Origin of the sequence: Bradyrhizobium sp. AUGA SZCCT0158 (assembly GCF_018130065.1) — a bacterium.
Taxonomy (GTDB): Bacteria; Pseudomonadota; Alphaproteobacteria; order Rhizobiales; family Xanthobacteraceae; genus Bradyrhizobium.
In genome coordinates this window covers 1-52163 of the sequence record NZ_JAFCME010000037.1, presented here as the reverse complement: position 1 = coordinate 52163, position 52163 = coordinate 1, and the positions used below count along the sequence as shown (strand labels likewise).

Sequence of the window (52163 nt, the reverse complement as noted above, 5' to 3'; positions counted from 1 at the left end):
CCAGCCAGCATGGTGAATCAGAAACCTACTGATTTGGGAATCCCAAATCGATTCAACCTAACTCCATCCCGCTTTAGCGCGCCTTTGCCCACCCTACGAATCCGCCTTCACGGATGTCAGCGCACGATCACAAGCAGCTCAGCCGTATTTGCCGTGGCAGTGCTTGAACTTCTTGCCGGAGCCGCAGGGACAATCCTCGTTGCGGCCGACCTTGCCCCAGGTGGCGGGATTTTTGGGATCGCGGTCGGCGGCGGCGACCGAAGGCACCAGCGAGGCATTGGCGAACGCCATCTCGTCTTCGCCGGTATCCGGATTGAGCTTGTGCGCTTCCATCACCGGCAATGCCGGCTGCTGCTCTTCCGGCGGAACGATCTCGACGCGCATCAACTGCGCCGTCACCGCCTCGCGCAGATGCGCGATCATCGCCTCGAACAGGCTGAAGGCTTCCGACTTGTATTCCTGCAACGGATCGCGCTGGCCGTAGCCGCGCAGGCCGATGACCTGGCGCAGATGGTCGAGCATCACGAGATGCTCGCGCCAGAGATGATCCAGCGTCTGCAGCAGAATGGTCTTTTCGACGTAACGCATCACGTCGGGGCCCCATTGCGCGACCTTGGCCGCCATGCGCTCGTCGACATACTTCTCGATGCGCGCCAGCAATTCCTCGTCGGCGATGCCCTCTTCCTTGGCCCATTCATCGACCGGAAGGTCGACGTCGAGCACGCGCTTCAATTCGTCCTTGAGGCCGGTAACGTCCCACTGCTCGGCATAGGCATGCTCGGGCACGTGCTTGGCGACGACATCGTCGACGAAGGCATGGCGCATGTCGGCGACGGTCTCGGCGACACTGTCGTCCTTCATCAGGTCGACGCGCTGGTCGAAGATCACCTTGCGCTGGTCGTTCTGGACGTTGTCGAATTTGAGCAAATTCTTCCGGATGTCGAAGTTGCGGGCCTCGACCTTCTGCTGCGCCTTCTCCAGCGCCTTGTTGATCCAGGGATGGATGATCGCCTCACCCTCTTTGAGGCCGAGCCGCGTCAGCATGGTATCGAGCCGGTCGGACCCGAAGATCCGCATCAGGTCGTCTTCCAGCGACAGGAAGAATTTCGAGCGTCCGGGGTCGCCCTGACGGCCGGAGCGGCCGCGCAGCTGGTTGTCGATGCGCCGCGATTCATGGCGTTCCGAACCCATGATGTAGAGCCCGCCGGGCTTGGTGATGGTCTTGGCCGGCTTCGAACCCTTGGCAGGTTCGATTTCGACGACGTCTTCGGCCTTCAGCACGATCTCGCGGAAACGCTCGATGTCGGCCTTGATGAGTTCGATCTTGGCGGCCTTCTCGGCCTCGTCCGTGATGTGCGCGGTCTCCTGCAGGATCCGCATCTCGAGCGAACCGCCGAGCTTGATGTCGGTACCACGGCCGGCCATGTTGGTCGCGATCGTGATCGCGCCGGGGACGCCGGCTTCCGCAACGATATAGGCTTCCTGTTCGTGGAAGCGCGCGTTCAGCACCGCGAACAGTTTCGCAGGCTTGCCCGCGCGCGCCGCGGCATAGAGCTTCTCCATGCCGGATTCAGAACCGAAATCGATCTGCTTGTAGCCGTGGTTCTTCAAATAGTCGGCCAGCACTTCCGACTTCTCGATCGAGGCGGTGCCGACCAGCACCGGCTGCAGCCGCGCATTGGCGCGCTCGATCTCGGCCAGGATCGCGGCGTATTTCTCGTTCTGGGTGCGGTAGACCTCGTCGTCCTCGTCGAGGCGCGCTACCGGCACGTTGGTCGGGATTTCCACGACCTCGAGCTTGTAGATGTCGAACAGTTCGTCGGCTTCGGTCAGCGCGGTGCCGGTCATGCCGGCGAGCTTGGCGTACATCCGGAAATAGTTCTGGAAGGTGATCGAGGCCAGCGTCTGGTTTTCCGGCTGGACCTGGACATGCTCCTTGGCTTCCAGCGCCTGGTGCAGGCCTTCGGAATAGCGCCGGCCCTGCATCATGCGGCCGGTGAATTCGTCGATGATGATGACCTCGCCGTCGCGGACGATGTAGTCCTTGTCGCGGTTGAACAGCGAATGGGCGCGCAGCGCCTGATTGATGTGATGGACCACCGAGACGTTCTCGACGTCGTAGAGCGACTCGCCCTTGAGCTGGCCGGCGTCACGCAGCAGGGTTTCGATCTTCTCCATGCCGGCTTCGGTCAGCGTCACCGTGCGCTGCTTCTCGTCGACGTCGTAATCGGTCTTGTCGAGCTTGGGCAGGAAGGTGTCGATGGTGTTGTAGAACTCCGACCGGTCGTCGAGCGGGCCGGAGATGATCAGGGGCGTGCGCGCCTCGTCGATCAGGATCGAGTCGACTTCGTCGACGATGGCGTAGAAGTGGCTGCGCTGGACCATGTCCTCGAGCCGGTACTTCATGTTGTCGCGCAGATAGTCGAAACCGTATTCGTTGTTGGTGCCGTAGGTGATGTCGCGCGAATAGGCTTCCTTGCGCTCGGCATCGTCGAGGCCGTGGACGATCACGCCGACGGAAAGGCCGAGGAAATTATAGATCTGCCCCATCCATTCGGAGTCGCGGCGGGCGAGGTAGTCGTTGACGGTGACGACGTGGACGCCTTTGCCGGCCAGCGCGTTGAGATAGACCGCAAGCGTCGCGACCAGCGTCTTGCCTTCGCCGGTCTTCATCTCGGCGATGTCGCCCTCGTGCAGCACCATGCCGCCGATCAGCTGGACGTCGAAATGGCGCTGGCCGAGGGTGCGCTTGGCCGCCTCGCGCACGGTGGCAAAGGCCGGAACCAGGAGGTCGTCGAGCGTCTTGCCGTTGGCGATCTGCTCGCGGAATTCGGCGGTGCGGGCCTTCAGCGCCTCGTCCGACAGCGCGGTGAGCGTGGGCTCGAGCGCGTTGATGGCGTTGACGCGGGACTGGTATCCCTTCACCCGCCGGTCGTTTGCGGAGCCGAAAAACTTGCGGGCGAGCGCGCCGATCATGCCGAGTTCCTGTCTGTGCCGTGTCTTGCTATGCCGTGTCTTGCGTTGCGGCCGTGACGTGATCCACCAGATTGCCTATCAACTCACCGTGACGCGTCGCGGCAAACGCCCCGATCCGGGGGTCATCCGCCAAGTGAGTGGGATTCAGGCAAGCTAAGGTTCAACGGCAAAAAGCCCAGTAAAATAAGCGCTATCGCCATCGATTGGTTCCGGCAGAGATATGGCTGGGCTTGAGCCTTGTCAACGCCGCCAAGATGTCAAGGAATTCATCATTTTGACAGACTTTTCGCGTTGCCAAGGTGCCATGATTGGGCGAGTGTCCCGCCGCCTTTTGGCATTCCCATCTTCAAGACAAGGATTTTGCATGACCTCCCCGTTCCCGGAAACGAAAACCGGCCTGCGCTTCGGCTTGGCCTCCCTGGCCCTGACGACCTGCCTGGCTGCGGTTCTGGCCGCCGGCGTGCCGGCCCGCGCCCAGGACAACCCCGTTCTGGCGAAGGTTAACGGCGTGGAGATCCGTCAGAGCGACGTCGCGCTGGCCGAAGAGGAACTTGGCCCGAGCCTCGCCCAGATGGACCCGGCGACCAAGAAGGACAACGTGCTGGCCTTCCTGATCGACCTCAAGATCGTCGCCAAGGCCGCCGAGGATAAAAAGGTCGAGAATTCCGAGGACTTCAAGCGGCGCATGGCGTTCACGCGCAGCCGTCTGTTGATGGACAGCCTGCTGGCCACCGAAGGTAAGGCGGCAACCACCGAAGAGGCCATGAAAAAGGTCTATGAGGAGGCCTCCAAGCAGATCACCGGCGAAGCCGAGGTTCGCGCCCGGCACATCCTGGTCGAGACCGAGGACGAGGCCAAGGCGATCGCGGAAGAGCTGAAAAAGGGCGCCGATTTCGCCGATCTCGCCAAGAAAAAGTCCAAGGACCCCGGCGCCTCCGACGGCGGCGACCTCGGCTTCTTCACCAAGGAGCAGATGGTGCCGGAGTTCTCGGCCGTGGCGTTCGTGCTCGAGCCCGGCAAGATCTCCGATCCCGTCAAGTCGCAGTTCGGCTGGCACATCATCAAGGTCGAGGAAAAGCGCAACCGCAAGGCGCCCGACTTCGAGCAGGTCAAGCCCCAGATCGAAACCTATGTGACGCGCAAGGCGCAGGCCGATTACGTGGCCAAGCTGCGCGAGGCCGCCAAGGTCGAGCGCATGGACAAGCCGGCCGAGCCGGCGGCGAAGCCGGCCGAGGCTGCCAAGCCCGACGCCTCCAAGATGGCGCCGGCGAAGAAATAAAATCGACTTCGCCGCCCGACTTCAGTATTTAGGCATCATGCCCGGCCCACTCAGGTGTGCCGGGCATCCATGTCTTAGGGCCTTCATCAACGGATGCTGAAGACGTGGCTGGCCGCGAATCCTGCTGGATCCGGCCCCATCGCTTCCGGTCTTCCTGTCGATAAGGCGCCCCCATGTCATCAGCCGTTTCCCCCCTCGCACCAACCGAAGTCCCCGACATGCCCGTGATCGGGGGCGTGCGGCTTGCCACGGCCGCCGCCGGCATCCGCTACAAGGGGCGCACCGACGTGCTGCTCGCGATCATGGACAAGGGGACGAATGCGGCCGGTGTCTTCACCCAATCGAAATGCCCAAGCGCCCCGGTGGAATGGTGCCGCGCCCAGCTCGAAGGCGCAGGTTCTTCCAAGGGAGGACTTGCGCGCGCGCTGGTGGTGAATTCCGGCAATGCCAATGCCTTCACCGGCAAGACCGGACGGCAGGCCACGACCTTGACGGCGTCGATTGCCGCCAAGGCTGTGGGGTGCAAACCAAATGAGGTGTTTCTCGCCTCCACCGGCGTGATCGGCGAGCCGCTTGACGCCAGCAAATTCGACGGCGTGCTGGGCACGCTGGCCGACAGCGCTGCGCCTGCGGACTGGATGGGCGCGGCCCGGGCGATCATGACCACCGACACCTTTCCGAAGGTCGCGACCGCGACCGTGAAACTCGGCAAGGCCAAGGTCACGATCAACGGCATGGCCAAGGGCGCCGGCATGATCGCGCCCGACATGGCGACCATGCTGTCCTTCGTGTTCACCGACGCGCCGCTGTCGTCGGCCGTGCTGCAAGCGCTGCTCAAGAGCGGCGTCCAGGATACCTTCAACGCCCTGACCATCGACAGCGACACCTCGACATCCGACACGCTGCTGGCGTTCGCCACCGGAACAGCCGCCGCCGCCGGCGCGCCCAAAATCACCCGCGCCAGCGACCCGAGGCTGAAAGCCTTCACCAAGGCGTTCCGCGCGGTGCTCGCCGATCTTGCCGAGCAGGTCGCCCGCGACGGCGAAGGCGCGCGAAAACTGGTCGAGGTCATCGTCGAGGGCGCGACCACCAACATCTCCGCGCGCCGGATCGCGATGTCGATTGCGAATTCGCCGCTGGTCAAGACGGCGATCGCCGGCGAGGACGCCAATTGGGGCCGCGTGGTGATGGCGGTCGGCAAGGCCGGCGAGCCCGCCAACCGCGACAAGCTGTCGATCTCGTTCAACGGCATCCGCGTCGCCAAAAGCGGCGCGCGCGATCCGTCCTACAACGAGGCGGAGGTTTCCGAGGCGATGAAGGCTCCGAAGATTCAGATCAAGGTCGCCCTCGGCCTCGGCAAGGGCCGCGACCGCGTGCTGACCTGCGACCTCACCAAGGAATACGTCGCCATCAACGGCGATTACCGGTCGTAGACATTGCCGTCATTGCGAGCAACGGGTCGCAATGACGGAGCAATCGTCAGCTGCTGATCCGCGCGTCGGCGATCGCCTTCTTGAACAACGCGTTCATCGCTTCCGCAATGCCCTGCGTCGGGCTGACCTCGAAGTACAATCCGGTCGAGGCGCAGCTCTGCATGTTCTGCGCGATCTGGCTGTTCGGCGACGGCCCGTAAGGCCCGGCATTGAACGGCGCGATCCACGTATTGTACCAGGCATTGGTCGGCAGCGCGAGATAGGTGGTGTAGAGCACGGCGATCTTGATGCCGCGAGCCTTGATCGCCGTGCAGAGCGCCGCGTTGAGCGGCGACTGGCAGCGTCCGCTGCTGGTGGTCGGCTTGATGCATCCTCCCGGATTGTACTCGTCGGCGACGCCATCCGACACGAAAAACAGATACTTCAGCGGCGCCGAGGATGTGCCGGCGCCGGGCGCGCTGATCACGCTGTTGATCGCGGGCATGATATTGGTGAACTGGGTATCCTGGTCGTTGTTCTCATTCTGGCCCTTGACGGTCATCAGGTCGATGTTGCCGGCCGCGCTCTTGGCGCTCGACAGGCTGGACGACAGCGAAAACAGGGCTCTTAGCCCGGCCGAGCCCGCCGATGCGCCGAAATCGTAGATCGCCATCCGGAACTGGCTCGAATAGGTCTGGGTCACGGCCGCCGTGTCCATCAGCTGCTCGGTCGCGCTGCGCAGCACGTCGATCCGCGTGGTCACGCCGAGGGTTTTGGCAAGCTTGTAGTAGTTATTTTTGTTATTGAGATCGTGACAGGCAAACGCACACTTGTCCGAGGTATTGTTGACCATCTTGCTGACATCGGCCGGCGTCGCGCCGACGCCCATCGACGGCGAATTGTCCATCAGCAGATAGAAATCGATATAGAGCGGCATGCTCGTGGTGGCGGTCGACGAGCCGGTTACGGTGACACTGGTCTTGCCGATCACGCCGAGAAACATCATCGGGACCGTGGCGGAGAACTGAACCTTCGAGGTGATGATGTTCCCGGCCTTGGTCATTGCCGGCGTCATGCTGGTGAGTGTGTAGCCGACCACGCCGTTCATGTTGGCGTTGAAGATATTGGTGGCGTCGGTGACGCCGGCCGGGATCGGCCCATCCGAGGTCATCGATCCCGCGGCGATGAAGCCGGGCGCGCTCTTGGCGACCGAGCCGACGCTGGCCGCGTCGATCGCCGCCTGCAATTTGCTGCGCAGCTGGGTGGCCCGCGAATAGTCGACCGCACATCCGACCGCCGATATGATGGGCAGCGACGCAATCGCAAATATTACGGCGATATTGCCGGAGCGGTCGCGACGAAAGCGGTTGAGCAGAGAAGTGAAAGCGCGCATAGGATGCCTGTTCTGGGCCGGTCTTGCGCACATCTTGCCATCGAGAGATTAACTTATAACTTATAAGCATCTATCCTTCGCTACGCTGAACAAACCGTTTGGCCTCGCGACGATTGCTGGTTAATGAATGGCGTGCGGCACCCCCGCGGTTTTCTGATTAGTTCTTGTGCATGGCTGACATCAAACTCACCCTCGTCGTCGCCTGCGCGCTGGTCGATGCCGACAAGCGCGTGCTGCTGGCGCAGCGTCCGGAAGGCAAAGCGCTCGCGGGCCTGTGGGAATTTCCCGGCGGCAAGGTCGAGCCCGGTGAACGCCCCGAACAGACGCTGATCCGCGAACTGCATGAAGAGATCGGCATCGACGTCAGCGAGCCATGCCTGGCGCCGCTGACCTTTGCCAGCCACGCCTACGAGACCTTCCATCTCCTGATGCCGCTCTATATCTGCCGGCGCTGGGAAGGCCAGGTGATCGCCCGCGAAGGCCAGCAACTGGCCTGGGTGCGCGCGGGCAAACTGCGCGACTACCCGATGCCCCCCGCGGACATTCCGCTGATCCCGCATCTGCTGGATTTGCTGTTGTGAGGTGAGCGCGCGGTCACCCACAGCTGTCGTCCTCCGCGAAAGCGGGGGACCCAGTACGCCGCGGCCTCTCGATTCAACCATTGCGGCCTCTGGAATACTGGGTCGCCCGGTCAAGCCGGGCGATGACAGTTGAATGTGCGTTCGCATTCTCGCGACGCATTGCGCCCGAGCTTTGCCAGAAATTCCTTGCCCTCGAATTCAGAGGGCGCAGGGAAGACCGGGTGCGCGCTGCACCCGCGGTCTCGTGTGCAATTGTGCATAAGAATGCGCACACGAGCATACAGGGCAGCGGAGAACACCCGGCCTTCCCTGCGCAGTGGCTTTACGGCTTATAACGCGCTCTCCCCGGTGAGACGGCCTCTATTGCCACCGTCGCCCCCCGGAAGCGTTGGCTCCCGAAAGACTTGACGCCGTTACGGGCGCCAGGACCACACGACTTCGCCGTACGCTTCAGCCGCGACCGTCAATCGCAACTGTTACGTCCACCGCGACCCGCCCCTCGTCGTGACGATGGCCAACGCCCCTCTGAATGGGACGGGATGGCGATAGATGCGCACTGATTTGGGCCGGACGACAACAGAAATATTTTTGATTTACGGAAACTTTGGACTTGACACGATTTCTGCAAATCGTAAGTGATTTGCCCGTCGGGTTGATTTGCCGCACCCGGACCGCAAGATTGCGCTTGCGGGCGAGGCAACGCAGTTGGCGTTGGCAATCCAGCTAAGCAATTCCGACACGCGTAGTCCGTAGGGCGGGTTCTCTTTAACCCGCCATCTCGCAATCAAGCCGGCGGGTTAAAGCGAACCCGCCCTACGAAGGCCTGCCGATCATGGTCATAGCAAGCGAAAGCGCCGTTGCAGCCGAAACGAGGATTGGTCCTTCCTCAAGCCAATGAGGTAGAGTCCTCGATACTGGGCGTAGCGGCTGCGTCGGGCCTCGGTGGGGTCATTGGTTTCGATCTGCTGCACGTATCCCGCCAATCCGTTCACGAACACAAATCGTGGTCATGTGCAGAAACTGTAAGCACATGCAGTTAACGAATATCCGACGGCGCCGCAGGCATCGTCCAAACAAATGCTGAAATAAACCGGTTGTCATCTCGCTATTTGGGAGAATGAGACTATATGTGGAACATCATCGCGCGCCCCCGGCAGTTATCGATGACTGAGAGCGTTGCGCTCCCGCCTCAACCAAGCAGGCGGTCCATTGTCAAATTCTCCAACATCCGACTTCCGTGAGTGGCTGGTGCCTCCGGTGCTGCTGCCGAACTTTTTCGTCATGCTGATCGCCGCCGCGGTCATTTTTCAAGTTTGATCCGTCCACGCGAGACCGCAGAACAAAACCCGTCAGAAAGTCGCAATGGCCAACAAAGCAACTGTCAGGAACGCGTATGGCGTGCCGGCCATGTTCGCCGGATCAAAAACAGGCAGCGATGACGCTGCCTTCGTCTTTGTCAGGGTTGGAAATGAGGAGCGTCGCATGCGATGGGCCGAATGGGATGCTCTCCCGGCATGGACCGGACCTCGTCCCTCCTGGGGACCGAAGTCTGGCGCCCCATCGACACTCGACCAATCCTAACGGTGCCGGTTCCCTTGTTAGACGCATTGACAGCGTCTTTCGGCAATCGATGCTGCGTTTCGCGACCGCCCCCGGTTGAGGAGAAGGAGAGTAAACAGGCCGCGGCAGGTTGTAATCGCGTGATGGAGTAGCCACCTAAGGAACACGCAGCGTCCGATCCGCATTAAGTCCGGATACGCGACGCCTTAGCCATGCCAAATCCTAACGACGATAGCGGCCAACGGCACGTCGCCCTGACGTGCGCGTCATGGGTCAGGACATCCTATGCCTACCGAACATGCCGCCGTGCGGATCGTCCACAAGCCCTGGGGGGCCCGTGATCTGCACCCCTGGAGCACTATTGACGGCTCTGGTGACGCGATCGGCGAGCTGTGGTTCGAGCGGGCCGACAAGGATGCGCCTACCCCGGCCTTGCTTCTCAAGCTGCTGTTCACCAGCGAACCCTTGTCGATCCAGGTTCATCCGGACGACACTTTCGCGCGCGCGATGGGGATGCCGAACGGCAAGAGCGAAGCGTGGTATATCCTTTCGGCCCAGCCCGACGCACAGATCGGCGCTGGACTAAAGCACCAGGTAACGCCACAGCAATTGCGTGCGTCCATCCAGGACGGGTCGATCGCCGAACTGATGCACTGGCGACCGGTTGCGAAAGACGACGTCATCTACATCCCGGCCGGCACCATCCACGCCATCGGCGCCGGTATTGTGCTCGCAGAAATTCAGCAGCGCAGTGACGCGACATTCCGCCTGTTCGACTATGGCCGGGAGCGCGAACTGCACGAAGACGACGGGGTCGCGGTCGCTCACCCATGGCCGCTTCGAACGCCCTGCAATCCGACCCGCCTTACCGCGGACCGAACGGTCCTCGTCGCCAGCCGGCATTTCGTTCTCGAGCGCGTTGAACTCCCCGAGGGTTCAAGCTGGGCGCTGGTTGCCGAATCGGAAACCTGGATTCTCGTTCTCGGCGGTCACGCCGCCATTGGACTGGCCGCGGCCTCGATCGGGGAAGCCGTCTTCGTTGCCGGCGGACGCACCAGCATCGAGGTCGGCAGCCATGGATTGAGTGCCTTGATCGCGTATCCGGCGAGCCGGCCGATCGATTCCCTGTTGCAACGGCTTGGTGAAACGCCGGGCAATGCTGCCAATCCGACTGCTCCTGCTGTTCCGCAGTTTGAAGGCGCCAAGGAGCCGCGAACATGACGCCGCTTCGCCGCATCGCCGTCATCGGCAATTCGCTGCCCCGCCGCTGCGGTATCGCCACCTTCACGACCGATCTGGAACGCGCGCTTTCCAGTTCACGGCCGGATCTGGAGGTCAGCATTGTCGCAATGAACGACCACGGACAAGCCTATGACTATCCCGCTTCGGTTGCCTTGCAGATCAAGGATGACACCATTGAAGACTATGTGCGTGCCGCGGCGTTCCTGAATGCCGGCCGGTTCGACGTCGTCTGCCTGCAACACGAATTCGGAATCTTCGGTGGTGAAGCCGGCGGGCACATCCTCGAACTGCTTTCACGCCTCAGCATGCCTGTCATCACCACGCTGCACACGGTGCTGGCCAAGCCGACCGCCGCCCAGCGCGCGGTCATGGAGCGCATCGTCGATGCTTCTTCGAAGATCATCGTGATGGCCAACAAGGGCCGCGAGATGCTGCGCAGCGTTTATCGCGTACCGGACAACAAGATCGAGGTGATCGCGCACGGCATTCCCGACTTTCCGTTTGTCGAGCCCGACGCGGCAAAGGCCAAACTCGGATTCAGCGACCGCTCCGTCATTCTGACGTTCGGCCTGCTCTCCCCCAGCAAGGGCATCGAGGTCATGATCGACGCCATGCCCTTGATCCTGGAACGTCGCGCGGACGCAGTCTATGTCGTGCTCGGCGCGACGCATCCAAATCTGGTGCGCGACCAGGGCGAAGCCTATCGCGAGAGCCTGATGACGCGCGTGCGCGAACTTGGCGTCGAGAACCATGTCGTCTTCCTCGACCAGTTCGTCGATCAGGCAACATTGTTAGAGTTCATTTCGATGTGCGATGTCTACGTCACGCCCTATCTCAACGAAGCGCAGATGACGTCGGGGACGCTGGCCTACAGCTTCGGATTGGGCAAGCCGGTGGTGTCGACGCCGTATTGGCACGCGCTGGAGCTGCTGGATGACGGCCGTGGCGTCATCGTTCCCTTCGGCAACGCGGTCGCGATCGGCAAGGAAATTGCGCAATTGCTCACCAATGCCCCGCGTCGGCAGGCAATGCGCGAGCGTGCCTACACCATCAGCCGATCGATGACATGGGAACGTACGGCCGAACGTTACATGGCCACCTTCGAACATGCGCGCCATGGTGACTGGCTCAAGGTGGTGGCGCGTACCGGGCCGGTCGCGATCGCGCACAGCCCTGCGGCGTCGGACATGCAATTGGATCATTTTCTTTCCATGTGCGACGATACCGGCCTGTTCCAGCATGCGGTGCATTCGGTGCCCGATCGCGCCCACGGCTATTGCGTGGACGACAATGCCCGCGCCTTGCTGCTGGCGTGCGCGCTTAACAATCCGGGCGAAACGCGCTTGTCCGAAGTTTTGACGGCCCGGTTTGCCGCCTTCGTGCAGCATGCGTGGAACCCGGACACCAAACGCTTTCGCAATTTCATGGGCTTCAATCGAACCTGGCTCGAAGATCGCGGCTCCGAAGACAGTCATGGGCGAACATTATGGGCGCTGGGTGAGTGCGCGCGCAGGGACGCAAGCCCGTCGCGACGCCGATGGGCCGCCGCCTTGTTTGCCGAGGCATTGCCGGCCGTCGAGGCCTTCAGTTCGCCCCGCGCATTGGCTTTCACCCTGCTGGGTCTGGACGGCTATTGCGCCGTTGTTCGCGATGATGCGCGCGCCCGGGAAATCCGACATTTTCTCGCCGACAGGTTGATGACGGGGCTCGCGTCGGTCGAGACGCCGGACTGGACCTGGTTCGAGGAAGGCCTGGCGTATGACAACGCGCGCCTGCCGCAAGCCTTGATGCTGACAGGCATGGCCACGCAAAGTCCCGATTACCTCGCTGCCGGATTGCGATCCCTGCGTTGGCTGATGACACAACAAACGGCTTCGACGGGACATTTCCGTCCCGTCGGCACCACCGGCTTTGGCGAACGGCGCCAACCGCCGCGCGCGTTCGACCAGCAGCCGGTAGAGGCAGCGGCGACGATCGCGGCCTGCCTGACCGCGTGGCGCGCGGAGGGCGACGCGGAATGGAAGACAATCGCAAGCAACGTTTTCGCCTGGTTTCTCGGCCGCAACGATTTATCGATCGCGCTGGTCGATCCCGAGACCGGCAGTTGCCGGGATGGCCTGCATCCCGACCGCGCCAACGAAAACCGCGGCGGCGAGTCGGTCGTGTCCTATCTGCTCGGTCTTGCCGATATTCGTCAGCTGGCGCGCGTCAACGTCAGCGTGACACCGCCCGCGGCGCTTCGCGCCATCGGCGCCTGAGTACATTTTTCCCTCCAGCGAACCGAGGACATCTTGTCGCAAGCCTCCTTCATGAATCGGCAGGCGCTCTATCTGCGCCCCGACCCCGCGCGCGTGATTGTACGCCCGTTCAAGCCCGCGACTGAGCCACGCGATCTCAACCCGACCGACAAGACCCGCGCCAATCATATCGTCGAGCGCGTCCTTGCACTCGACCCGAAGGTCGCAGCCCATCTGCTGGCCGACGTGCTGGAAAACTTTCAGGGCCGGCATCGCAACCTGCTGGAGACGTTCGAGGCCCGAGCCGACGTCATGGAACAGGCGCTGGCGGCTCACGGCGCGTTTTCCAAGATTCAGCGCCAGTTGATCGGCGCTTATTTTCTGAACGAATATTCGTTCGAAGCCTCGGCGCTGTTCAATCCCAGCATCGTGCCGCACCCTGACCAATCGGACGCCCCGACCGGCGGCTTGCGCTTTGTTCTCAGCCTTCGCGCCGTCGGCGAGGGCCATGTATCGTCACTGACGTTTCGCACCGGCACGGTCGCAGCCGATGGCAGCCTGACTGTCGATCCAACGGTCCGTCTCGCTTCCAGCCCCCGGATCAAGCTCCGCGCAGCCAGCCCACATGGCGACGAGGTAGAATTGACGTTCAATCCGCACGAGGAACTCAGCGAGCGTGTCATCTTTCCGATCACGGATTCCCAGTCGAACGGTATTGAAGACGCCCGGTTTGTCGAGTTCAGCGATGGCGGCCGCAAAACCTACTATGCCACCTATACCGCCTATAGCGGCAGGGCGATCCGATCCGAGTTGATCGAGACCAGTGACTTTCAGTCCTTTCGAATGTCGCCGCTGCAAGGGACGGCCGCGCACAACAAGGGCATGGCGCTGTTCCCGCGCAGGATCGAGGGCAAATACGCCATGATCGCGCGCCAGGACAACGAGAATCTTTATCTGATCTATTCGGACGATTTGCACCGGTGGGACGGCGGTCAGGCGATCCTGAAGCCGCAATTTCCCTGGGAGTTCGTGCAGATCGGAAACTGCGGGTCACCGATCGAACTGGATGAAGGGTGGTTGTTGCTCACCCACGGCGTCGGGCCGGTCCGGAAATATTCGATCGGCGCGGCCCTGCTCGACAAGAAAGACCCATCCAAGGTGCTGGCGCGTGCAAGCGAACCTTTGCTGCATCCGGAGGCGTCCGAGCGTGAAGGCTATGTTCCCAACGTGGTCTATACCTGCGGCGCGATGCGCCACAACGACCAGATCATTTTGCCCTACGCCATATCCGACACCTACTCCAACTTTGCGACCATCAAGATCGCAGCCCTGCTGCAAGCAATGTCCTGATGGTGCGGAGAAGCTGTTCGTACGGGGGCCTACTTCAACGTCGGCTTTACCGCTGCCTCGAGACTTCCGGCGAGCCTAGCTCGGTTTTGGCTGGATTTCATGCGGTGCCCAGCCGGACAGCCCGATCACGTCGAAGGCGGCCTGGATCCGGCCGTCGCGATTGGCCAAGCGCTCGCGCAACGAAGATTGAACCGCTCCTCAACCCGCTGGCCCTGACCCGGTTCGCCCGCGCGGCGCGGCGCGTTTCGGCAGGTCGCCGAGCCGCGCCCTGAGCCGCGGTATCATGAAGTCGAGGAAGGCGCGCAATTTGACCGGCATGAAGCGATTTGGCGAGTAGACAAAGCCGACGGGTTGCGGTGGCGGCTGAAAATCCTGAAGCAGCGGCGTGAGATCTCCCGACTTGATCGCGTCGGCGACGTGGTAGGAAAACGCTTCGGTGATTCCAATGCCGGCACGCGCGGCATCGCAGGCCGACTCGAGGTTGCTTACGACGAGCCGCGACCGCACGGGCACGACGTATTCAGCCTTGTCCCGGCTGAACCTCCACGACGATGGCGATTGAAGCGGCGGATAGCTGATGCAGTCGTGCCGCGACAGGTCTTCGGGCGATTTGGGCGTCCCGCGGGATTTCAGGTAGGCGGGGCTCGCGCACATCACGCGCCGAATTTCTCCGATCCGCACTGCGATCAGACTGCTGTCGGCAAAGGTGCCGTGGGTAAGGGCGCCGATGCGAAGGGCAACATCGACGTGCTCCTCCAGCAGATTGGCCGCGCGGTCCTGCAAGGAGAGCTGGACGTCGACCTCCGGAAATGTCGCCAGAAACTCCGCCAGGACCGGTTGTAGATACATGCGGCCGAGGGCGACCGGCGCCGATACGCAGAGATCGCCGCGCGGCGTCGTGTACTCGCCGGAGGCGGCGCGTTCGGCTTCCGCCACATCGGCGAGAATCCGTTTCGCTGCGGCGATGTAGGAGCGGCCCGCATCCGTCGGCACGAGCGCACGGCTCGAGCGGTTGAACAGCTTGGTCTGCAGGTGCGCTTCGAGCTCGGAGACTTTCCGGCTGACCGTTGCGAGCGGCGTTTTTTGCCGGCGCGCCGCCGCCGACAAACTGCCGGCCTCGGCAACCGCCAGCACCACCGACATGGCTTCGAAGCGGTCCATTGGATGTTTCCATTTTGTGGAAGGGTCTTTCTCGATTTTACCAGATACCCATCGTTTTCGGAAGGGTCTAGTTACGGACGCACAGCAACGGACTGGCCCCAACCCGAATTCCAGGAGACCGACATGACCTCGATCCAATCCAAAGGCATCGCCCTCATCACCGGCGCATCGACGGGCATCGGCGCCATCTACGCCGACCGGCTGGCCAAGCGCGGCCATGACCTCATTCTGGTCGCCCGCAACAAGGATCGGCTCGCCTCCCTGGCGCGCCGGATCGCCGGCGATACCGGCCGCAACGTCGAGACGGTCGAAGCCGATCTCACCGTCGCTGCGGATCTTGGGCGCGTCGGGGACATCCTGCGGACCAACGCCGGCATCTCCATGCTGGTCAACAATGCCGGCGTCGGCGCCACGGGGCCGCTGGTCTCCTCCGACATCGACAAGATGGAGGACATGATCAGCCTGAACGTCACCGCGCTGACGCGGCTGACCTATGCGGCGGCGCCGGGATTTGTTGCCCGCGGCAACGGCACGATCATCAACATTTCATCGATCGTCGCGATCGCGCCGGAGGTGCTGAACGGTGTCTACGGCGGCACGAAAGCGTTCGTGCTCGCGTTCAACCACTCGCTGGTTCACGAGCTCACGGGCAAGGGCGTCCGCGTGCAGGCGGTGCTGCCGGGCGCGACGGCCACCGAATTCTGGGATGTCGCCGGCATGCCGGTTCATCATTTGCCGCAGCAGATGGTGATGTCGGCCAACGACCTGGTCGACGCCGCCCTCGCGGGCCTCGACCTTGGCGAGACCGTGACCATCCCGTCGCTGCCCAACCAGGCGGAATGGGATCGCTATGAGGCGGCGCGCCGCGCGATGTCGGACAAGATTTCGAGCGCCATCGCGGCCCCCCGCTACAACTTGCGCAATCACGAGCGCATCAGCGCCTAGCAACAAGTTCAGCCGAACATTGAATTGAAACCACAACCCTGAGAACGGAGTTCACCATGTCATACGTTACAACTCAGCTTCCGACGCCCGCCCTGGCATCGCGCACAGCCTCCAACTGGCGTGACCATGCCGAACACCTGCTCGCCTACGCCGAGCCGGTCAGCCGCGCCGGGCTCTATGTTTCGCTCGCGGTCATCTACGCCTGGTTCGGCGGGATGAAGTTTACCGAATACGAGGCCAACGGGCTGGTGCCGCTGGTAGAGAACAGCCCGCTCGTCGGCTGGTTCTATGCCCTGCTTTCGGTCCGCGGCTTCTCCACCTTCCTCGGTTTTGTCGAACTCAGCATCGGGCTCTTGATCGCCCTCAGATTGGCGAGCCCGATCTTTTCCGCAGCCGGCGGCCTGCTCTCGGCCGGGCTCTTCGTCACGACCCTGAGCTTCATGATCTCGACGCCCGGCGTCGTCGTGCCCGAGCTCGGCTTCCCCGCGATCTCGGTCGCGCCGGGTCAGTTCCTCCTGAAAGATGTCGGCCTGTTCGCCGCCTCCTTCTGGGTGTTCGTCGACTCGCTGAAGACCCTGATTCGCAAGTGATCAACCTTTCCAGGCAAGACGGAGCAAGAACATGAGCAAGCGATTGGACTACAACCAGGTTGCACCGGCAGGCGTGAAAGCGCTGGGCGGCGTCTATGGCTACGTCATGCAGAGCGGCCTTTCCTCCACGCTGGTCGACCTGGTCTACTTGCGGATTTCCCAGATCAACAACTGCGCCTACTGCCTCGACATGCACACGCGCGACCTGCTCAAGAAGGGGCAGAAGATCGAGAAGCTCGCGCTGCTGCAGGCCTGGGCGGAAGCCGGCAATTTGTTCGATGAACGCGAACGCGCCGCGCTGGCATGGGCCGAGACGGTGACCCGTGTCGCCGATACCGGCGTGCCGGATGACGCGTATCACGCCGCCCGCGCCGTGTTCGAGGAGCGGGAGCTCGTCGACCTCACGATCGCGATCGGCCTGATGAACGCCTACAACCGCCTCGCCATCAGCTTTCGCAACACGCCGCAGGCAGCAATCGAGAGTTTGAAGGCGGCGTAGTCCGCGAACAAGTCAGAACAGAAGGACCAGCAACATGAGCGTCATCGTCAGAGCCGCCGCCGTGCAGATCAGCCCCGTGTTGTACAGCCGCGAAGGGACCGTGGAGAAGGTCATCAGGAAGATCCGCGAACTCGGCAAGCAGGGTGTCCGGTTCGCGACCTTCCCCGAAACCATCATTCCCTATTACCCGTATTTCTCCTTCGTGCAGCCGGCCTATGCCCTCGGCAAGGAGCATCAGCGTCTGCTCGAGCAGTCGGTGACGATCCCGTCCGCCGAGACCGATGCGATCGGCGAGGCGGCGCGAGAGGCTGGCATGGTGGTCTCGATCGGCGTCAATGAACGCGACGGCGGCACGATCTACAACACGCAGCTGCTGTTCGACGCCGACGGCACGCTGGTCCAGCGCCGCCGCAAGATCACGCCGACCTATCACGAGCGGATGATCTGGGGCCAGGGCGACGGCTCGGGGCTGCGCGCCGTCGACAGCGCCATTGGGCGCATTGGTCAGCTCGCCTGCTGGGAGCACTATCTTCCCTTGGCGCGTTATGCGCTGATGGCCGACGGCGAGCAGATCCACTCGGCGATGTATCCCGGGTCGATCTTCGGTCCCCTGTTCGCGCAGCAGACCGAAATCAATGTTCGCCAGCACGCGCTCGAATCGGGCTGCTTCGTTGTCAGCGCCACAGGGTGGCTCGATGCCGAGCAGCAGGCGCAGATTGCAAAAGATACCGGCGGTCCTGTCGGGCCGATTTCCGGCGGCTGCTTCACGGCGATCATCGGCCCCGATGGTCAGATCATCGGCGAACCGCTCAAGGCCGGCGAAGGCGCGGTGATCGCGGATCTGGACTTCGCGCAGATCGACGCCCGCAAGCGACTGATGGACGCGCGCGGCCACTACAGCCGTCCTGAACTGCTTAGCCTGCTGATCGACCGGACGCCGACGGCCCACGCTCACGAGCGCGCGGGACACCCGAAGATCGAGGGACCGCGCGCAGTTGGCGGGAAAGAAAGTATCTCCGACGCCGCATGAGGACCGGTTTGCCACCTGGCGCCGAGGGCGGACATTTGGCGTCCGCTTCACCGCCGCCTCCAGACTCGCTTTCGCAGAGCCCGGCCGCAGCGATTGGTGGCGCTAGCGGCCGCCAGTTTCCTTCGCCAGTTCGGTCAGCTTCGTACCGACGTCGTGAAGTATCCCCTGGAATGTCTTCAGATCGCGTTCGGACAGGTTGCCGAACAGCAGTTTGGCAAACTCGGTCGTCTCCGATTGCAATCTTGCGAAGGATTTTTGCCCTTTCGCCGACAGAACAATGACGGCAGCGCGCCGATCCGTCGGGTGTGCCGTGCGACGGACAAAACCGGTCTCCTCAAGCGCATCGATGAGCGTGGTTACGTTACGCGGCGTGACCTTCAGTTCCGCGGCCAATTCCGCCTGCGTCATCCGCTCGGCCCCACCCAGCACCCACAACACTTGCGCCCTTGTTTGCGTCAGGCCGCGCTCGGCCAGGCCACGCTGCATATCCGCCGACATGAGCGTTGTGACCAGAAACAGCTGCGACAGCACGTCGCGGCAAAGTGATGTATTATCTACATTGTGTATCATATTCACGATATGCTCTATACCAATTCGATCGTCAATTGGAGTCCTGTCGTGCTCGCCACCAATACCGCTTCCCAGGGAAATATCGCATTGATGCGTGACGCCTTCGCCGCCTTGAGCCGCAGGGACCTTGCGGCTGCCGCCGAGTTCCTGTCGCCGGACTTCATCATTAACTTGGCCGGGGTGCCGCATCAAATGCGCGGCCGGCGCATATGGCGCAGGAATTCGGAAGCCTTCTTCAACGCTTTTCCCGACATTCAGATCGAAACGCAGGACATGTTTGCGGCCGACGACAAGGTGGCGGTGCGTCTTCGCTTTACCGGAACGCACACCGGCGAGTTCCTGGGAAATCAGCCGACCGGAAAGCGCGTCGATTACCAAAGCTACGAACTGTACCGCATTGCCGATGGCAAGATCGCCGAGGAATGGATCTGCTCCGACATGCTGACGATCCTGACTCAGATCGGCGCATTTCCTGCCAGGCATCTCATGCTGATGTGGCTTGCCGGATACCGTGTGTGGTTTGCGGCGGGCGTCGGCCTGCTTGCGGGGGTGATTTCGACGCTGATGCTGTCCTCCATCGCAGCCTGACCAGACGGACCACGAATCACAATTCTACTTCGTCTTCCCCTTCACCGCCGCCTCCAGGCTCGCTTTCGCCGAACCCGGCCGCAGCGGTTTGGGCTGGCTCTCATGCGGCGCCCAGCCGGACAGCCAGATCACGTCGAAGGTGGCGCGGATGCGGCCGTCCGAATCGGCAAAGCGTTCGCCGTAGATCTCTGCCATCCGCAGCAGCGTGGCGCGGCGGGTCGGCACCCGCCGCCGCTCGACCAGGATGTTGGTCGCGCCCATCCTTCTCAGATCGGCCATCAGCGCCAACGCGCTGTCGTAGCGCACTATGAGGCGATCGACGTCGGTGACCGGCAGCGCAAAGCCCGCGCGCTGCAGCAGCGCGCCGACATCGCGCAGATCGGCAAAGGGTGCGACGCGCGGCGACACCCCGCCCTCGCATTCGGCCTCCGCCGCCGCAAAGGATTGCCGGAGTTCGGTCAGCGTATCGCCGCCGATCATCGTCGCCAGCAGCAATCCATCCGGCCGCAGCGCGCGCCTGATTTGCGCCAGCACGCCAGGTAGATCGTTGACGAATTGAAAGGCCAGCGCGGACACCGCGAGATCAAGCGATTCCGGCGCGAGCCGCAGCGTTTCCGTTTCATCCGGATCGATCCGGGTGATGGATTTGAAACGATCGGCCAGCGGCTTGCGCAGCAGCTTGCACGGCGTCCAGATTTCGGTGGCGTCGGAGAAATTTCGCATCACCGCCGCCAGCCGCTCTTCCATGTCCTCGGTGACGCGATCGAGCAGGAACGTCGCTGGCCCAAGGCGCTGCGCACGATCCTGCCGGGCGCGCAACAGCGCGCGGTCGAACAGGATGGGTGCGGTGGTCGGGTGCGAGGACATGCCGGTTGGTACGCCGATCGCCCAGTCTCTGGCAATCCGGTGCTTGAGCAGTTTGTTCAGCAGCGCTAGCCTCACCCCATGGACGCCGAGGCATCACCACCACGCTCCATTTCCGGCCATTTGCGCGGCGCGTTGAGCGCGTGCCGCGCGGTGTTCGCGCATATTCCAAGGCTGGCGCTCGACATTGCGCTGCCATCGCTGTGCGTGTCCTGCCGCGAGCCGGTCGATGGCGAGGGTGTCTGCGCCGAATGCTGGGCCAAATTGTCGTTCATCGAACCGCCCTACTGCCCGCGGCTCGGCATTCCCTTTGTGTACGACCCCGGGCCCGATTTGCTGTCGATGGAGGCGATTGCCAATCCGCCGGCCTACCAGCGCGCCCGCGCTGCCGTGCGCTACGACGATGTCGCGCGCACGCTGGTCCATTCGCTGAAATATCAGGACCGCACCGATCTGGCGCCCGCGATGGGGCGCTGGATGGCCCGCGCGGGCCAGGAATTGCTCGACGAGGCCGACGCGCTGGTCCCGGTTCCCCTGCATTGGCGGCGTGGCTGGAGCCGCCGCTACAACCAGTCCGGTGCGCTGGCGCGGGTGATTTCGCGTCAAACCGGGGTCAAACTGGCCTGCGAGGCACTCCGGCGGGTCCGGGCAACCGAACAGCAGATCGGGCTGTCGCGCTCGCAGCGGGCCAGCAACGTGCAGGGCGCGTTCAAGGTCGCCCCCGACCGCAGCGCCGACATCCAGGGCCGCCGCGTGGTCCTGATCGACGACGTCCTGACCTCCGGCGCCACGACCGACGCCTGCGCCCGTGCCTTATTGCGCGCCAAGGCCGCGCAGGTCGACGTGCTGGTATTCGCGCGGGTTGTGGACACCCACCGGGCTCCCATATAATTCAAAGACTTGTCATTTCCGGAACTTGCGAACCAGAGCGCTCCATGACCGCTGCCGTTGAAATCTATACCCGCCCGGGCTGCGGTTACTGCACCGCGGCCAAATCGCTGCTGACGCGCAAGAATGCCGCGTTTACCGAACTCAGCGTATCCAACGACCCTTCCTATCGCGAACAGATGTACGATCGGGCCGGCGCCGGCGCGACGTTTCCGCAAATCTTCATCGGCGCAACCCATGTCGGTGGCTGCGACGAGCTTTACGCGCTGGACCGCGCGGGCAGGCTCGATGCATTGCTGGCGGGAGAAAAGGCCTCGTCATGAGCGCTGCCACGACCTTCACCGCCGCGATGGTGCAGATGCGCACGTCCCTGCTGCCGGAGCCGAGCCTCGAGCAGGGCATGAAGCTGATCCGGGAAGCTGTGGCGCAGGGCGCTGATTATGTGCAAACCCCTGAGGTGAGCAACATGATGCAGCTGAACCGCAAGGCGCTGTTCGAGCATCTGGCGAGCGAAGAGGACGACAAGTCGCTGAAGGCTTATCGCGCGCTGGCGGCGGAGCTGAAGATCCATCTGCATGTCGGCTCGCTCGCGCTGCGCTTCTCGCCGGAGCGCGCGGTCAACCGCTCGTTCCTGATCGGGCCCGACGGCAATCTGCTCGCCAGCTACGACAAGATCCATATGTTCGACATCGACCTGCCCGGCGGCGAGAGCTACCGCGAGTCCGCCAATTACCAGCCGGGCGAAACCGCCGTGATCTCGGACCTGCCGTGGGGCCGGATCGGGCTCACGATCTGCTACGACGTGCGCTTTCCGGCGCTCTACCGAGCGCTCGCCGAAAGCGGCGCGTCGTTCCTGTCAGTGCCGTCCGCCTTCACCAAAAAGACCGGCGAGGCGCATTGGCATATCCTGCTGCGCGCCCGCGCCATCGAGACCGGCTGCTTCGTGTTCGCCGCCGCGCAATGCGGCATGCATGAGAACAAGCGCGAGACCTACGGACACTCACTGATCATCGCGCCCTGGGGCGAGATCCTCGCCGAGGGCGGCGCCGAGCCCGGCGTGTTCTTGGCCGAAATTGACACCTCAAGGGTCGAGACCGCGCGCAAAACCGTGCCGTCGCTGCAGCACGGCCGGCGCTTCGGCATCGCCGATCCCAAGGCCGGCCCGGAACATCTGCATCTGGTCCGGGGCTCGGCATGATCCGCTACAACCTGCGCTGCGAGCGGGGCCATGCTTTCGAAAGCTGGTTTCAGAGCTCGACGGCCTATGAGAGCCAGGAAAAGCGCAGGCTGGTGAGCTGTCCGTCCTGCGGCTCGGTCAAGGTCGAGCGCGCCATCATGGCCCCGCAGGTCGTCAGCAAGAAGGGCCGTGAAGATTCGCGTCGCGTGCCCGCTGCGGAAATCGCAGGCCCGGAAGGTGCGCCCACCGAGGCCACGCCGCTGTTGATGGCGCAGGAGCTCGAGCTGCGCGCCAAGATCAAGGAATTGCGCGATCACATCACCAAGAACGCCGATAATGTCGGCGAGCGCTTTCCCAACGAAGCGCGCAAGATGCATTACGGCGATATCGAGCACCGCCCGATCTATGGCGAGGCGTCACCCGACGAAGCCCGCGCCCTGATCGACGAAGGCGTCGAGGTCTCGCCGCTGCCGGTGCTGCCGGACGATCGGAATTGACGCGCTTTCTGTAACTATTTTTCCGTCATTGCGAGCGTAGCGAAGCAATCCACACTTACTTCGCTGCTCGATGGATTGCTTCGCTTCGCTCGCAATGACGGTAGCTACGCCGCCACCAGCAGCGCCACCCCCGCCACGATCAAAACAATCCCCGACAATTCCCGCGCCGACATAGGCTGCTTGAACGAATAATACGCCACGGCTTGCGCGAACAGCACCTCGACCAGCGCCAGCGTGCGGACATTGGCGGCCGCCGTCAGCGCAAACGCCAGAAACCAGAATTGCGACGCGAATGCGCCCATGAAGCCCGCCAGCATCGAGGGCCTCCATAAGCCCAGGATCTTTCGGAGCACGTCGGGCGCGCGGAACAGCAGATAGACCGTCAGCACCAGCGTTTGCACGAACAGGCCGAACACCAGCGTGTAGGACGCCGCCGTCACGAACGAGACATCAGGCACCGCGATGATGGCGCCGCGAAAGCCGATCGCCGACAGCGCAAAGCAGCCGGCGGCGACCAGGCCGATGATGGTCGGCTTTAACTCGGCAAAGCCCTTTTCACCGCCCGGCCGCAGCGCTGTTATCACCACGCCGATGGTCGCGATCAGGATCGCGACCACTTTCAGCACGGTGAGATGATCGCTGAGGAAGATGAAGCCGAAGATCGCGGTCTGGATCGCCTCGGTCTTGAGGTACGCCGTCGTCACCACGAACGAGCGGTCGTTCATCGCCAGCAGCATCAGGCCGGTAGCGACAATCTGGCTGAGCGCACCGAGCAACAGCCACGGCCAGAACACTGGCGCCGGCCACGGGATGGGGTCGCCGGTCACGGCGATCACGACCGTGAAGAAGATGATCGAGAACGGGAAGCCGAACAGGAAACGGATATTGGTCGCGCCCCAGGTCCCGAGCGGCCCCGTAAGCGACCGCTGCATCGCATTGCGCGCGACCTGGCCGAGCGCAGCAATAATGGTGAAGGGAATCCAGAGCGAGGCAATCGTGAACATGAAAATACCGGCGGAAGGGTGCCGCACCGTGCCGGTCGCGGCGCACGCGGTCAACCGAAACGGCGCATGACAGGATTGCGTGTGATCCGAGTCTTAGCTGCGCTGCGGGAGAGTAGAGTAAGGGGCCAACAAATTCGGTTGTCATACGTGGGCTTGACCCGCGTATCCATCATCTTCGAAGAGTATGGATTGCCGGGTCAAGCCCGGCAATGACGAGCATCTACATCTCCTCGGCGACCACCATGTAGTTCACGTCCATGTCGGACGAGATGCTCCATTTGTCGGCGAGCGGACTATAGACCACGCCGGCCTGTTCGGTGATGGCGAGGCGGTTGTTGGCGAGGTGCTGCGCGAGTTCGTCGGGGGTGACGAACTTGTTCCACTCATGGGTGCCGCGCGGCAGCCAGCGCAGCACATATTCGGCGCCGACGATCGCCAGCGCGAAGCTCTTCCAGTTGCGGTTCAGCGTCGAGAGCACCATCATCCCGCCCGGCTTGAGCATCGCCGCGCAGCGGTCGAGGAAGACGCCCACGTCAGTGACGTGCTCGACCACTTCCATCGCCAGCACGATGTCGAAGCGCTCGCGCACGTCCATCTCCTCGGCCGTGGTGCAGCGGTAGTCGATCGACAGATGGCCCTTGTCGGCGTGCAGCTTGGCGGCGGCGATGTTGGTCGCGGAGGGATCGATCCCGATCACCTGCGCGCCCAGCCGCGTGAACGGCTCGCAGAGCAGGCCGGCGCCGCAGCCGATATCGAGGATGCGCAGGCCGCCCAGGCAATTCAGGCTTTTGACGTTGCGCTCGAACTTGCGGCAGGCGGCGTCGCGGATATAGGTCAGCCGCAGCGGATTGATCTTGTGCAGCGGGGCCATCTTGCCCTTGGGGTCCCACCACTCGTCCGACAGTTTTGAGAATTTTGCGACTTCGGCCGGGTCGACCGTGCTCCCCGATGCGCCGGCGTGATTTGTTTGCATGGCCATGGATGGCGCGCCGCTCCTATCGCGCGGTGATGGCATTGCGGAATTCCAGCGGCGAGGCAATCATTTTGATGATCTTGCCGCCTTCTCCGACGCCGAAGATCTCCACGTCGCCGTAGTTGAACAGGCGGCCAAGGATGCTCTGGTTGACGTCGACGCTCTCGACCTTGTCGAGACTCATCTCGAACGTCTTCCGCTGGATGAATCCGGTCTTGTGGACGACCCGCAGATTGGTGACGTCGATCTCGGTGATCCAGCGGTGGAACCAGGCGGTCACGGTCTTGTACGCCGCGAAAATCGCGACGATCGCCGCGAGCGACATGCAGACCAGCGCCAGGGGTCCCGGCGGGACCAGACCCGAGGCCACGAAGAGCGCAATCGCCACGACCCAGCCCACAATCGCCGGCAGGAAGAAAATCCAGTGCGCATTGCTGGAATACAGCACCTTCTCATCGGGCTGCAGGATATCGTCGATATAACGCCCCATCCACCTGACCTAAATTGCGCCTGACCTGAATTAACCCGCTACCACAGCATTTTGCGCCATTTTAGACCGAAAATGCACCCGGATGCTTGCCCCGGGACGCGCCGCTATGTATACGCCGCTTTCGGCCCGGACGCTCCATTTTCGTGCGGGCCACCATACTTATCCTCACAGGGAATGCACGCGTCGTCATGGGCCGCCTCGTGATGAAATTCGGCGGTACATCCGTCGCCAATATCGACCGAATCCGCAACGTCGCGCGTCACGTCAAGCGCGAAGTCGATGCCGGACACGACGTCGCCGTGGTGGTGTCGGCGATGTCCGGCAAGACCAACGAGCTGGTGGACTGGTGCCGCGACGCCTCGCCGATGCACGACGCCCGCGAATATGACGCGGTGGTCGCCTCCGGCGAACAGGTCACGTCCGGATTGCTGGCGATCGCGCTGCAGGCGATCGGCATTCAGGCCCGCTCCTGGCAGGGCTGGCAAATCCCGATCCGGACCTCGGACGCGCACGCCTCGGCGCGGATCCTCGACATCGACGGCACCGAGATCATCAACCGTTTCAAGGACCGCAAGGAAGTCGCCGTCATCGCCGGCTTCCAGGGCATCAATCCGCAGACGGGCCGAATCACCACGCTGGGGCGCGGCGGTTCGGACACTTCGGCGGTGGCGATCGCGGCCGCCATCCATGCCGATCGCTGCGACATCTACACCGACGTCGACGGCGTCTATACCACCGACCCGCGCGTGGTTCCCAAGGCGCGGCGGCTCGACAAGATCGCCTTCGAGGACATGCTGGAACTGGCCTCCCAGGGCGCCAAGGTCCTGCAGGTGCGCTCGGTGGAACTCGGCATGGTGCATAGTATGCCGGTTTTCGTCCGTTCCAGCTTCGACAAGCCCGAGGATATCGACCCGCACGCCACGCCGCCGGGCACGCTGATCTGCAGCGAGGAGGAAATCATGGAAAACCACGTCGTCACCGGCATCGCCTTCTCCAAGGACGAAGCCCAGATTTCCGTGCGCCAGATCGAGGACAAGCCGGGCGTTGCCGCCGCGATCTTCGGACCGCTCGCGGACGCCAACATCAATGTCGACATGATCGTGCAGAACGTCTCCGAGGACGGCAAGACCACCGACCTGACCTTCACGGTGCCGGCCTCCGACTATACCCGCGCCAGGGACACCATCACCGCGGCCAAGGACAAGATCGGCTACAAGCGGCTGGACAGTGCCACCGACGTCGCCAAGGTATCGGTGATCGGCAGCGGCATGCGCAGCCATGCCGGCGTCGCCGCCCAGGCGTTCACCGCACTTGCCGCGCGAAACATCAATATCCGCGCCATCACCACCTCCGAGATCAAGTTCTCGGTGCTGATCGACGCCGCCTATACCGAGCTTGCGGTGCGCACGCTGCACACGCTCTATGGGCTCGACCAGGCGTAGGGCGACGTTACGGCGGCGGATGACCCTCCCTCGTCATTCCCCGGTGCGCAATTGCGCACCTGAAGGCGTGCGTAGCACGAGCCCGGAATCCATCTCACCACGAGGTCCGCAGCCCAATGGCTTCCGGGCTCGCGCCAAGAGGGCACGCCCCGGAATGACGCGGGGATAGAGCGCGAATCGTGATCGGAACGGTCCCGCTCAAGCAGCCACCGTGCGGAGTTAGATTTTCTCTTAGCTACCGCAGCATTGGCCTGACACAGACGTTATTGCTACTGGCAGGCGTTTTGCTTGGCAAAGCAAGCCTCGATTGGCTATACGGCCTGACAGGTGCGCTGCCGCAAACTGTGCCACAGTTTGGCGATCCCGATTCGGCCGGGAACGATGGTTTTGGTGGCGGCTTGCGGCGGCGCCGAATGAATAAAATTGTTGCTATTGTTGAGTTTCACGCCAGTGCCCGGCCACCCGGCACGCTGGCCTCGCGGGGGAGGATTTTGGCAGATGCGGAGCACGTCGGGAGGCCCCCGCGTCTTGTTGAGACGGCTCCGCGAAACCATGGCGGAGCAGGTCTCCGCTCAGGAGCGGCTGGACAAGATTGTGGTCCTGATCGCGGCCAACATGGTGGCCGAGGTGTGCTCGACCTACGTGCTGCGTGTCGATAACACGCTCGAGCTCTACGCCACCGAGGGTCTGAACCGCGACGCCGTCCATAGAACGGTTCTGAGCGCGCATGAGGGCCTGGTCGGCCTGGTCGCCAGCGAGGCCACCCCGCTCAACCTCTCCGACGCGCAAACCCACCCGGCGTTCTCGTTCCGCCCGGAAACCGGCGAAGAAATCTATCATTCGTTCCTCGGCGTGCCGATCCTGCGCGCCGGCAACACGCTCGGCGTGCTGGTCGTGCAGAATCGCGCCAAGCGCACTTACGTCGAGGAAGAGGTCGAGGCGCTGCAGACCACCGCGATGGTGCTCGCCGAGATGATCGCCTCCGGCGAGCTGGCGGCGCTGGCGCAGCCCGGCGCGGAACCCGCCGCGCGGCATTCCATGCACAAGGCCGGCGCGATCCTGTCCGACGGCATCGCGCTCGGCCACGTCGTGCTGCACGAGCCGCGCGTCGTCATCACCAATTACATTGCCGAAGACCTGCCGAAGGAAATCAAGAAGCTGGACGCGGCGCTGACCAAGCTGCGCGCCGATCTCGACCGCATGCTGGAGCGCGGCGACGTCGCCGAGGGCGGCGAGCACCGCGAGGTGCTGGAAGCCTACCGCATGTTCGCCAACGACCATGGCTGGTCGCACAAACTGCACGAGGCGGTCGCCACCGGCCTCACCGCGGAAGCCGCCGTCGAGCGCGTGCAGTCCGACACCCGCGCGCGCATGCTGCGCTCGACCGATCCCTATTTGCGCGACCGCCTGCACGACCTCGAAGACCTCGGCCACCGCCTGATGCGGCAATTGGTCGGCCAGGACCACGCGCCGTCACGCGAACAGCTGCCCGACAATGCGATCCTGATCGCGCGCGCGATGGGCCCGGCCGCCCTGCTCGACTATGACCGCAAGCGCCTGCGCGGCCTGGTGCTGGAGGAAGGCACCGCCAATTCGCACGTCTCGATCGTGGCGCGCGCGCTCGGCATTCCCGCGGTCGGCGAAATCCCCAACGCGCCGGGGCTCGCCGATCCCGGCGACGCCATCATCGTCGATGGCACCTCGGGCTCGATCTATGTGCGCCCTTCGGCCGAGATCGAATCGGCCTATGCCGAGCGGGTAAGATTCCGCGCGCGTCGGCAGGCGCAATATTCGGCGCTGCGCGACAAGCCCTGCGTGACCAGGGACGGCCAGAAGATCGAGCTGATGATCAATGCCGGCCTCGTCATCGACCTGCCGCATATCGACGACACCGGCAGCGCCGGCATCGGCCTCTTCCGCACCGAGCTGCAGTTCATGGTCGGCCAAAGCCTGCCGCGCACCTCTGACCAGCTCGCGCTGTATCGCACCGTGCTGGACGCGGCGGGATCGAAACCGGTCACGTTCCGCACGCTCGACATCGGCGGCGACAAGGCGCTGCCCTATATGGAAACCGTGATCGAGGAAAATCCCGCGCTCGGCTGGCGCGCGATCCGGCTCGGGCTCGACCGTCCCGGCCTGTTGCGCGGCCAGATTCGCGCGCTATTGCGCGCCGGCGGCGGCCGCGCGCTGAAGATCATGTTCCCGATGATTTCGGAAGTCGCGGAGTTCGATCAGGCCAAGGCCATCGTCGAGCGCGAGCTGACCTATCTGCGTCAGCACGGCCACGCGCTGCCCGAACGCATCGACGTCGGCACCATGGTCGAAGTGCCGGCGCTGCTTTACCAGATGGACGAACTCCTGAAGAAGGTCGATTTCATCTCGATCGGATCGAACGACCTGTTCCAGTTCATGTTCGCGGTCGACCGCGGCAATGCCAAGGTCTCCGAACGGTTCGACACCATGTCGGCGCCGATCTTGCGGGCCTTGCGCGACATCGTGCGCAAGGCCGATGCGGCAAAGAAAAGCGCCTCGCTGTGCGGCGAGATGGCGTCAAAACCGCTCGGCGCGCTGGCGCTGATCGCGCTTGGTTACCGCTCGCTGTCGCTGTCGGCGACCGCGCATGGCCCGGTGAAAGCGCTGATCCTCGATCTCGATGCCAGGAAGGCCGAGGCCGTCATGATGCCGCTGCTCGAAGCGCCGGCCGGCAGCGTCTCGATCCGGCAGAAACTGACGGAATTCGCGGAAGCCGAAGGGTTGTCGTTGTAGCGAGGCTCTGCCCCGACAACGCCCCCTTCCCTTTGCGCCATTGAGAACTCCGACATGTTACCCGAAGCCAAACTCGATATCCTGCTCGCCCATCACGCTTCGCTCGAGGCGGAGCTGCTCGGCCAATTGAGCTCGGAGAAATACGTCCAGATCACGCGCGAGCTCGCCGAGCTCAATCCGCTGATCGATGCCGTCAAGGCCTATCGCACGGCGCGCGCCGAGATAACGGACACCGAGACGTTGCTGGCGGATTCCGCCGCCGATCCTGACATGCGCGGCATGGCGGAAGCCGAGCTCGAAACGCTGCAGACGCGCGTTGGCGAGCTCGAGCAGAAGATCCGCGTCGCGCTGTTGCCGAAGGACGCGATGGACGACCGCAACGTGATGCTGGAAATCCGCGCCGGCACCGGCGGCGACGAGGCCTCGCTGTTCGCCGGCGACCTGTTCCGGATGTATGAGCGTTTTGCCGCGCTGCAGGGCTGGAAGGTCGAGGTGATCTCCGCCAGCGAGGGCACCATGGGCGGCTACAAGGAAATCATCGCCGAAGTGCAGGGCCGCGGCGCGTTCGCCAAACTGAAATTCGAATCCGGCGCGCACCGCGTGCAGCGCGTGCCCGACACCGAAACGCAGGGCCGCATCCACACCTCGGCGGCAACCGTTGCTGTCTTGCCCGAGGTCGAGGATGTCGATGTCGCCATCAAGAACGAGGATTTGCGGATCGAGACCATGCGCGCACAGGGCGCCGGCGGCCAGCACGTCAACAAGACCGAATCCGCGATCCGCATCACCCACATCCCGACCGGCATCGTCGTCATGATGCAGGACAGCCGCTCGCAGCACAAGAACCGCGCTTCGGCGATGAACATCCTGCGCTCGCGGATCTATGACGCCGAACAGCAGCGCATCAATGCGGCGCGCTCGGCCGACCGCCGCGAGAAAGTCGGCTCCGGCGACCGCTCCGAGCGCATCCGCACCTATAATTTCCCGCAAGGCCGTGTCACCGATCACCGCATCAACCTGACGCTCTATAAATTGCCGCAGGTGATCGCGGGCGAAGCGCTGGGCGAACTGATCGACGCACTGACGACCGAGCATCAGGCCGCCCAACTCGCCGCCCAGGGCGCCGCGGCGTGAGTGCCCTGCTCCGGCTCTTGCTGAATCGCTCCTACAATCTCGCTGTCGTCCCTGCGAACGCAGGGAGCCATAACCACCGGCCTTGGTTGTTGCGCGAGATATCAACTCCTACCACCCTTACCGAGAGGCCGCGGCGCGATGAGCGCAATTGCGCTCACGCTGGGGGTCCCTGCGTTCGCAGGGACGACGTGTGGATGGTTTTGCGCGAGGATACCGCATGACGGATTCCTTCGCCGGACAAACCGTCGAGACCGCGCGGCGCACGCTCACTGCGCGCTTCAAATCCAATGCGATCGAATCCGGCGAAATCGATGCGCGCCTGCTCGTCGGCGCAGTGCTTGGCCTTGATCTCACCGGCCTGATCACGGCCGCGCAGCAGCAGCTCACGGCGGACGAAGCAACGCGGCTGGAAGATTTCGCGCATCGCCGCCTGCTCGGCGAGCCGGTCGCGCGCATTGTCGGCCACAAGGAATTCTGGGGGCTGCCGCTAAAGCTCTCGGCCGCGACACTGGTGCCGCGGCCCGACACCGAGACGGTGGTCGAGCTGGCGCTGGAATTATTGCGTGCCGGCGGCGCGCTCAGCCGCAAATTGCGTATCGCCGACCTCGGCACCGGCTCCGGGGCGATCTTGCTGGCGTTGTTGTCGGAGCTGACGAACGCGCACGGGTTCGGCACCGACATTTCGTCAGCCGCCCTGCAGACCGCCGATGCGAATGCCGCGTCGGCAGGGCTCTCTGATCGGACGACGTTCATCGCCTGCGATTACGCGTCCGGATTGACCGGGGCGTTCGATCTGATCGTGTCGAACCCGCCCTATATCCGCTCAGTGGATATCGCCGGTCTCGCCATCGATGTCCGGGAATACGACCCGCCGGCGGCGCTCGATGGCGGCGCCGACGGGCTGGATGCCTACCGCGCGCTGATCCCGCAGGCCGCATCCCTTCTGGCGCCGGGCGCGGCCCTGGTTGTGGAGGCCGGAGAGGGCCAAAGCGGGCAAATCCAGGCCTTGATGGCGGCGGCGGGGCTAATCCCGGCAGGCGTCCCCAAAGCCGATCTGGCGGGCATTCCGCGGGCGGTCGCGGGCGGCAAAATGCCCCGATAAGGCCCTATTGGAACACAAAAAAACCTCTTGGAATATTGCCCGGGAGCGACTACGTTCCGCTCACAACATCGGTCCAGGGTTGCCGCCCCCCGTAATAACGGGTGGGGGCCTGAATTCTCGAAACGAGAGCCCGCCGAGTGAAAGGTTCCAAAACGCAGGTCCAATCGAGCGCAATAGCCTGAGCTGTGCTGCTCTCGACCGCAAAGCGAACGAAAGCCTGATATTGCGCTTGAAGACCTACGCAAGAAACAGTCACGCAAAACAGTTACGTAGAGCCTGTGCTCCAGCGGCTGTTGAGCTTGTTTCGGTCGGGCGTGTTTCTGTTGGGCTGGTTTTGGCAGGCTAAGTAATTTGGTCCGGCTGGCTGTGAACGCCGGCGGTTGGGGAACGCGTCCTTGTTGAACGCGAGGGTTGGCGAAATCGACGTCATGAATTTGAACGACACCGTGAATCGGTGCGCACAGTCGTGCGCCCGGTCCGGTGAGGCTACGACGGCAACGGCAACTTCAGGGCTGGAATAAAGGCAAGACATGAGAAACGGTCAGAACAACAAGCGGATGCGTAACCGGAATAACAACAATAATAACAACAATAATAATAACCGGCGCGGTCAAAACCCGATGACCCGGGTGTTCGAATCGAACGGACCCGACATCAAGATTCGCGGCACCGCCTCCCACGTTGCGGAGAAATACGTCCAGCTGGCGCGTGATGCGCGCTCATCCGGCGACCCGGTTGCGGCCGAGAATTACTACCAGCACGCCGAGCATTATTTCCGCCTGATCGCGGCCGCCCAGGAGCAATTCCGGCAGAACCAGCCGCAGCCGCGCACCGAAAACGAAATGCCGCCCGAGGAGCACGAGGACGAGGGCGAGAACTTCAACCATTTCGGCCAGGAGCCGGGCTTCGTGCCGCAGCAGCAACAGCCGTTCGTGCCGCGCGAGAACAATCAGCAGCGCGATTTCCAGCCGCGTGAGGGGCAACCCTTCCAGCGCGACCGCGACCAGCAGCCGCGTGAGCATCATCGCGAGCAACGCGAACATCGTCCGCAGCCGCAATATCAGCCGCAGCCCCAGCCGCAGCCGGTGATTGCCGATACCGGCGGCGTCGACCGTCTGCCATCTTTCATCACCGGGCCGCAGCCGCAGGTGAACGCCGCGCCCGGCGCCTTCGAAGGCAATGGTGGCGGTGAACGCTTCCCGCGCCGGCGCCGCCGGCCGCACGGCCCGCGTCCCGACAGCGCAGCCGCCGCGCCGGTCCCGAGCGAAGATTTCAATCCGGGGAATGAGTAGTTAGCGTCAGCGCAATCTGCTGTTTTCAAAGGGTGGGCATCGCGCAAGCGTGCCTGCCCTTTTTCACGCCCGCGTTGCTGTTGTCGAGGATGGCACCAGCACCGGCTGCAGCGACGGAATCAGCCGCGTGCGTTCGCGGTGCGCGGGAATCGCACGGTAGACCTGCTTGGTCGCCTCCACGATGTGCACGCCGGCGAACGGCAGCGACAGCGCCGCGCCGACGCGCTCCCACGCCATCGCCGAACGCAGGAACCAGCCTTTGCCGACCGGCGGCAGGAACAGCGCCTCGCCCCACGCCGTCGGCGTGAACCAGGTCTGCCGCAGCAATTGCGTGATCTGCGCGCGCGAATAGGGCCGGCCATGGCCGAACGGCGTGTTGTCGGTGCGGGTCCACACGCCGCGGCGATTGGGAATCACCGCAATCAAACGCCCCGACGGCGCCAGCACACGCCACACTTCGCGCAGCAAACGTTCCGGATCGTCGGACATTTCCAGCGCATGCACCAGCAGGATGCGATCGACGGCGGCGTCCGGCAACGGCATCGAGAATTCATCGATCAGGGTCGCCAGCGCCGGCCGCGCCGTCGGCCATTTCAGCACGCCCTGCGCCGCCGGCATGAACGCGATGCAGCGTTCGGAATCTTCGCGAAACAGGCCGAGATAGGGCGTGGGATAACCCAGCCCGAGCACGCGCAGCCCATCCGCATCAGGCCATCGCGCCCGGATGCCGCGATTGATCAGCTGCCGGGCCACGATGCCGAGGCGGCGCGAATAGAAATCGCGGAGGTCGATGACGTCGATGGTCATGGGTTCAATCTATCACGCCGCTGTTCCCCGCGGGGTGCGGAAATTTGCATTGCCGCAGGAGCGTTAACGCCATATTTCCTGCCCATATGTGGCGTGTTAGAGCTTGATCGGGAAAGGCGCGCCCCGCGCTTCGATGGCGGGACGGGCCCCGGTTTTCCGAAGAGATCATGCTCAAGCAAGAAATCACTCATACTGTTCGTGGAGATACCATGGCTTCGGAAATTCGCACCTTTACCTGCCTCAACGACAATTTCGGCTATCTGATCCACGATCCCGCGACCAAAGCGACCGCCTCGATCGACGCGCCGGAAGCAGGCCCCATCCTCAAGGCGCTGGAACGCGAGGGCTGGACGCTGACGGATATTCTGATCACCCATCACCACCACGACCATGTCGGCGGCGTCAGTGAGCTGAAGCAGAAGTACAATTGCCGCGTCGTCGCCCCGCACGACAAATCCGCAGCGATCGCCAATGTCGATCTGCGCGCCGCCCACGGCGACGTCATCAAGGTCGGCAGCCTCCTGGTGCGCGTGCTGGAAACGCCCGGCCACACGCTCGACCACATCTCCTATGTGTTCGACAGCGAAAAAGCGCTGTTCGCCGCCGACACGTTGTTCTCGATCGGATGCGGCCGGGTGTTCGAAGGCGACTATCCCATGATGTGGGATTCACTGTTGAAGCTGCGCGCGCTGCCGGATGATTTCAAACTCTATTGCGGCCACGAATATACCGCCTCCAACGTCAAATTCGCGCTCACGGTCGAGCCCGACAATTCCGCATTGGTCGCGCGTGCCGCGGAAGTGTCGAAGTTGCGCGCGGAGAACAAGCCGACGATTCCGACGCTGCTTGGCGAGGAAAAGAAGGCCAACGTGTTCCTGCGCGCCGACGAGCCGTCGGTCGCCGCCAAGCTGCACATGAAGGGCGCCAACGCCGCCGACGTGTTCGGCGAGTTGCGCGAACGCAAGAACAAGTCCTGATGACGCTCCCGGCAGGTACTGCCGAGACAAGTGCCGCCGAGATCATCGCGCGGCTCGACCTGAAGCCGCATCCGGAAGGCGGGCATTATCGCGAGACGTTTCGCGATTCCCGCACCGATGCGAGCGGCCGTTCGCGATCCACCGCGATCTATTTCCTGCTGGCGCGCGGCGAGCGCTCGCACTGGCATCGCATCGATGCCGTCGAGGTCTGGCATTACTATGCCGGCAGCGCGCTGACGTTGAAAATCGCCGACGATGACGGGCAATGGAGTTTCAGGCTCGGCCCGAATCTAGCCGCCGGCGAACAGCCGCAGGCGATCGTGCCGCCCGACACTTGGCAAGCCGCCGAGAGCACCGGCGACTGGACCTTGGTCGGCTGCACGGTGGCGCCGGGATTCGATTTTGCGACATTCGAGATGGCGCCGAAGGATTGGGAGCCTTCTTCGTAGGATGGGTGGAGCGAAGCGATACCCATCAATTGCGTCCGTGCGGTGAGATGATGGGTATCGCTGCGCTCCACCCATCCTACGGTCCTTTCCTCCACACCATATCCTTTGCCGCGATCAGGCCGCCGCCGGCGATCAGGATCGCGGCAATCGCAATCGTAGCACTGGCCGTGGCAAAGCCTGCGAGGATCAAAAACGCGGTCGACAGTAACGGTGTTGCGTAAGACGCAGCGCCGAGCACGCGGATGTCGCCGCGCTTCATGCCGATGTCCCAGGTAAAGAACGCGGCGCCGACCGGGCCGACGCCGAGTGCGATAATGGCAAGCCATTGCCCTGACGTTTCCGGCCAGACCGTGGTCTCGACCATGCGGTGGACGAGAGCCGCGAGCAGTGCGGTGGCAAGGCAGAAGCCGGCCACCGCATCGGTCGGCACCGCCTTGAGCTTGCGCGACATCACCGAATAGGCCGCCCACACAAAGGCGGCGACGAAGGCCGCCGCCAGTCCCGGAATCTGCGCCGGCGCAAAGCCGCCGCCGCTATTGCCTGACAACAGCAACACCGTGCCGGCGAGACCGAGCAGCGCGCCGACGATGTGATGCGCCGCCAGCCGCTCGCCCGGCAGCAGCGAGGAGAACAGCACGATCAAAAGCGGCCAGAGATAATTCAAGAGACCGGCTTCGGCCGGCGGTGCAAAGCGCAGCGCCAGGAAATACAGCGCGTGATAGCCGAACAGCCCGCCGACGCCGACCACCCACGCGGTCGGCGATTGCCGTAACGCGGCGAAGGCCGCGGGCCGCCAGATGAAGCTGATGAAAGCGACCGCCGCCCCGATCGCGAACGTCATCGCCGCGAGCTGAAACGCCGGAATTTTCCCGGTCGCAACCGTCAGGACCGACAGCAGCGACCACATCAGGATCGCGGTCAGTCCGATAAGTGTGGCGGTACGGGGAGTCATCTTGGCCGGCAACGGTGCGAGATTTTTCCGTCATGGCCGGGCTTGTCCCGGCCATCCACGTCTTCTTGTTGAGTTGTAAAGACGTGGATGCCCGGCACAAGGCCGGGCATGACGACTTCTTGATAGATTGTGGCTGCGAGCGACCGGGCCCGGAATCTCGAGATTCCGGGTCCACGCGTTACCGCGTGTCCCGGAATGACTGCGTCAAATCACACCATGTACTGCCCGCCGTTGATCGTCAGCGTCGAGCCGGTGATGGCGCCGGCCTCGTCGGCGGCGAGGAAGACCACCGCGCGGGCGATTTCTTCGGGCTCGCCGAGGCGATTGACCGGGATCAGCGGCAGGATGCTCTTCTCCAGCACGTCCTTCGGCACCGCCTGCACCATTTCGGTGTTGATGTAGCCGGGGCAGATCGCGTTCACGGTGATGCCGCCCTTGGCGTTCTCCAGCGCCAGCGCCTTGGTGAAGCCGATGTCGCCGGCCTTGGCCGCCGAGTAATTGACCTGGCCGAACTGTCCCTTCTGGCCGTTGATCGAGGAGATGTTGATGACGCGGCCGAACTTGCGGGCGCGCATGCCTTCGATCACCTGGCGGGTCATGTTGAACAGCGAGCCGAGATTGGTGTTGATGACCGCGTTCCACTGCTCGAGCGTCATCTTGTGGAAGGCGCCGTCCTTGGTGATGCCGGCATTGTTGATCAGCACGTCGACCGGGCCGAGATCGGCCTCGACCTGCTTGACGCCGGCCGCACAGGCGTCGAACGAGCTGACGTCCCATTTGTAAACGGGAATGCCGGTCTCCGATTTGAATTTCTCCGCCGCGGCGTCATTGCCGGCATAGCTCGCCGCAACCTTGTAGCCCGCCGCCTTCAGCGATTTGCTGATCGCAGCACCAATGCCCCTCGTGCCCCCCGTAACCAATGCAACACGTGCCATGCGTAGTCCTCCTTGGTGGTCTTTTTACGAGCCGGAATTGTCCCGGTCATTGACGAAGCCTGCTCTTCAAAGTGCGGCGCGTTCTCTCACTCGACAACGTACCAGAGATGAAAATGCCCGGCGCAAGACCGGGCATTTCAGTTTTATCGATTTGAACCGTGGTTGACAGATGAAGTTTTCATCAACAACGCATCCCAACTGCCTTTTATCTGTACGCGTTTTCTTGACGCAAACCGGTACCCACTTCGCTTGAAAACACTATGGTTCAGTCGCGTGCGATGCACATGGCAATGCCCATGCCGCCGCCGATGCACAGTGTGGCAAGGCCCTTCTTGGCATCGCGCTTCTGCATTTCGTGCAGCAGCGTCACCAGCACGCGGGCGCCGGAAGCGCCGACGGGATGACCGATCGCGATCGCGCCGCCATTGACATTGACCTTGGAGGTATCCCAGCCGAGGTCCTTGTTGACCGCGCAGGCCTGTGCCGCGAACGCTTCATTGGCCTCGATCAGGTCCAGATCAGCGATGTTCCAGCCGGCCCTCTTCAGCGCGGCGCGGGAAGCCGGGATCGGGCCGGTGCCCATGATCTTGGGATCGACGCCGGCCTGGCCCCAGGAGACGATGCGGCCGAGAACCTTCTTGCCTTCCTTGGCCGCCTGCTTGGCGGTCATCAGCACCACAGCGGCGGCGCCGTCATTGATGCCGGAGGCGCTGCCGGCGGTGACCGTGCCGTCCTTCTCGAAGGCAGGCTTCAGCTTGGCCATCGCGTCGACGGTGGCGCCATGGCGCGGATATTCGTCGGCGCTGACGATGATGTCGCCCTTGCGGGACTTGATGGTGACGGGGGTGATCTCGTCATTGAACTTGCCGGCCTTCTGCGCAGCCTCGGCCTTGTTCTGCGAATGAACCGCGAACTCGTCCTGCTGCGCGCGGGTGATCTGGTACTGCCGCGCGACGTTCTCGGCGGTGTTGCCCATGTGGTAGCCGTTGAAGGCGTCCCACAGGCCGTCCTTGATCATGGTGTCGACCAGTTCGAGGCCGCCCATCTTGACGCCGCCACGCAGATATTGCGCGTGCGGGGCCATGCTCATGGATTCCTGGCCGCCGGCGACGACGATTTCCGAATCGCCGTTGAGCAGCGCCTGATAGCCGAGCGCAACGGTGCGCAGGCCCGAGCCGCAGAGCTGGTTGACGCCCCAGGCCGGGCTTTCCACCGGGATGCCGGCCGCGATCGAGGCCTGGCGGGCGGGGTTCTGGCCCTGCGCCGCGGTCAGGATCTGGCCCATGATGACTTCGGACACGCGGCCCGGCTCGATGCCAGCCCGCTCCAGCGCGGCCTTGATGGCGATGGCGCCGAGATCATGGGCCGGGGTGGTGGCGAACGCGCCGTTGAAGCTGCCGACCGGGGTGCGGGCGGCGCTGACGATGACGACATCGTCTGACATGGACATCTCCTGTGGGCTTGAGGTTTCTCGACGGCGGGCGGCCGGATGGCGGGCCTGTCTCTTGGGACCATCCTGTTAACCTAGGCATCTTGTGTCAATCGGCCAGAGGGGAAAATCACGCCGCGGCGCATTCAAAGTAGCGTCCCTGGCAGTTTCCATAGCAGTCCCCATGCCTTGGAATTAACCGTGCCGCACAAAACGGTAGCCGAGCCGCATTGAAAATGCTTACTTTGTTGCGTTGCGTTGCTCGTCTGCCCGCCGGTGATGCCCGTCGGGTTCCCCGCTCTCGGTATGGATGTGTGAGCCCCATGGCCATGGCCAAGTCAGACCAACCCACCACGATCAAGAAATACGCTAACCGGCGGCTCTATAATACCGGCACCAGCACCTATGTGACGCTCGAGGATCTCGCAGCGATGGTGAAGGATGGCGAGGATTTTCTCGTCTATGACGCCAAGACCGGTGACGACATCACCCGCTCGGTGCTGGCGCAGATCATCTTCGAACAGGAAAACAAGGCGGGGCAGAATCTGCTGCCGACCACGTTCCTGCGCCAGCTGATCCGCTTCTACGGCGACAGCATGCAGATGGTGGTTCCGAAATATCTGGAACAATCGATCGACACGCTGACGCGCGAACAGGAAAAGTTCCGCAAGCAGCTCACCAACACGTTCTCGGGAACGCCGTTCGCGCCGCTCGAAGAACACGTCCGCCGCAACATGGAACTGTTTCAGCAGACGTTCTCGATGTTCAAGCCGTTCGTGCCGCCGCGCGGCGGCGTGACGCCAGCCGAACCCGAGAAAGCGCCGGAGCCGGCGGCCACCGAAGACAACATCGACGACCTTCGCCGTCAGATGAAAGACATGCAGGACCGCCTCGAGCGCATGTCGAAAGAGCCGAAGAAGGAAGAGTAGCGTACGCTCTCTCCACGTCGTCCCGGGCTTGACCGGGACCCATACGCCGCGGCCCATCGGTGAGCACGTTGGCGTTAGATACCTTCGATAACCATCAGCGCCGCGGCGTATGGGTCCCCCGATGCGCATTGCGCATCTGAGATCGCGCTTCGCTTGTCCGGGACGACGGCTGATAGTTCAGCGCAAGAAATTTCAACTCGCCGCGGGCAACACCGTCCCGGCCGGCACGGCCCACGGCCGCTCCGGCGAGGCGAGGCCGATCAGTCGGCCCTGGATGTAATCGCAACCCCATTCGCGCAGCATGACCGCGGACTCTTCGTCCTGCACCCATTCCGCCACCGTCTTGATCTGCAGCCGCCGCGCCAGGTCGATCAGCGTCTGTACGAAGGCGCGGTCATCGGCCGAGCGCGCGATGTTCTGCACGAAGGCGCCGTCGATCTTGACGATGTCGACGCCGAGCTTGCGCAAATTCCGGAACGAGGTGTAGCCGGCGCCGAAATCATCGATCGCGATCCGGCTGCCGAAATTCTTCAAGCGGGTGACGAAGCCCCTGATGTCGTCGATATCCTGGATCGCAACGGTCTCGGTGATTTCCACGATCAGCCGTTCGGCCACACCCGGATGCGCACGCATCAGGGATTCGATCGAGGCCGACCAGTCCGGATCCATCGTGGTGTCGGGTGAGATGTTGAGGCTGAGCTGTACGTTCGGTGACGCCGCGAGTTCGGCGACCGCGAGCTCCAGCACGCGGTGATCGACCAGCCGGATCAGGCCAAGTCGTTCCGCGACGGGGACGATATCCGGTGCCAGCAACGCCTGGCCGTTGGCCTGCTCCATCCGCACCAGGCATTCGTAGAACGCCGGCTGGCGCGAGCGCGCTTCGACCACCGGCTCGAACGCGGTCACGATCCGACGCTCGTTCAGCGCGGTGACGATTTCGTCGGTGACGCGGATGTTGACGCGGCGCTGCGCGTCGCGCTCCACATTGGGCTTCCACAGCGAAAATGATCCGGCACGGCGGCCCTTGGCGCCATCCAGCGTTTCCTGGGCGCGGGTGACGGCCTCATCGGCGCTGCGGGCGTAACGCGGGATACTGATCGCGCCGATCGACGCGGTTACCGACACCGGGCCGGACACGGTCGGCACCACCTCGTCGCGAATGCCGGCGAGAAACCGCTCGGCCGCGACATTGGTGTCGTCGACGGTGCAGTTGCGCAGGATCAGCCCGAATTTGTTGCCGGAGAATCGTCCGAGCACGTCGCCACCGCGCAGCCGCGCACGAATACGTTTTCCGACTTCCGCGATCACGCCATCGGCGACATCGAAGCCGAAAGCGTCGTTGACGCGCGCCAGATGGTCGATGCCAATCAGCATGAAGGCGCAGGACGAGCGGAAGCGCGCGGCTTCCTCGATCGCCTCGGCGAGCGCCGCGATCAAATGGGTGCGATTGAGTTCGCCGGTCAGCGGGTCGTGCCGCGAGAGCCGCACGAGCTGCTCATCGCGGGCGCGGCGCTCATTGTCGACGCGGACGACGCCTTGCGCGCGCGCCGGCTTGCCGTCGGCGCCGGCGAACCAGCAGCCGGTTTCCTCGATCCAGATCACGGGCGCGGAGGTCGAGGCCCGCACGCCATATTCGATCCGGTAGGCTGTGCCCTCGCCGCCGCGTGCCGGGGCCGTGTGACCCAGCGCGTCTGACCGGATCGACCCTTTCGGCTCGATCAGCTTGGCGAACCCGGCGCCGCTGGCCAGCGCTTCCGGGGCGATGTCGGTAAAGACGGAGGCGGCGTTATCGCTCCAGACGATGCTGTCGGCGGCGAGATCCCAGACGAAACTGGCCTGCCCGAGCGAAGCGAGGATGCTGGAGGCTTGCGGGACAGCGGACATCGAAGTCGCCTCGATTCGGGACAGCCCAAAGACAGGCCAAAGACAAGCAAGGTGATTCTGGCTAGCCTGAGGATAGTGGTTCTATCGAATCTGACGCTAGGCAAAGTTGATAAATAATCTGGAAACCACGTTTTGCGGCTGTCGCAAACCTTCGGGAACCAACCGCCACGTATCGGCATAGGCCTTGCGAGGAGCAGATCGAAGTAGGGTTTCACGTCCCAAAACGTGACAGTTTTAGCCGGTTGCGGTGTGCGATGCTGGATACCGAACGATCAGAAGATATCCTGGACGTAGACGTCTCCGACGCCAACGCGCCGGCCTGTGTCGCGCTCGTGCCGGTGACCCAACCGGTGCACTGGTCGCGGAAAGCGACCATGGCGCGCCCCGACCCGACCTTTCTGACTCAACTGATCGCGACCGCCGACCAGGCCCCACAAACGCGCTGCATGCGACGTGCCTCGATCGAGGATGCGCAGGCGGCCTATGGCGCACACCCACAGGAACGCCGCAGCGTGGCACGGCGGACCCGGCAGGTCATCTGAGCAAGAAATCTGATCCGACGACCGGTCAGCGCGGCGGCTTGTCCGGGGACGGAGTCGTACCGCTACCCGGCTGTATCCCCGGCGAGGGGACTTCCGGCGAGGGGACCTCCGGCGAAGCCGCATGGGGCGCGACAGCAGGTGCGGGTGCCGGTTCCGAGCGATCCAGCAGCACTGATTCAGCGACCGATGCTGCGGGCGGCGCTGGCGCTTTTGCCGGCGCAGGCTCTGGCTTCGGCTCGGCCACTGGCGGCTCGGCCTCCGGTTCAGCTCTTCTGGTGCCCTTGGCGGACACCGCAGGCGCCACGACCGCACGCCGCCGCGTGCGCAAGGCAAGGCCGGACAGGAAGTCGACCAGCGCAAGCGACGTCAGCAGGAAATAGGTTGAGGTGCCGAACTTCGGCCACAGCACGAATTCGGCAGCGGCCGCGCCGAACACGATCAGCGACAGCAGATGGTCGGTGAGATATTTCGCGCCGGGACGCGCGCCTTTGATGACTTCGAACATCAACAGGAAGATGCCGACCGCGACCAGAACGTCGCTCAGCGTCACCTGCCATTCCACGCCCGACATCAGCATCAGCTTCAGCAGCGGCGTGCCGAAAGCGACTTCCGGCATCAGGAAGGCGATGATGTTGTAGATCGCGAGCGGAATCAGGAGTAGCGGAAATCCGACCATGGACATCGGCAAGGCCTTAACTAAAGGAAACTTGAACGCTCCTAAGGCGAAGCTTCACGCTTCGCCACCGGGAACCGTCTTACCCCATCCGTTGGCCGAATTCAGGCAGGCACGGCTGAACCGCCGCGCCAAGCCTGGGCCCGATCAGGATTCCTTCTTGGCCTTCAGAACCTGCCGGCCCTTGTACATGCCGGTCTTCAGGTCGAGGTGGTGCGGACGGCGCAATTCGCCCGAATCCTTGTCTTCGGCATAGGTCGGCTTCTTCAGGGCGTCCGCCGAGCGGCGCATGCCACGCCGCGAGGGCGATGTTTTTCTTCTGGGAACGGCCATAACGGTCCTCTAGGGGTGTTGTCGGAGGGCATCGTGCTAGGTAGCAGACCGCCCAGCGCTTCAAAGCACGGGCTGCGATGCCGATAAGGCCGCGCTTATAGAGGAAGGGATGACGTAAAGCTAGGCTTTGCCAAGGTTAAATCGGCCGAAAATTGGCTCAAAATGCACGATTTTCGCTCCAGCAGCGCTGCAAGGCCGCTGCATTCGCCCGGGCCATGTAGGTGCCGGCCAGACGCCGCACCCCGGGCCCGGGATTCCGGGCGCTGCGCCTGACGGGATTTGGCAGGATCGCCGCCAGCAGGGCCGCCTCGCGCGGCGACAGGGTCGCAGCCGAACGACCGAACGCGTATTGGGACCCTGCCTCGGCGCCGAACTGCCCGGAGGGGCCGAGTTCGGCGATATTGAGGTAGATCTCGAGAATCCGCTGCTTGGACAGCACCAGGTCGATCCACATCGCCAGCGGCAGCTCCAGCGCCTTGCGGACCACGCTGCGGCCCGGCCACAGGAACAGGTTCTTGGCCACCTGCTGGGTGATGGTGGAGCCGCCACCCGACACCTCGCCTTCTTCGTGATCCTCGATCGCATCCTGCAGCGCGCTCCAATCGACCCCGCGATGGCCGCAGAATTTGGCGTCCTCGGAGCCCACCACCGAACGCGGCAGCGCCGGCGACATCGCCTTGAAATCGATCCATTGCCGCGACACCGGCGCGCCCTTGAGCCAGCGCCAGGCCATCAGCGTCGAGACCGGATGGCCGGTGCGATAGAACGGCGTCACCAGATACGGCAACAGCAGCAGCGCCAGCAAAATCAGCAATAAGATTCGGACAAAGCGCAAATTCGAATGCTTCCGGTTCAGCCCAGCCGGGTCGAGGATCGGTCAAGAGACCCCTTAATAGGTGACATCACCATGATATTTCGTGGGTTTTCCAGCGCTTTTAAGGCGTCTCAAGCCGGGAGGCGGAATTGACTGACGCCGTGCCATCAACGATTGTCCGGCAAAATTGACGACGAAGTTGACCTGGAGCCATTCTTAAATGACGACCGCCACTGCCGATTTTACCAAACGATTGGATCAGACCGCCGAAGATACCGAGGCCCTGCTGGCCAAGCTGCTGTCGGATACGCTGTTATCAGACGAGATCGCGCGGCCGAAGCGGCTGATGGACGCGATGCGCTATTCAAGCCTCGGCGGCGGCAAGCGCCTGCGGCCGTTTCTGGTGGTCGAGAGCTCGGCCGTGTTCGGGGTTCCGCGCGACGCGGCGCTGCTGGCCGGCGCCGCGCTCGAATGCATCCACTGCTATTCGCTGATCCATGACGATCTGCCGGCGATGGACAACAGCGACCTGCGCCGCGGCCGGCCGACGCTGCACAAGAAGACCGACGACGCCACCGCGATCCTCGCCGGCGACGGTTTGCTGACGCTGGCGTTCGACATCGTGACCCGCGACGAGATTCATTCCGATCCCACCGTGCGCCTGTTGCTGACCCGTGCGCTCGCCCGCGCCTCGGGGATCGGCGGCATGGTCGGTGGACAAATACTCGACCTCGCCGGCGAAGGCCGGTTCGGCGACCGCGAACCGGTCGACGTGGCGCGGCTGCAGCAGATGAAGACCGGCGCGCTGCTGCGTTATGGCTGCATCGCGGGCGCGATCCTCGGCCAGTCCACGCAACAGGAGTATCAGGCGCTCGACGATTACGGCCGCGCGCTCGGCGAGGCGTTCCAGATCGCCGACGATCTGCTCGACGTCGAGGGCGACGCCGCCGCGCTCGGCAAGCCGGCCGGCGCCGATGCGGCGCTCGGCAAGACCACCTTCGTCACCCAGCTCGGCATCGACGGCGCCAAGCAGCGCGTGCGCGATCTGCTGGCGCGCGCGGATTCCGCGCTGTCGATCTTCGGCGCCAAGGGTGACGTGCTGAAGGCCGCGTCGCGCTTCGTCGCCGATCGCAAGAGCTGACGTGCCATCGCAGAAGAAGGAACTCGACGAGTTCGTCGACCGGTTCAGGAAAAAGCCGGTTCTGCTCCGTGTGGTCTATGGGCGGCCACGCACCTTCATCGCGATCGCGGTCGGTATCATTGCGTTCTTTTTGCTGCCGGGCTCGCTACGGCTGGTAACGCGGTTGCTGGTCAGCTGGGATATTTTCGTCGCGTTGTATCTGGTGCTGGTTTTCACCATGGTGTTTCGCAGCGGCATGGCGCACATCCGCCGCAACGCGGCGCTGCAGGACGACGGCCGCTTCCTGATCCTGCTGCTGACGGCGCTCGGCGCGTTTGCCAGCATCGCGGCCATCGTGTTCGAACTCGGTGCCTCCAACCGCAGCGCGCCGGGACTGGTGCTGGCGACGGTGACCATCGCTTTGTCATGGGCGGCGGTGCACACCGCGTTCTCGCTGCACTACGCGCACGAATATTACCGAAGCGGCAAACCGGGCGGCCTGCTGTTTCCGAGCGGCGACCAGCATGAGGACGCCGATTACTGGGATTTCGTCTACTTCTCGTTCGTGATCGGGATGACCGCGCAGGTTTCCGATGTCGGGATCACCGACAAGATCATCCGCCGCACCGCGACCGTGCACGGCATCATCGCGTTCGTGTTCAATACCGCGCTGGTCGCACTGATGGTCAATATCGCCGCAAGTGCAATCTAGACCCTTGTTTTGACGCGTTTTCTTCACGCGAACCGGTATCCACTTCGCTCGAAAACGCTATGTCGCGTCAGCGGCACACCTGGATATTGCCGCCGCTTGGATATGGGCCGCCCGCCTCAAACGTCCTGAACTCGACGCGGCAACCGGCGCTCGCGGAACGGCAGCCGGACTGATCGCATACGACCTGGCCAGATGCCCGGCCGGATGCCTGAGGCGATCCTTGAGGCCGGGGCGCGCTGACCTCGGGCCGCGGCCGTTCCCGAACCGGACGCTCCGGGCGATCATCGGTATCACGTTTGGCCACCGGCTTATTGCCGCGACGCTTTTCGCATTCATTGTCGTCGTTGAGCACCGAACCCTGGGCGCAAGTGATCCTGCTGCAGCGGTCGCCATCGACCCTGAAACCATGTTCGCAGACCAGCGGACAGACGCGTGACGGTTTCAGCTTGATCGCATCCAGCGCGTCGACGCTGGCCACTTTGGCATCAAGCCTGGTCCCGGCGTAGCGGTTGAACAGCGTCAGCGAGCGCTGCGAAGCCGCGTTCCAGTCGCCATCGGCAGCGCCGGTCAGGCAGCCGACACGGCGCAGTTCGGCCTGCACCGATTTGGTGACGTCGGCCGGGGCCGATGCGGGGGGCAGGGCCGCGAGATTGACGGCCTTTTCCTTGACGGGTTCCTTGACAGATTCCTTGGCGGGCGCGGGTGCTTCAGCTGCGAGGCGTTTCTGTTCGGCCGCCGCAGCCTGGTCCTGCGCAATCTGCTTGGCTTTTTCGGCGGCGATGCGCGCCTGCTCGGCGGCCCTGACATCGGCCTCGGCCTTCGACTGCTCCGATCGCTGGGCGCCTTCGGCGACGAGCCGTGCCCGCTCCTGCTCGGCCAGCCGCGCCTTCTCGGTGGCGGCGATGCGGATTTCCTCGGCGGCGATCTTGTCGAGCTGCAGCTTGGCGAGGCTGGCGTAGAAGCCGTCGGGATATTGCTTGAGGAAGGCATCGAGCGCGTTCTTGTTGCCGAGCTGAAGCGCCAGTTCGTAGTCGCGGCGGGCTTCGGCCTGCGCGCTGAGTGCGGGCGCAGGCGCCGCTGCGGCGGGCGCCGGTTTGGCAGGGGCCGGCACCAGCGGCACGTCTTCGCCGCCCAGCGAACCATAGACAAACGGCTCCTGCCGGTTGCCGGTGGTCTTGAGCACTTCGTCGCGGACAAATCCGAACGCGCGGCGCACGTCGAGCCCCGGCGTCGCGATATGGCGCGACAGCGCTGCCGTGAACGGGCTGTTCTGGCCGTCGCCATCGGCCGCGGTGAATCCGGCCTTGGCCGAATAGGCGATCAGCACGTTCGGGCTGCTCGGCTCCACCTTGGCCAGGCCCTGCCCGATCGCGCGCGAGGCGACCGTCCGCTTCATGGTCTTGGCAAACGGATTGTCCCGGCAGGCATCGAGAATGACGAGCCGCAATTTCTTGGCCGGCTCGATCGCGATCAGCACGCGATCCAGCGACAGGGCCTCGTCGTAAACGTCCGTATCGCGTTCCAGTTTTGCATCCACCGGAATCAGATAATTCGAGCCGTCCACCTCGATGCCGTGGCCGGCGTAATAGACGACGGCGATGTCGGCATCCCGGGCACGGTCGGCGAAGTCGCGCAGCGCGCGCCGGGTTTCGGCAGCGGGCAGATCGCGGCGGGAATCGACGACATCGAAGCCGGCCTCCCTCAGCGTCGCGGCGATCTTGGCGCTGTCGTTAACCGGATTGGCAAGCTGCGGGACATTCCTGTAGGCGGAGTTGCCAAGCACCAGGGCGACGCGCTTCTCGGCAAACGCCGGCTGGCACACCGCCAGCAGCGCCGCGGCGGCAAGCACCCATCGATGCAATTTTAGAGATCCAGACCTGATCATGACGCTTCCGGAGCCTCGCACTTTCGCACCGGGTATACCTATCATGGGCATAGGGCCGGCTTTGTGAGTTGGGTCACGAACCGCATCGACCCGGATCGCGCCGCCATTTTACCGCCAATCCGGCAAACAGGCCACGGGTCCGCCCGTTGGCCGGTCGTGTTTGAGCCAGGCTCGTCCGGCCGGCCTCGTCCCGCCAATTGCTACGCCTATTCCGGGCGTTCAGCCCGGACAACGTGACCCTGGTACTGCGGCAAATCGTCGGTGATGGAGAACCAGGGCGCCTTGGAACCCACGAAGATGTGGGCGGACGGGCGGATCGAGGGAGCATCGACCAGCGTCCCCATCGCAACATGGACGAAGGCGCCATCGCGCACCACCGAATAGAGCAACGAGCCGCATCGCCGGCAGTGCGCGTTATGGCCGGCATCGTCGCCATGGATCATCACGATATCGTCACCCGCGGTGATACTGAGCCTGTCGCGCGCGATTCCGGCAAACGGCTTGAACGCCGAACCGGTGGTCCGCCGGCAATTCGAACAATGGCAATTGAGGGCATATTCGAATGAATCGGCCACGGCGTAACGCACCGCGCCGCAGAAGCATTCTCCGGCCAGAATGCGAGCATTCGAATTCGCTGAACCCGTCATGATTCAATTCCCTGCTGCGGTCTTGAACTCATCCATAGCGCAATGCATCTGTTCGTGGCTTACTTCAATTCGAACAATCCTGCATCCCGGGGAGGACTATTGTGAGCGAAGACCGATCGAGCGTCGAAGCCGTCGTCCAGAATTATTTCGACGGCCTGTATGAAGGCAATGCCGACAAGCTCGGCGCGATCTTCGATCCCACCGCCGATTTGCGCTGGGTGGAGAAGGGCGAATTGCAGGTGCTGACCGTGCCGGACTGGCTGGACCGCGTGCGCAAGCGCCCGTCGGCGAAGGCGGAAGGCAAGCCGCGCGAGGACTTCATCGTCACCATCGACCGCTCGGACGAGTCCACCGCCTTCATCAAGGTGCGCTGCCAGTTGCCGCCGCGTTACTTCACCGACTATCTGGTGGCGATGAAGCTCTCGGACGGCTGGAAGATCGTCTCGAAGTCCTATCGTTACGATCTGCGCGAGTAGCCTCCGTCCGCGGGTCCCTCCGACCGGATTGACGTCCAAGGGGTTTCCCTGCGAATTGGGGGCGTCATGGAGACCAAATTTCAGATCTTTTTGATCCTGCTCGCCGTGCTGGCCGGTACCGCCCTGCTGGCGCGGCGGGTCAATGTCGCGTCGGCGATCCTGATGATGCTCGTCGGCATCGCGCTCGCCTTCGTGCCGGGCATGCCGTCGATCGAACTGCCGCCGGAACTGGTGCTGGTGGTGGTGCTGCCGCCGCTGATCTATTCGGCCAGCGTCGCCATGAGCTGGCGCGAGTTCAAATTCAACCTCCGCCCGATCACGCTGCTGGCGGTCGGCTGCGTGATCTTCACCGCTTTCGCGGTCGCCGCCGCCACGCATTATCTGATCGGGCTGCCATGGACCGTCGGTTTCCTGCTGGGTGCCATCGTCGCACCGCCCGACGTGGTTGCGCCGCTGGCGATTGCCCGCAAGCTCGGCATGCCGCGCCGGATCCTGGTCGTGCTCGAGGGCGAGGGCCTGGTCAACGATGCGACCGCGCTGATCCTCTACCGTTTCGCGGTCGCGGCGATCCTGACCGGCATGTTCTCGCTGCCGAAGGCCACCGGCACGTTCGCTGTCATCGTCGTCGGCGAGTTGCTGTTCGGCCTCGCGGTGGGCTGGCTCAGCCTGCGCATGCGCCACCGCGCCCGCGATCCGCAGGTCGAGATTACGCTGTCGCTGATCACGCCCTACCTCGCCTTCTGGGTTCCGCACCATCTCGGCGGTTCCGGCGTGATCGCGACCGTCGCGTGCGGGCTTTATATGAGCTGGAACGGGCCGCTGCTGATCTCATCGGCCACCCGCCTGCAGGGCATCTTCTTCTGGGACCTCGTGATCTATCTGGTCGAGGGCCTTCTGTTCCTGCTCACCGGCTTCCAGATGCGCTCGCTGTACGAGAAGTCGAAGGCGTTTCCGCTGGACGAGATCCTGTTCGCCACCGCGCTGGTCACGGTGATCGTGATCGTCGCGCGGTTCGCCTGGGTCTTTCCCGCCATCTATCTGCCGCGCCTCTTGAACCCGCGCCTGCGGGCGCGCGATCCCAGTCCTCCCTGGCGAAACACCTTCGTGATCGCCTTCACCGGCGTGCGCGGCGCGGTGTCGCTTGCCGCGGCGCTGGCACTGCCGCTTGCACTGCCGAATGGCGACGCGTTCCCGCATCGCGACCTGATCCTGTTCGTTTCCTTCGGCGTCATTTTCATCACCCTGGTCGGGCTGGGGTCAGGCCTGCCGCTGGTGGTGCGCTGGCTCGGGCTGACGCAGGCCGGCCGCGACGAACACATCGCCGAGCACGAATCCGAGATCGCCGCGCGGCGCGAGGCGCTCGATGCCGCGCTCAAATCGCTCGATGCCATCACCAACGACCGCGAACTGACCGACGAAGTCGTCAAGCTGCTTCGCGCCCGGCACGTATCCCGCACCAACCAGCTGCCCGATTCATTCGATCCCGACGTGCAGGACGCCTCGGCAGCCGGCACCGAACTGACGCGCGAATTGATCGCGACGGAACGGAAATTCATTCACGCCTTGCTGCGCGACGGCAAGATCACCGACGAGACCCGGCGCCGGATCGAGCGCGACCTCGATCTGGAGGAAGCGAGTTTGAGCAACCGGGAGTATCGAAGGATTCCGTTGTAGGCCCGCATCCATCCACACGTCGTCCCGGCCTTGAGCCGGGACCCATAACCACCGTCGATCATTGTTTTACACGCTGATCGTTGCCTTCCTTTTTTCACAACGCCAGCCGCGGCGTGATGGGTCCCGGCCTTCGCCGGCACGACAGTCACTCCGCCGCAACATTCCGCCCGGGGCCGCCGACGAACCCCGCCGCATCGCCGAAGCGTTCGATCATCACGGCGGTGAGGTCTTTCGTCTTGCTGGTGACGCAGGCGCCGGAGCGCACCGTGTAGCGGTCCTGATGCCGGGCATGCGGCGGCGCCTCGCCCTGCTGCAGGGCGCGGGCGGCCTCCATCACCAGTTTGCGGAAATGCATGATGCCCAAATCAGTCGGGCCGAGATGTTCTCGCGTCCGGTCGGCAATCGGGCCCTGGCTGTCCTGCACCGCGGCGTCCTGTTCGGAGACGCCCTTGATGCCGGTGTAGCTTTTTGTCTTCTGCAGCTTGCGGTCGATCAGGTAGTCGTTGGCCTTGTTGCGCAGCGGAATGTAGTTCTCGTCGACTTCCGACATCACGCCGTTGCCGCGGTCATAGCCGTCGCGCTCGGCCTGCGTCAGCGGCCGCTCGGGATTCCACGCGTAAGTGTAGATCCAGCAACTGGTGTCGGTCACCGGAACGAAGCTTTGGCCAAAAATGTTCTCGCCCGGCATCGAGCTCGGCGCATAGGCATGCACCGGCATCAGGAACTGGGCGATGCGCCAGTAGATGTTGTCGGACCCGGTGCGCCGCCCGCCGGCGACGGTAAGTCCGGCCGCGTGCGGGCTGATCTTGATCACCGGGCGCGGGTCCTCGGCGATCCAGCGCATGTGGTCGGTCGCAACGCGCGTCAGCGGGTTCACAAAATGCTTCTTGATGTCGAGGATCTCGTTCTCTTCCTTCTCGAAGCTGAGATGCGCGAAGGTGAAATGCGCGGTGTCGATCGAACCTTCGAGCGCCTGCACCCAATTGCAGTCCTGCCATTTCTTGGCGACGTAGCGGTGCGAGGCCGGCACCAGCGCCATTTCCAGCGCCGGCAATTCCGGCATCTGATCCGCCGGGCCCATATAGGCCCAGATCATGTCGCCCCATTCGCGCACCGGATAGGATTTGATCCTGATCAGGTCCTTTGCATTCAGATCGGGATAGGAGGTCGGCATGTCGACGCAGTTGCCATCGGTGTCGAACTTCCAGCCGTGATAGACGCAGCGGATGCCGCACTCCTCGTTGCGGCCGAGCCAGAGATTGGCGCCGCGGTGCGGACAATATTGGTCGATGACACCGACGACGCCTCTGGAGTCGCGGAAGGCCAGCAGTTCCTCGCCCATCACGACGATCTTCTTCGGCGTGCCGTCGGCGTCAGGCAATTCCGCCGACAGCAGCACCGGCATCCAGAACCGGCGCAGCAGTTCGCCCATCCCCGTTCCAGCACCGCTTTGGGTCAGGAAGGCGTTGTCTTCGGCGCGGAGCATAGCGTGACCTCCGGAGTTTTGTTTATTGCTTTTGACAGAGATTGGCGCAGGTCAAACGAGGCGTCAACGTGGGTATTGAGTGGGTACAACGGTCGTCATCCCCGCGCAGGCGGGGATCCAGTACGCCGCGGCTTCTCGGTTCTATCATCGGCGCCTCTGGAATACTGGATCACCCGCATGCGCGGGTGATGACAGCTGAATGTGTGTTTACCTTCTCGCGACGCATTGCGCCCGAGCTTTGTCAGAAATTCCTTGCCCCGAAATGAGAGGGCGCAGGGAAGACCGGGTGCGCGCTGCACCCGCGGTCTCGTGTGCGGTTAGCACAAAACAAAGTGCACACGAGCATACAGGGCAGCGGAGAACACCCGGCCTTCCCTGCGCAATGGCTTTACGGCTT

General features: G+C 63.5%; 47 protein-coding genes. 28 read left to right on the top strand and 19 right to left on the bottom strand.

Going from position 1 to position 52163, the window contains the following annotated elements; genetic code table 11:
- Nucleotides 1-138: 138 nt before the first annotated feature.
- The gene (secA, locus tag JQ574_RS31895) at nt 139-2976 is read right to left on the bottom strand and encodes a preprotein translocase subunit SecA (protein WP_212213909.1); all 2838 of its coding nucleotides are present in this window, start codon (nt 2974-2976) and stop codon (nt 139-141) included.
- Nucleotides 2977-3340: 364 nt separating this feature from the next.
- Between secA and JQ574_RS31890 the strand changes: the two genes are divergently transcribed.
- Together JQ574_RS31890 and argJ are read left to right on the top strand one after the other, a co-directional pair.
- Complete coding sequence (locus JQ574_RS31890) at nt 3341-4255, top strand: peptidylprolyl isomerase (protein WP_212213893.1); 915 nt, start codon at nt 3341-3343, stop codon at nt 4253-4255.
- A 173-nt stretch (nt 4256-4428) separates the two neighbouring features.
- The gene (gene argJ, locus JQ574_RS31885; protein ID WP_212213890.1) at nt 4429-5688 is read left to right on the top strand and encodes a bifunctional glutamate N-acetyltransferase/amino-acid acetyltransferase ArgJ; all 1260 of its coding nucleotides are present in this window, start codon (nt 4429-4431) and stop codon (nt 5686-5688) included.
- A 46-nt stretch (nt 5689-5734) separates the two neighbouring features.
- On the opposite strand, the gene JQ574_RS31880 is transcribed toward argJ, so the two are convergent.
- Nucleotides 5735-7060 carry a TadE/TadG family type IV pilus assembly protein gene (locus tag JQ574_RS31880; protein WP_212213887.1) on the bottom strand — a complete coding sequence of 442 codons (1326 nt, stop codon included), beginning with the start codon at nt 7058-7060 and terminating at the stop codon, nt 5735-5737.
- Between the two features lie 170 nt (nt 7061-7230).
- On the opposite strand from JQ574_RS31880, the gene JQ574_RS31875 reads away from it, so the two are divergent.
- The 4 genes from JQ574_RS31875 to JQ574_RS31860 all read left to right on the top strand — a co-directional run bounded on the left by JQ574_RS31875 (nt 7231) and on the right by JQ574_RS31860 (nt 14030).
- On the top strand, nt 7231-7641 hold the full coding sequence (locus JQ574_RS31875) for a (deoxy)nucleoside triphosphate pyrophosphohydrolase (protein ID WP_212035802.1): 411 nt from the start codon (nt 7231-7233) through the stop codon (nt 7639-7641).
- 1845 nt (nt 7642-9486) lie between these two features.
- On the top strand, nt 9487-10422 hold the full coding sequence (locus JQ574_RS31870; RefSeq protein WP_212213884.1) for a class I mannose-6-phosphate isomerase: 936 nt from the start codon (nt 9487-9489) through the stop codon (nt 10420-10422).
- On the top strand, nt 10419-12701 hold the full coding sequence (locus JQ574_RS31865; RefSeq protein ID WP_212213880.1) for a glycosyltransferase family 4 protein: 2283 nt from the start codon (nt 10419-10421) through the stop codon (nt 12699-12701). Before JQ574_RS31870 ends, JQ574_RS31865 begins: the two co-directional genes overlap by 4 nt.
- Nucleotides 12702-12752: 51 nt before the next feature.
- The gene (locus tag JQ574_RS31860) at nt 12753-14030 is read left to right on the top strand and encodes a glycoside hydrolase family 130 protein (RefSeq protein WP_249119729.1); all 1278 of its coding nucleotides are present in this window, start codon (nt 12753-12755) and stop codon (nt 14028-14030) included.
- Nucleotides 14031-14228: 198 nt separating this feature from the next.
- Here the strand turns inward: JQ574_RS31860 and JQ574_RS31855 are convergent, their stop codons facing one another.
- The gene (locus JQ574_RS31855) at nt 14229-15191 is read right to left on the bottom strand and encodes a LysR family transcriptional regulator (RefSeq protein ID WP_212213873.1); all 963 of its coding nucleotides are present in this window, start codon (nt 15189-15191) and stop codon (nt 14229-14231) included.
- 123 nt (nt 15192-15314) lie between these two features.
- Here JQ574_RS31855 and JQ574_RS31850 point away from each other — a divergent pair, with 123 nt between their 5' ends.
- Genes JQ574_RS31850 through JQ574_RS31835 form a run of 4 tightly spaced genes read left to right on the top strand, consistent with a single transcriptional unit; the run spans nt 15315 to nt 18255 of the window.
- On the top strand, nt 15315-16136 hold the full coding sequence (locus JQ574_RS31850; RefSeq protein WP_212213870.1) for an SDR family oxidoreductase: 822 nt from the start codon (nt 15315-15317) through the stop codon (nt 16134-16136).
- Nucleotides 16137-16192: 56 nt separating this feature from the next.
- Nucleotides 16193-16726 (top strand): YkgB family protein, encoded by a 534-nt coding sequence (locus tag JQ574_RS31845; protein WP_212213867.1) that lies wholly within the window; start codon nt 16193-16195, stop codon nt 16724-16726.
- Between the two features lie 31 nt (nt 16727-16757).
- Nucleotides 16758-17225, top strand: a complete 468-nt coding sequence (locus tag JQ574_RS31840) for a carboxymuconolactone decarboxylase family protein (protein WP_212213864.1) — start codon at nt 16758-16760, stop codon at nt 17223-17225.
- Between the two features lie 34 nt (nt 17226-17259).
- Nucleotides 17260-18255: a nitrilase-related carbon-nitrogen hydrolase gene (locus JQ574_RS31835; protein WP_212213862.1), complete on the top strand. Its 996-nt coding sequence runs from the start codon at nt 17260-17262 to the stop codon at nt 18253-18255.
- Between the two features lie 102 nt (nt 18256-18357).
- Here the strand turns inward: JQ574_RS31835 and JQ574_RS31830 are convergent, their stop codons facing one another.
- Nucleotides 18358-18825 carry a MarR family winged helix-turn-helix transcriptional regulator gene (locus JQ574_RS31830; protein WP_249119733.1) on the bottom strand — a complete coding sequence of 156 codons (468 nt, stop codon included), beginning with the start codon at nt 18823-18825 and terminating at the stop codon, nt 18358-18360.
- 48 nt (nt 18826-18873) lie between these two features.
- Here JQ574_RS31830 and JQ574_RS31825 point away from each other — a divergent pair, with 48 nt between their 5' ends.
- Complete coding sequence (locus tag JQ574_RS31825) at nt 18874-19413, top strand: ester cyclase (RefSeq protein ID WP_212384162.1); 540 nt, start codon at nt 18874-18876, stop codon at nt 19411-19413.
- Between the two features lie 24 nt (nt 19414-19437).
- Here JQ574_RS31825 and JQ574_RS31820 read toward each other — a convergent pair whose 3' ends face one another.
- The gene (locus JQ574_RS31820) at nt 19438-20280 is read right to left on the bottom strand and encodes a methyltransferase domain-containing protein (RefSeq protein WP_212213932.1); all 843 of its coding nucleotides are present in this window, start codon (nt 20278-20280) and stop codon (nt 19438-19440) included.
- A 78-nt stretch (nt 20281-20358) separates the two neighbouring features.
- On the opposite strand from JQ574_RS31820, the gene JQ574_RS31815 reads away from it, so the two are divergent.
- From JQ574_RS31815 to JQ574_RS31800, 4 genes are read left to right on the top strand one after another with little or no spacing between them, the layout of a single operon-like run.
- Nucleotides 20359-21168: a ComF family protein gene (locus tag JQ574_RS31815; protein ID WP_212213852.1), complete on the top strand. Its 810-nt coding sequence runs from the start codon at nt 20359-20361 to the stop codon at nt 21166-21168.
- 44 nt (nt 21169-21212) lie between these two features.
- The gene (gene grxC / locus JQ574_RS31810) at nt 21213-21488 is read left to right on the top strand and encodes a glutaredoxin 3 (RefSeq protein ID WP_212213849.1); all 276 of its coding nucleotides are present in this window, start codon (nt 21213-21215) and stop codon (nt 21486-21488) included.
- On the top strand, nt 21485-22363 hold the full coding sequence (locus JQ574_RS31805; protein ID WP_212213846.1) for a carbon-nitrogen hydrolase family protein: 879 nt from the start codon (nt 21485-21487) through the stop codon (nt 22361-22363). Before grxC ends, JQ574_RS31805 begins: the two co-directional genes overlap by 4 nt.
- Nucleotides 22360-22839 (top strand): DUF1178 family protein, encoded by a 480-nt coding sequence (locus tag JQ574_RS31800; protein ID WP_212213843.1) that lies wholly within the window; start codon nt 22360-22362, stop codon nt 22837-22839. The genes JQ574_RS31805 and JQ574_RS31800 overlap by 4 nt, the downstream gene beginning before the upstream one ends.
- Before the next feature lie 104 nt (nt 22840-22943).
- Here the strand turns inward: JQ574_RS31800 and JQ574_RS31795 are convergent, their stop codons facing one another.
- The 3 genes from JQ574_RS31795 to JQ574_RS31785 all read right to left on the bottom strand — a co-directional run bounded on the left by JQ574_RS31795 (nt 22944) and on the right by JQ574_RS31785 (nt 25306).
- A complete protein-coding gene (locus JQ574_RS31795) occupies nt 22944-23843 on the bottom strand; it encodes an EamA family transporter (RefSeq protein WP_212213840.1) in 900 nt (299 codons plus the stop codon).
- Between the two features lie 220 nt (nt 23844-24063).
- Nucleotides 24064-24822: a bifunctional 2-polyprenyl-6-hydroxyphenol methylase/3-demethylubiquinol 3-O-methyltransferase UbiG gene (gene ubiG, locus JQ574_RS31790; RefSeq protein WP_212213837.1), complete on the bottom strand. Its 759-nt coding sequence runs from the start codon at nt 24820-24822 to the stop codon at nt 24064-24066.
- A 16-nt stretch (nt 24823-24838) separates the two neighbouring features.
- Complete coding sequence (locus JQ574_RS31785; protein ID WP_212213834.1) at nt 24839-25306, bottom strand: PH domain-containing protein; 468 nt, start codon at nt 25304-25306, stop codon at nt 24839-24841.
- 188 nt (nt 25307-25494) lie between these two features.
- Here JQ574_RS31785 and JQ574_RS31780 point away from each other — a divergent pair, with 188 nt between their 5' ends.
- The 5 genes from JQ574_RS31780 (at nt 25495) to JQ574_RS31760 (ending at nt 33042) form a co-directional block, all read left to right on the top strand.
- The gene (locus tag JQ574_RS31780; protein WP_212213831.1) at nt 25495-26748 is read left to right on the top strand and encodes an aspartate kinase; all 1254 of its coding nucleotides are present in this window, start codon (nt 25495-25497) and stop codon (nt 26746-26748) included.
- A gap of 498 nt (nt 26749-27246) precedes the next feature.
- The gene (gene ptsP / locus JQ574_RS31775; RefSeq protein WP_212213828.1) at nt 27247-29514 is read left to right on the top strand and encodes a phosphoenolpyruvate--protein phosphotransferase; all 2268 of its coding nucleotides are present in this window, start codon (nt 27247-27249) and stop codon (nt 29512-29514) included.
- A gap of 54 nt (nt 29515-29568) precedes the next feature.
- Nucleotides 29569-30648 (top strand): peptide chain release factor 1, encoded by a 1080-nt coding sequence (gene prfA, locus JQ574_RS31770; protein ID WP_212213824.1) that lies wholly within the window; start codon nt 29569-29571, stop codon nt 30646-30648.
- A gap of 217 nt (nt 30649-30865) precedes the next feature.
- Nucleotides 30866-31750 (top strand): peptide chain release factor N(5)-glutamine methyltransferase, encoded by an 885-nt coding sequence (prmC, locus tag JQ574_RS31765; RefSeq protein ID WP_212213821.1) that lies wholly within the window; start codon nt 30866-30868, stop codon nt 31748-31750.
- Between the two features lie 530 nt (nt 31751-32280).
- Nucleotides 32281-33042 (top strand): DUF4167 domain-containing protein, encoded by a 762-nt coding sequence (locus JQ574_RS31760; RefSeq protein ID WP_212213818.1) that lies wholly within the window; start codon nt 32281-32283, stop codon nt 33040-33042.
- A gap of 63 nt (nt 33043-33105) precedes the next feature.
- On the opposite strand, the gene JQ574_RS31755 is transcribed toward JQ574_RS31760, so the two are convergent.
- Entirely contained in the window at nt 33106-33849 is a 744-nt protein-coding gene (locus JQ574_RS31755; RefSeq protein WP_212213815.1) for a methyltransferase domain-containing protein, read from the bottom strand.
- 209 nt (nt 33850-34058) lie between these two features.
- Here JQ574_RS31755 and gloB point away from each other — a divergent pair, with 209 nt between their 5' ends.
- Both gloB and JQ574_RS31745 read left to right on the top strand, forming a co-directional pair.
- A complete protein-coding gene (gene gloB / locus JQ574_RS31750; protein ID WP_212213812.1) occupies nt 34059-34826 on the top strand; it encodes a hydroxyacylglutathione hydrolase in 768 nt (255 codons plus the stop codon).
- Nucleotides 34826-35275, top strand: a complete 450-nt coding sequence (locus tag JQ574_RS31745) for a cupin domain-containing protein (protein WP_212213810.1) — start codon at nt 34826-34828, stop codon at nt 35273-35275. The genes gloB and JQ574_RS31745 overlap by 1 nt, the downstream gene beginning before the upstream one ends.
- Nucleotides 35276-35351: 76 nt before the next feature.
- Here the strand turns inward: JQ574_RS31745 and JQ574_RS31740 are convergent, their stop codons facing one another.
- From JQ574_RS31740 to JQ574_RS31730, 3 genes are all read right to left on the bottom strand, one after another.
- Entirely contained in the window at nt 35352-36227 is an 876-nt protein-coding gene (locus tag JQ574_RS31740; RefSeq protein WP_212213808.1) for a DMT family transporter, read from the bottom strand.
- Nucleotides 36228-36436: 209 nt separating this feature from the next.
- Nucleotides 36437-37162, bottom strand: coding sequence for an acetoacetyl-CoA reductase (phbB, locus tag JQ574_RS31735; protein ID WP_192736448.1), 726 nt, complete (start codon nt 37160-37162; stop codon nt 36437-36439).
- Between the two features lie 265 nt (nt 37163-37427).
- A complete protein-coding gene (locus tag JQ574_RS31730; RefSeq protein ID WP_212213806.1) occupies nt 37428-38606 on the bottom strand; it encodes an acetyl-CoA C-acetyltransferase in 1179 nt (392 codons plus the stop codon).
- A gap of 314 nt (nt 38607-38920) precedes the next feature.
- On the opposite strand from JQ574_RS31730, the gene phaR reads away from it, so the two are divergent.
- Nucleotides 38921-39520, top strand: a complete 600-nt coding sequence (phaR, locus tag JQ574_RS31725) for a polyhydroxyalkanoate synthesis repressor PhaR (RefSeq protein ID WP_212213804.1) — start codon at nt 38921-38923, stop codon at nt 39518-39520.
- A 192-nt stretch (nt 39521-39712) separates the two neighbouring features.
- Here phaR and JQ574_RS31720 read toward each other — a convergent pair whose 3' ends face one another.
- Nucleotides 39713-41404 carry a bifunctional diguanylate cyclase/phosphodiesterase gene (locus tag JQ574_RS31720; protein WP_212213802.1) on the bottom strand — a complete coding sequence of 564 codons (1692 nt, stop codon included), beginning with the start codon at nt 41402-41404 and terminating at the stop codon, nt 39713-39715.
- 254 nt (nt 41405-41658) lie between these two features.
- On the opposite strand from JQ574_RS31720, the gene JQ574_RS31715 reads away from it, so the two are divergent.
- Nucleotides 41659-41946: a hypothetical protein gene (locus JQ574_RS31715; RefSeq protein ID WP_212213800.1), complete on the top strand. Its 288-nt coding sequence runs from the start codon at nt 41659-41661 to the stop codon at nt 41944-41946.
- 25 nt (nt 41947-41971) lie between these two features.
- Here JQ574_RS31715 and JQ574_RS31710 read toward each other — a convergent pair whose 3' ends face one another.
- The 3 genes from JQ574_RS31710 to mtgA form a co-directional block, all read right to left on the bottom strand.
- Nucleotides 41972-42622 carry a hypothetical protein gene (locus tag JQ574_RS31710; protein ID WP_212213930.1) on the bottom strand — a complete coding sequence of 217 codons (651 nt, stop codon included), beginning with the start codon at nt 42620-42622 and terminating at the stop codon, nt 41972-41974.
- 144 nt (nt 42623-42766) lie between these two features.
- A complete protein-coding gene (rpmF, locus tag JQ574_RS31705) occupies nt 42767-42952 on the bottom strand; it encodes a 50S ribosomal protein L32 (RefSeq protein WP_027540899.1) in 186 nt (61 codons plus the stop codon).
- A 157-nt stretch (nt 42953-43109) separates the two neighbouring features.
- Complete coding sequence (mtgA, locus tag JQ574_RS31700) at nt 43110-43787, bottom strand: monofunctional biosynthetic peptidoglycan transglycosylase (RefSeq protein WP_212213798.1); 678 nt, start codon at nt 43785-43787, stop codon at nt 43110-43112.
- A gap of 199 nt (nt 43788-43986) precedes the next feature.
- On the opposite strand from mtgA, the gene JQ574_RS31695 reads away from it, so the two are divergent.
- Nucleotides 43987-44907: a polyprenyl synthetase family protein gene (locus tag JQ574_RS31695; protein WP_192736443.1), complete on the top strand. Its 921-nt coding sequence runs from the start codon at nt 43987-43989 to the stop codon at nt 44905-44907.
- A 1-nt stretch (nt 44908) separates the two neighbouring features.
- The gene (locus JQ574_RS31690) at nt 44909-45598 is read left to right on the top strand and encodes a DUF1345 domain-containing protein (protein WP_212213794.1); all 690 of its coding nucleotides are present in this window, start codon (nt 44909-44911) and stop codon (nt 45596-45598) included.
- A gap of 67 nt (nt 45599-45665) precedes the next feature.
- Here JQ574_RS31690 and JQ574_RS31685 read toward each other — a convergent pair whose 3' ends face one another.
- Nucleotides 45666-47483 (bottom strand): caspase family protein, encoded by a 1818-nt coding sequence (locus JQ574_RS31685; protein ID WP_212384161.1) that lies wholly within the window; start codon nt 47481-47483, stop codon nt 45666-45668.
- A 206-nt stretch (nt 47484-47689) separates the two neighbouring features.
- Complete coding sequence (locus tag JQ574_RS31680) at nt 47690-48130, bottom strand: GFA family protein (protein ID WP_212213788.1); 441 nt, start codon at nt 48128-48130, stop codon at nt 47690-47692.
- 101 nt (nt 48131-48231) lie between these two features.
- Here JQ574_RS31680 and JQ574_RS31675 point away from each other — a divergent pair, with 101 nt between their 5' ends.
- Complete coding sequence (locus tag JQ574_RS31675; RefSeq protein WP_211998201.1) at nt 48232-48606, top strand: nuclear transport factor 2 family protein; 375 nt, start codon at nt 48232-48234, stop codon at nt 48604-48606.
- 66 nt (nt 48607-48672) lie between these two features.
- Nucleotides 48673-50280 (top strand): Na+/H+ antiporter, encoded by a 1608-nt coding sequence (locus JQ574_RS31670; RefSeq protein WP_212213785.1) that lies wholly within the window; start codon nt 48673-48675, stop codon nt 50278-50280.
- A 145-nt stretch (nt 50281-50425) separates the two neighbouring features.
- Here the strand turns inward: JQ574_RS31670 and JQ574_RS31665 are convergent, their stop codons facing one another.
- Nucleotides 50426-51766 carry a Rieske 2Fe-2S domain-containing protein gene (locus tag JQ574_RS31665; RefSeq protein WP_212213781.1) on the bottom strand — a complete coding sequence of 447 codons (1341 nt, stop codon included), beginning with the start codon at nt 51764-51766 and terminating at the stop codon, nt 50426-50428.
- Nucleotides 51767-52163: the final 397 nt, after the last annotated feature.

Bases quoted from the DNA above. Each gene is read 5' to 3' on its own strand.
- JQ574_RS31680 (WP_212213788.1), bottom strand. From the start codon at position 48,130: ATGACGGGTTCAGCGAATTCGAATGCTCGCATTCTGGCCGGAGAATGC.
- JQ574_RS31850 (WP_212213870.1), top strand. From the start codon at position 15,315: ATGACCTCGATCCAATCCAAAGGCATCGCCCTCATCACCGGCGCATCG.
- JQ574_RS31670 (WP_212213785.1), top strand. From the start codon at position 48,673: ATGGAGACCAAATTTCAGATCTTTTTGATCCTGCTCGCCGTGCTGGCC.
- grxC (WP_212213849.1), top strand. From the start codon at position 21,213: ATGACCGCTGCCGTTGAAATCTATACCCGCCCGGGCTGCGGTTACTGC.
- JQ574_RS31870 (WP_212213884.1), top strand. From the start codon at position 9,487: ATGCCTACCGAACATGCCGCCGTGCGGATCGTCCACAAGCCCTGGGGG.
- JQ574_RS31710 (WP_212213930.1), bottom strand. From the start codon at position 42,622: ATGGTCGGATTTCCGCTACTCCTGATTCCGCTCGCGATCTACAACATC.
- JQ574_RS31755 (WP_212213815.1), bottom strand. From the start codon at position 33,849: ATGACCATCGACGTCATCGACCTCCGCGATTTCTATTCGCGCCGCCTC.
- secA (WP_212213909.1), bottom strand. From the start codon at position 2,976: ATGATCGGCGCGCTCGCCCGCAAGTTTTTCGGCTCCGCAAACGACCGG.
- JQ574_RS31835 (WP_212213862.1), top strand. From the start codon at position 17,260: ATGAGCGTCATCGTCAGAGCCGCCGCCGTGCAGATCAGCCCCGTGTTG.
- JQ574_RS31865 (WP_212213880.1), top strand. From the start codon at position 10,419: ATGACGCCGCTTCGCCGCATCGCCGTCATCGGCAATTCGCTGCCCCGC.
- JQ574_RS31715 (WP_212213800.1), top strand. From the start codon at position 41,659: ATGCTGGATACCGAACGATCAGAAGATATCCTGGACGTAGACGTCTCC.
- prfA (WP_212213824.1), top strand. From the start codon at position 29,569: ATGTTACCCGAAGCCAAACTCGATATCCTGCTCGCCCATCACGCTTCG.
- JQ574_RS31845 (WP_212213867.1), top strand. From the start codon at position 16,193: ATGTCATACGTTACAACTCAGCTTCCGACGCCCGCCCTGGCATCGCGC.
- JQ574_RS31880 (WP_212213887.1), bottom strand. From the start codon at position 7,060: ATGCGCGCTTTCACTTCTCTGCTCAACCGCTTTCGTCGCGACCGCTCC.
- ptsP (WP_212213828.1), top strand. From the start codon at position 27,247: ATGCGGAGCACGTCGGGAGGCCCCCGCGTCTTGTTGAGACGGCTCCGC.
- JQ574_RS31815 (WP_212213852.1), top strand. From the start codon at position 20,359: ATGGACGCCGAGGCATCACCACCACGCTCCATTTCCGGCCATTTGCGC.
- JQ574_RS31805 (WP_212213846.1), top strand. From the start codon at position 21,485: ATGAGCGCTGCCACGACCTTCACCGCCGCGATGGTGCAGATGCGCACG.
- gloB (WP_212213812.1), top strand. From the start codon at position 34,059: ATGGCTTCGGAAATTCGCACCTTTACCTGCCTCAACGACAATTTCGGC.
- JQ574_RS31855 (WP_212213873.1), bottom strand. From the start codon at position 15,191: ATGGACCGCTTCGAAGCCATGTCGGTGGTGCTGGCGGTTGCCGAGGCC.
- JQ574_RS31785 (WP_212213834.1), bottom strand. From the start codon at position 25,306: ATGGGGCGTTATATCGACGATATCCTGCAGCCCGATGAGAAGGTGCTG.
- JQ574_RS31695 (WP_192736443.1), top strand. From the start codon at position 43,987: ATGACGACCGCCACTGCCGATTTTACCAAACGATTGGATCAGACCGCC.
- JQ574_RS31795 (WP_212213840.1), bottom strand. From the start codon at position 23,843: ATGTTCACGATTGCCTCGCTCTGGATTCCCTTCACCATTATTGCTGCG.
- JQ574_RS31665 (WP_212213781.1), bottom strand. From the start codon at position 51,766: ATGCTCCGCGCCGAAGACAACGCCTTCCTGACCCAAAGCGGTGCTGGA.
- JQ574_RS31730 (WP_212213806.1), bottom strand. From the start codon at position 38,606: ATGTCAGACGATGTCGTCATCGTCAGCGCCGCCCGCACCCCGGTCGGC.
- argJ (WP_212213890.1), top strand. From the start codon at position 4,429: ATGTCATCAGCCGTTTCCCCCCTCGCACCAACCGAAGTCCCCGACATG.
- JQ574_RS31830 (WP_249119733.1), bottom strand. From the start codon at position 18,825: ATGATACACAATGTAGATAATACATCACTTTGCCGCGACGTGCTGTCG.
- rpmF (WP_027540899.1), bottom strand. From the start codon at position 42,952: ATGGCCGTTCCCAGAAGAAAAACATCGCCCTCGCGGCGTGGCATGCGC.
- phaR (WP_212213804.1), top strand. From the start codon at position 38,921: ATGGCCAAGTCAGACCAACCCACCACGATCAAGAAATACGCTAACCGG.
- JQ574_RS31820 (WP_212213932.1), bottom strand. From the start codon at position 20,280: ATGTCCTCGCACCCGACCACCGCACCCATCCTGTTCGACCGCGCGCTG.
- JQ574_RS31760 (WP_212213818.1), top strand. From the start codon at position 32,281: ATGAGAAACGGTCAGAACAACAAGCGGATGCGTAACCGGAATAACAAC.
- ubiG (WP_212213837.1), bottom strand. From the start codon at position 24,822: ATGGCCATGCAAACAAATCACGCCGGCGCATCGGGGAGCACGGTCGAC.
- prmC (WP_212213821.1), top strand. From the start codon at position 30,866: ATGACGGATTCCTTCGCCGGACAAACCGTCGAGACCGCGCGGCGCACG.
- JQ574_RS31875 (WP_212035802.1), top strand. From the start codon at position 7,231: ATGGCTGACATCAAACTCACCCTCGTCGTCGCCTGCGCGCTGGTCGAT.
- JQ574_RS31800 (WP_212213843.1), top strand. From the start codon at position 22,360: ATGATCCGCTACAACCTGCGCTGCGAGCGGGGCCATGCTTTCGAAAGC.
- JQ574_RS31840 (WP_212213864.1), top strand. From the start codon at position 16,758: ATGAGCAAGCGATTGGACTACAACCAGGTTGCACCGGCAGGCGTGAAA.
- JQ574_RS31685 (WP_212384161.1), bottom strand. From the start codon at position 47,483: ATGATCAGGTCTGGATCTCTAAAATTGCATCGATGGGTGCTTGCCGCC.
- JQ574_RS31890 (WP_212213893.1), top strand. From the start codon at position 3,341: ATGACCTCCCCGTTCCCGGAAACGAAAACCGGCCTGCGCTTCGGCTTG.
- JQ574_RS31745 (WP_212213810.1), top strand. From the start codon at position 34,826: ATGACGCTCCCGGCAGGTACTGCCGAGACAAGTGCCGCCGAGATCATC.
- JQ574_RS31860 (WP_249119729.1), top strand. From the start codon at position 12,753: ATGAATCGGCAGGCGCTCTATCTGCGCCCCGACCCCGCGCGCGTGATT.
- phbB (WP_192736448.1), bottom strand. From the start codon at position 37,162: ATGGCACGTGTTGCATTGGTTACGGGGGGCACGAGGGGCATTGGTGCT.
- JQ574_RS31780 (WP_212213831.1), top strand. From the start codon at position 25,495: ATGGGCCGCCTCGTGATGAAATTCGGCGGTACATCCGTCGCCAATATC.
- JQ574_RS31720 (WP_212213802.1), bottom strand. From the start codon at position 41,404: ATGTCCGCTGTCCCGCAAGCCTCCAGCATCCTCGCTTCGCTCGGGCAG.
- JQ574_RS31740 (WP_212213808.1), bottom strand. From the start codon at position 36,227: ATGACTCCCCGTACCGCCACACTTATCGGACTGACCGCGATCCTGATG.